Annotated in this window: 51 protein-coding genes; 46 read left to right on the top strand and 5 right to left on the bottom strand. The window is 30.8% G+C overall.

The annotated features are described in order from the left end of the window. The first annotated feature begins 48 nt into the window (after positions 1 to 48). Positions 49 to 1,551: an aminotransferase class V-fold PLP-dependent enzyme gene (locus HM985_RS09680; protein WP_179376059.1), complete on the top strand. Its 1,503-nt coding sequence runs from the start codon at positions 49 to 51 to the stop codon at positions 1,549 to 1,551. Positions 1,552 to 1,789: 238 nt separating this feature from the next. Here the strand turns inward: HM985_RS09680 and HM985_RS09675 are convergent, their stop codons facing one another. Then, entirely contained in the window at positions 1,790 to 2,680 is an 891-nt protein-coding gene (locus HM985_RS09675) for a lysophospholipid acyltransferase family protein (protein ID WP_179376058.1), read from the bottom strand. Between the two features lie 60 nt (positions 2,681 to 2,740). On the opposite strand from HM985_RS09675, the gene HM985_RS09670 reads away from it, so the two are divergent. Both HM985_RS09670 and HM985_RS09665 read left to right on the top strand, forming a co-directional pair. Continuing rightward, positions 2,741 to 3,394 (top strand): rhomboid family intramembrane serine protease, encoded by a 654-nt coding sequence (locus HM985_RS09670; RefSeq protein WP_179317601.1) that lies wholly within the window; start codon positions 2,741 to 2,743, stop codon positions 3,392 to 3,394. Positions 3,395 to 3,499: 105 nt separating this feature from the next. Beyond that, positions 3,500 to 5,308 (top strand): hypothetical protein, encoded by a 1,809-nt coding sequence (locus HM985_RS09665; RefSeq protein WP_179376057.1) that lies wholly within the window; start codon positions 3,500 to 3,502, stop codon positions 5,306 to 5,308. A 79-nt stretch (positions 5,309 to 5,387) separates the two neighbouring features. Here HM985_RS09665 and HM985_RS09660 read toward each other — a convergent pair whose 3' ends face one another. Then, positions 5,388 to 6,521 carry a TlpA disulfide reductase family protein gene (locus HM985_RS09660; RefSeq protein ID WP_179376056.1) on the bottom strand — a complete coding sequence of 378 codons (1,134 nt, stop codon included), beginning with the start codon at positions 6,519 to 6,521 and terminating at the stop codon, positions 5,388 to 5,390. A gap of 150 nt (positions 6,522 to 6,671) precedes the next feature. Between HM985_RS09660 and mnmE the strand changes: the two genes are divergently transcribed. The 21 genes from mnmE (at position 6,672) to HM985_RS17365 (ending at position 29,588) form a co-directional block, all read left to right on the top strand. Continuing rightward, positions 6,672 to 8,078 (top strand): tRNA uridine-5-carboxymethylaminomethyl(34) synthesis GTPase MnmE, encoded by a 1,407-nt coding sequence (mnmE, locus tag HM985_RS09655; protein ID WP_179376055.1) that lies wholly within the window; start codon positions 6,672 to 6,674, stop codon positions 8,076 to 8,078. 130 nt (positions 8,079 to 8,208) lie between these two features. Further along, positions 8,209 to 8,661, top strand: coding sequence for a helix-turn-helix domain-containing protein (locus HM985_RS09650; protein WP_246284990.1), 453 nt, complete (start codon positions 8,209 to 8,211; stop codon positions 8,659 to 8,661). A gap of 7 nt (positions 8,662 to 8,668) precedes the next feature. Continuing rightward, positions 8,669 to 9,763 (top strand): site-specific integrase, encoded by a 1,095-nt coding sequence (locus HM985_RS09645; RefSeq protein ID WP_179376054.1) that lies wholly within the window; start codon positions 8,669 to 8,671, stop codon positions 9,761 to 9,763. Next, a complete protein-coding gene (locus HM985_RS09640; protein WP_179376053.1) occupies positions 9,763 to 10,710 on the top strand; it encodes a DUF6617 family protein in 948 nt (315 codons plus the stop codon). Before HM985_RS09645 ends, HM985_RS09640 begins: the two co-directional genes overlap by 1 nt. Positions 10,711 to 10,866: 156 nt before the next feature. After that, positions 10,867 to 11,169 carry a helix-turn-helix domain-containing protein gene (locus tag HM985_RS09635; RefSeq protein WP_027879783.1) on the top strand — a complete coding sequence of 101 codons (303 nt, stop codon included), beginning with the start codon at positions 10,867 to 10,869 and terminating at the stop codon, positions 11,167 to 11,169. Beyond that, positions 11,166 to 11,462 (top strand): helix-turn-helix domain-containing protein, encoded by a 297-nt coding sequence (locus HM985_RS09630; protein ID WP_092447182.1) that lies wholly within the window; start codon positions 11,166 to 11,168, stop codon positions 11,460 to 11,462. The genes HM985_RS09635 and HM985_RS09630 overlap by 4 nt, the downstream gene beginning before the upstream one ends. After that, positions 11,449 to 12,357, top strand: coding sequence for a BT4734/BF3469 family protein (locus HM985_RS09625; RefSeq protein ID WP_179336112.1), 909 nt, complete (start codon positions 11,449 to 11,451; stop codon positions 12,355 to 12,357). The genes HM985_RS09630 and HM985_RS09625 overlap by 14 nt, the downstream gene beginning before the upstream one ends. After that, a complete protein-coding gene (locus tag HM985_RS09620) occupies positions 12,354 to 14,105 on the top strand; it encodes a DUF3987 domain-containing protein (protein WP_179314328.1) in 1,752 nt (583 codons plus the stop codon). The genes HM985_RS09625 and HM985_RS09620 overlap by 4 nt, the downstream gene beginning before the upstream one ends. 154 nt (positions 14,106 to 14,259) lie before the next feature. Then, positions 14,260 to 14,553, top strand: coding sequence for a helix-turn-helix domain-containing protein (locus HM985_RS09615; RefSeq protein WP_179314327.1), 294 nt, complete (start codon positions 14,260 to 14,262; stop codon positions 14,551 to 14,553). A gap of 6 nt (positions 14,554 to 14,559) precedes the next feature. Then, entirely contained in the window at positions 14,560 to 14,883 is a 324-nt protein-coding gene (locus HM985_RS09610) for a hypothetical protein (RefSeq protein ID WP_179314326.1), read from the top strand. A gap of 31 nt (positions 14,884 to 14,914) precedes the next feature. Then, on the top strand, positions 14,915 to 17,026 hold the full coding sequence (locus tag HM985_RS09605) for a Piwi domain-containing protein (RefSeq protein WP_179314325.1): 2,112 nt from the start codon (positions 14,915 to 14,917) through the stop codon (positions 17,024 to 17,026). A 126-nt stretch (positions 17,027 to 17,152) separates the two neighbouring features. Next, positions 17,153 to 17,485 (top strand): hypothetical protein, encoded by a 333-nt coding sequence (locus HM985_RS09600; RefSeq protein ID WP_226696410.1) that lies wholly within the window; start codon positions 17,153 to 17,155, stop codon positions 17,483 to 17,485. 123 nt (positions 17,486 to 17,608) lie between these two features. After that, positions 17,609 to 21,943, top strand: a complete 4,335-nt coding sequence (locus HM985_RS09595) for a CusA/CzcA family heavy metal efflux RND transporter (protein ID WP_179314324.1) — start codon at positions 17,609 to 17,611, stop codon at positions 21,941 to 21,943. Between the two features lie 4 nt (positions 21,944 to 21,947). Then, complete coding sequence (locus HM985_RS09590; protein ID WP_179314323.1) at positions 21,948 to 23,153, top strand: efflux RND transporter periplasmic adaptor subunit; 1,206 nt, start codon at positions 21,948 to 21,950, stop codon at positions 23,151 to 23,153. 2 nt (positions 23,154 to 23,155) lie between these two features. Continuing rightward, entirely contained in the window at positions 23,156 to 23,569 is a 414-nt protein-coding gene (locus HM985_RS09585) for a Fur family transcriptional regulator (RefSeq protein ID WP_013622780.1), read from the top strand. Positions 23,570 to 23,625: 56 nt separating this feature from the next. Further along, on the top strand, positions 23,626 to 23,988 hold the full coding sequence (locus HM985_RS09580; protein ID WP_013622781.1) for a DUF3703 domain-containing protein: 363 nt from the start codon (positions 23,626 to 23,628) through the stop codon (positions 23,986 to 23,988). Further along, positions 23,985 to 25,931, top strand: coding sequence for a heavy metal translocating P-type ATPase (locus HM985_RS09575; RefSeq protein ID WP_179336110.1), 1,947 nt, complete (start codon positions 23,985 to 23,987; stop codon positions 25,929 to 25,931). Before HM985_RS09580 ends, HM985_RS09575 begins: the two co-directional genes overlap by 4 nt. Positions 25,932 to 27,012: 1,081 nt before the next feature. After that, a complete protein-coding gene (locus HM985_RS09570) occupies positions 27,013 to 27,453 on the top strand; it encodes a DUF6943 family protein (RefSeq protein ID WP_038507644.1) in 441 nt (146 codons plus the stop codon). Positions 27,454 to 27,578: 125 nt separating this feature from the next. Then, positions 27,579 to 28,220 carry a DUF6266 family protein gene (locus HM985_RS09565; protein WP_179314320.1) on the top strand — a complete coding sequence of 214 codons (642 nt, stop codon included), beginning with the start codon at positions 27,579 to 27,581 and terminating at the stop codon, positions 28,218 to 28,220. Between the two features lie 520 nt (positions 28,221 to 28,740). Beyond that, positions 28,741 to 29,298 (top strand): hypothetical protein, encoded by a 558-nt coding sequence (locus tag HM985_RS09560; RefSeq protein ID WP_179376052.1) that lies wholly within the window; start codon positions 28,741 to 28,743, stop codon positions 29,296 to 29,298. 158 nt (positions 29,299 to 29,456) lie between these two features. Continuing rightward, a complete protein-coding gene (locus HM985_RS17365; protein ID WP_262886521.1) occupies positions 29,457 to 29,588 on the top strand; it encodes a hypothetical protein in 132 nt (43 codons plus the stop codon). 821 nt (positions 29,589 to 30,409) lie between these two features. Here the strand turns inward: HM985_RS17365 and HM985_RS09555 are convergent. From HM985_RS09555 to HM985_RS09545, 3 genes are read right to left on the bottom strand one after another with little or no spacing between them, the layout of a single operon-like run. Next, complete coding sequence (locus tag HM985_RS09555; RefSeq protein WP_179376051.1) at positions 30,410 to 31,234, bottom strand: hypothetical protein; 825 nt, start codon at positions 31,232 to 31,234, stop codon at positions 30,410 to 30,412. Positions 31,235 to 31,267: 33 nt separating this feature from the next. Further along, complete coding sequence (locus HM985_RS09550) at positions 31,268 to 31,900, bottom strand: hypothetical protein (RefSeq protein ID WP_179376050.1); 633 nt, start codon at positions 31,898 to 31,900, stop codon at positions 31,268 to 31,270. Positions 31,901 to 31,942: 42 nt separating this feature from the next. Further along, a complete protein-coding gene (locus HM985_RS09545) occupies positions 31,943 to 32,533 on the bottom strand; it encodes a hypothetical protein (protein WP_179376049.1) in 591 nt (196 codons plus the stop codon). A 680-nt stretch (positions 32,534 to 33,213) separates the two neighbouring features. Here HM985_RS09545 and HM985_RS09540 point away from each other — a divergent pair. The 22 genes from HM985_RS09540 to HM985_RS09435 all read left to right on the top strand — a co-directional run bounded on the left by HM985_RS09540 (position 33,214) and on the right by HM985_RS09435 (position 57,615). Next, entirely contained in the window at positions 33,214 to 34,038 is an 825-nt protein-coding gene (locus HM985_RS09540) for a hypothetical protein (RefSeq protein WP_179376048.1), read from the top strand. Positions 34,039 to 34,073: 35 nt separating this feature from the next. Next, positions 34,074 to 34,343 carry an immunity 17 family protein gene (locus HM985_RS09535; protein WP_179376047.1) on the top strand — a complete coding sequence of 90 codons (270 nt, stop codon included), beginning with the start codon at positions 34,074 to 34,076 and terminating at the stop codon, positions 34,341 to 34,343. Positions 34,344 to 34,376: 33 nt separating this feature from the next. Continuing rightward, complete coding sequence (locus HM985_RS09530; RefSeq protein ID WP_179376046.1) at positions 34,377 to 34,619, top strand: hypothetical protein; 243 nt, start codon at positions 34,377 to 34,379, stop codon at positions 34,617 to 34,619. Positions 34,620 to 34,634: 15 nt separating this feature from the next. Continuing rightward, positions 34,635 to 36,203: a hypothetical protein gene (locus HM985_RS09525; RefSeq protein WP_179376045.1), complete on the top strand. Its 1,569-nt coding sequence runs from the start codon at positions 34,635 to 34,637 to the stop codon at positions 36,201 to 36,203. A 76-nt stretch (positions 36,204 to 36,279) separates the two neighbouring features. Continuing rightward, entirely contained in the window at positions 36,280 to 37,008 is a 729-nt protein-coding gene (locus HM985_RS09520) for a hypothetical protein (RefSeq protein WP_179376044.1), read from the top strand. A gap of 144 nt (positions 37,009 to 37,152) precedes the next feature. Further along, the gene (locus HM985_RS09515) at positions 37,153 to 37,422 is read left to right on the top strand and encodes a hypothetical protein (protein ID WP_173588602.1); all 270 of its coding nucleotides are present in this window, start codon (positions 37,153 to 37,155) and stop codon (positions 37,420 to 37,422) included. Position 37,423: 1 nt separating this feature from the next. Beyond that, positions 37,424 to 38,044, top strand: a complete 621-nt coding sequence (locus HM985_RS09510; RefSeq protein ID WP_179376043.1) for a hypothetical protein — start codon at positions 37,424 to 37,426, stop codon at positions 38,042 to 38,044. Between the two features lie 9 nt (positions 38,045 to 38,053). Then, entirely contained in the window at positions 38,054 to 40,114 is a 2,061-nt protein-coding gene (locus HM985_RS09505) for a WG repeat-containing protein (protein WP_179376042.1), read from the top strand. Positions 40,115 to 40,179: 65 nt separating this feature from the next. Further along, positions 40,180 to 41,142, top strand: coding sequence for a hypothetical protein (locus HM985_RS09500; RefSeq protein WP_179376041.1), 963 nt, complete (start codon positions 40,180 to 40,182; stop codon positions 41,140 to 41,142). An 18-nt stretch (positions 41,143 to 41,160) separates the two neighbouring features. Beyond that, positions 41,161 to 42,357: a right-handed parallel beta-helix repeat-containing protein gene (locus tag HM985_RS09495; protein ID WP_179376040.1), complete on the top strand. Its 1,197-nt coding sequence runs from the start codon at positions 41,161 to 41,163 to the stop codon at positions 42,355 to 42,357. 27 nt (positions 42,358 to 42,384) lie between these two features. Next, positions 42,385 to 43,713, top strand: a complete 1,329-nt coding sequence (locus tag HM985_RS09490) for an ankyrin repeat domain-containing protein (RefSeq protein WP_179376039.1) — start codon at positions 42,385 to 42,387, stop codon at positions 43,711 to 43,713. A 46-nt stretch (positions 43,714 to 43,759) separates the two neighbouring features. Continuing rightward, positions 43,760 to 45,379 carry a histidine kinase gene (locus HM985_RS09485; RefSeq protein ID WP_179376038.1) on the top strand — a complete coding sequence of 540 codons (1,620 nt, stop codon included), beginning with the start codon at positions 43,760 to 43,762 and terminating at the stop codon, positions 45,377 to 45,379. A gap of 5 nt (positions 45,380 to 45,384) precedes the next feature. Beyond that, positions 45,385 to 46,119, top strand: a complete 735-nt coding sequence (locus tag HM985_RS09480; protein ID WP_179376037.1) for a LytR/AlgR family response regulator transcription factor — start codon at positions 45,385 to 45,387, stop codon at positions 46,117 to 46,119. A 193-nt stretch (positions 46,120 to 46,312) separates the two neighbouring features. Further along, positions 46,313 to 46,726 (top strand): hypothetical protein, encoded by a 414-nt coding sequence (locus HM985_RS09475; protein ID WP_179376036.1) that lies wholly within the window; start codon positions 46,313 to 46,315, stop codon positions 46,724 to 46,726. Between the two features lie 159 nt (positions 46,727 to 46,885). Continuing rightward, positions 46,886 to 49,042, top strand: a complete 2,157-nt coding sequence (locus tag HM985_RS09470) for a toxin-antitoxin system YwqK family antitoxin (protein WP_179376035.1) — start codon at positions 46,886 to 46,888, stop codon at positions 49,040 to 49,042. A 53-nt stretch (positions 49,043 to 49,095) separates the two neighbouring features. Beyond that, positions 49,096 to 49,584 (top strand): hypothetical protein, encoded by a 489-nt coding sequence (locus HM985_RS09465; protein ID WP_179376034.1) that lies wholly within the window; start codon positions 49,096 to 49,098, stop codon positions 49,582 to 49,584. A gap of 255 nt (positions 49,585 to 49,839) precedes the next feature. After that, a complete protein-coding gene (gene tssO, locus HM985_RS09460) occupies positions 49,840 to 50,613 on the top strand; it encodes a type VI secretion system TssO (protein ID WP_179376033.1) in 774 nt (257 codons plus the stop codon). Between the two features lie 23 nt (positions 50,614 to 50,636). Then, complete coding sequence (locus tag HM985_RS09455) at positions 50,637 to 51,713, top strand: hypothetical protein (protein ID WP_179376032.1); 1,077 nt, start codon at positions 50,637 to 50,639, stop codon at positions 51,711 to 51,713. Between the two features lie 266 nt (positions 51,714 to 51,979). Further along, positions 51,980 to 52,735 carry a hypothetical protein gene (locus tag HM985_RS09450; protein ID WP_179314290.1) on the top strand — a complete coding sequence of 252 codons (756 nt, stop codon included), beginning with the start codon at positions 51,980 to 51,982 and terminating at the stop codon, positions 52,733 to 52,735. A 790-nt stretch (positions 52,736 to 53,525) separates the two neighbouring features. Further along, positions 53,526 to 54,629: a toxin-antitoxin system YwqK family antitoxin gene (locus tag HM985_RS09445; RefSeq protein WP_179376031.1), complete on the top strand. Its 1,104-nt coding sequence runs from the start codon at positions 53,526 to 53,528 to the stop codon at positions 54,627 to 54,629. Between the two features lie 74 nt (positions 54,630 to 54,703). Further along, complete coding sequence (locus HM985_RS09440) at positions 54,704 to 55,537, top strand: phosphodiester glycosidase family protein (RefSeq protein ID WP_179376030.1); 834 nt, start codon at positions 54,704 to 54,706, stop codon at positions 55,535 to 55,537. Between the two features lie 443 nt (positions 55,538 to 55,980). Then, positions 55,981 to 57,615 (top strand): tetratricopeptide repeat protein, encoded by a 1,635-nt coding sequence (locus HM985_RS09435; RefSeq protein WP_179376029.1) that lies wholly within the window; start codon positions 55,981 to 55,983, stop codon positions 57,613 to 57,615. Positions 57,616 to 57,671 lie beyond the last annotated feature (56 nt).

The following is a 57,671-nucleotide window of genomic DNA, read 5'->3' as shown; positions in this document are numbered from 1 at the left end:
GTAATAAAAAAAATTAAGATCGGTCTTAATTGGTAAAGTGATAGAAGGATGATTTTAGAAACAAACACAAACAAAGTAACTGAATTAGAAACTTATTTTAGTCAGTTTAGACAACATATTATAGGTCAAAATCAAATGTTTGAATCGCCTTTTGGTGAACAAAAAATCATTTATACCGATTGGACAGCTTCTGGTCGTTTATACCGACCTATTGAAGAAAAGTTATGTAACGATTTTGGACCCTTTGTGGCCAATACACATACCGAAACTACAGTGTCTGGTACAGCAATGACAAAAGCCTACCATAAAGCGAAGCATATTATTAAAGATCACGTTAATGCTAATGAGGATGATATTTTAATTTGCTCAGGAAATGGTATGACTGGAGTGATTAATAAGTTTCAAAGAATATTAGGATTAAAAATTCCTGAGAATTTAAAAAACTTTACAACGATTCCAGATGAAATGAGACCTGTCGTTTTTATTTCGCATATGGAACACCACTCTAATCAAACCACATGGTTAGAAACTGTAGCTAAAGTTGAAGTGGTTCCGCCAGATGAAGATGGTTTATTTTGTTTGAAGAATTTAGAAGTATTATTACATCAATATAAAGATTGTATCATTAAAATAGCTTCTGTTGTTGGGGCATCTAATGTTACAGGAATTCAAGTTCCTCATCATGATGTGGCAAAACTGATGCATCAACATGGAGGTGTCTGTTTTGTAGATTTTGCTTGTTCTGCACCTTATGTTGCTATGGATATGCACCCTGAAGATGAAGCAGCACAACTAGATGCTATTTTCTTTTCACCTCATAAATTTTTAGGAGGACCAGGAACTTCAGGTGTTTTAGTATTTAATAAAAAACTATATAAAAATATGGTTCCCGATTGTCCAGGAGGTGGAACTGTAAGTTGGACGAATCCTTGGGGAGAACACAGATATATCGATAATATTGAAGACCGTGAAGATGGTGGTACACCAGGATTTCTTCAAACTATAAAAACAGCACTTTCTATTCGTTTAAAAGAACAAATGGGAGTCGATAATATCTTAAAGCGCGAGCATGAGTTGGTCGCTATTATTTTTGATAAGTTAGATGGTATTTCTAATATCAATATTCTTGCTGGTCAACATAAAGATCGCCTAGGTGTAATTTCTTTTTACATCGATGGCTTACACTTCAATCTAGCTGTAAAAATATTGAATGACAGATTTGGTATTCAAACACGTGGTGGTTGTAGTTGTGCTGGTACTTATGGTCATTTTTTACTTCATGTAGATCAGCAAATGTCGCATGAGTTAACTAATGAGATTTCTATTGGAGATTTAGTACGCAAGCCAGGTTGGATTCGTATGTCTATTCATCCAACAACTACAAATTCTGAAATTGAATATGTTTGCAATAGTATTGCAGACTTAGCTAAAAATCATATTGATTGGGCTAAGGATTATGATTATTCTAAATGCAATAATGAATTTATTCACAAGTCTATAGCTAATGTAGATTGTAAAGCGACTAATGTAGATGCTTGGTTTGAGTTGTAAGAACTAAGCTTTTTACTTTGATATTTTTTGAGAAAAATACTTTCACAAAGATTCTTAGAGTTTACACAAAGAAGTACGGAGAAAAAAAATAAGAAGTAAAGTTTGATTTTTTATTTTAAAATGAAAAACTAATTTACAGAAACCCGAGACTGCTGCAGAAAACCTAGTTTAAATACTAAAATAGTCTTTGCCTCTTATAAGTAGAATTACGCTTAGATTCTTTTTGTAAAGGGATTAATTAAAGGAATTTAGTAGGTACTTTATCTCTGTGTTTCCATCGTTTATGAGTCCAAAGGTAATATTGAGGTGCTTCAAGAATTTCTTTTTCTACTAATTTGAAAAATAGATCGGTAATTTCGTAATCCTTAAATTCTTTTGGGTGTTCTGTAATTGTTTTAAAAGTTGTTTCGTAATAACCGCGTTTAATACGTTTTACACTAAAAAATACAACAGCCATATCCAATCTTTTTGCTAATATTTCAGCACCTACGTACATGGGGACTTTTATACCCATAAACTCATTCCAATGAAAGGCTTTGGTTGCTTTTGGAGATTGGTCAGATACAAATCCGTTAATTGTTAATTCACCTTTTTTCTTACTATCATAAAGAACTTTATAGGTCTCTTTTGTAGTAATAAGATCTGAGTTATATTTTGCTCTAATGCGTTTTACTAATTTATCAAAATGCTTATTGGCTAAACGTTTATAAACAGCATAACCTTTATGTTTTACGTGTTTTTGTAAAATGAAAATCCATTCCCAGCTTCCATAATGTGCACACATTAAAATGATGCTGCGTTGTTTTGCTTCTAAATCACTAATAAGTTCTACGTTGGTAAATTTGAAGCGTTTATTCATTTGCGCTTCTGTAATTGTTAATGATTTTATAGCTTCGACCATCATATCACAAAAGTGGTGGTAAAACTGACTCGTTATTTTAGAGACTTCTTTTTCTGATTTATCAGGGAAAACCAATCTTAGATTTTCTTTTACAGTAGACTTACGGTAGCTTATAACTCTGTAAATTAAAAAGTAAATAACATCAGAAAGCCCATAGAGTAATCTAAAAGGTAATATAGAAACTAGCCAAAGAATTGGGTAGATTATGATGTAAGCAATAAGTTGCATTAAACTATGTTAGTGTTAAGGCGCAAATATATTATATTTGATTTATAAGATTTAGAATTTATGTATAATTTAAGTATCGTAACAATAGTAATCATTGTTGCAAACGCTCTTTTTTCCTATAAAGGATTTGGTGATCGTATGTTTTTTGAACGCTATAAATTTAATGTTGGGAGCATAAAACGCGGTGAGCAAATAAGAATGATTAGCTCTGGATTCTTACATGCAGATATTACACATTTATTGTTTAATATGTTTACACTTTACATGTTTGCAGATGCTGTAATTATGCAATTAGGTTCTGTTAAATTTGTTATTATTTATATGGCGAGTTTAATATTTGGAAACTTACTTTCGCTTTATTTTCATAAAGATGAAGATTGGTATAGTGCAATAGGAGCTAGTGGAGCTGTTACCGGAATTTTATATGCCGCTATTTTACTTCAGCCACAAATGAGTTTATATATGATGTTTATACCAATCCCTATTCCAGGTTATATTTTTGGTATTGGTTACTTGCTTTATTCAATATATGGAATGAAAAATAGAATTGGTAATATAGGGCATGATGCTCACTTTGGTGGTGCTATTGGTGGTTATGTGGTGACATTAATAATGATGCCAAGCCTATTTGAAACCGATTTATTACATGTTGGTATTTTGGCAATCCCTATCATTATTCTTTTTGTACTCTATAAAACAGGGAAACTTAATTAAGTGTTAGCTTATTAAATAAAGGTTGAGGTTGTATGACAATTGTCATGTTTTTTAGAAAGTGATGAGTCTATATTCGTAGCTTATCTAATTTTAAAAATAAAAAAGATGGCTTCATCTCACCCAACACATAATTTTCATATCCCAGTTATGGGATTAGCTTATACTATAGATAGCCCAATTAGAGTGGCTCAATATGGTATTTCGTCTGTAATATCTATTATAGATGACGAGCTTGTAGAAAAAATGAATGCTTTTTATAGTAAGAAATTCAACTTACCATATAAAGAAATAACAAAAAAGGCACACGACTATCGTGCAGAACGTATTACGTCCTATTTAAACTTAGCGGATACCATTGTAAAAGACAAATTCTCAAAGTTTAAAGCTGAATTATCGGAAAGTAAATTGGCTTTAGAAAACTTTATTTCAACCTTACCGCATAAGTCAGACTTTAAAGAAGGGCTTTCTAACTTATTACAAGAAGGAGCAGCGTTTAAGGACCACATTAAAGCTTATTTAGAAACACATTTGAAAGCAGGGGATATTGATGTTAACATCATGACCAAAGTTGATAAAGATAATTTTGAAAAAGGGGAACAACTTCCAACCGCGTTTAATGATGCTCATGCTTCACTTAGAGGATTTGCTAATAGTAACCTAAGTTCTTCTGTAGTACTTTCTGCAGGAATGAATCCACGACTGTACAGTTATTTTGAGAACTTTAAAGACTTCTTTCCTGATGGAAATGGACAATTAAAAAAGAAAATCATTTTAAAAGTTAGTGATTATCGTTCTGCAACGATTCAAGGAAAATTTTTAGCAAAAAAAGGACTTTGGGTTTCAGAATATAGAATAGAATCGGGATTAAACTGTGGCGGACATGCTTTTGCTACCGAAGGTTTTTTATTAGGTCCTATTTTAGAGGAATTTAAAACTAAAAAATCAGAATTAATAAACGATACTTATGAAGTTTATGTAAAAGGCTTAAGTCAAAAAGAATTGGTAATACCAGAGCAACCTTTAGAGTTGAAAATTACTGTTCAAGGAGGAGTTGGTACTGCTGATGAGCAATCTTTTTTACTTGATAATTATAATGTAGATTCTGTAGGTTGGGGAACACCGTTTTTATTAGTGCCAGAAGCAACCTCTGTAGATAAAGTAACACGAGATTTATTAGCAAACGCTAAAGAAAAAGATTTGTATTTAAGCGGAATATCACCTTTAGGAGTTCCTTTTAATACTATTAAAGGCACATCTAATGAATTTCATAAACAAAAACGTATTGATAATGATAAAGCAGGAAGTTCTTGTCCTAAAAAATTATTGGCTCTAAGTAAAGAGTTTGGAGCCGAAGGGATTTGTACAGCTTCTAAGAAATATCAGGATATTAAATTGGAAGCATTAGAATCTGAAAAAGCAGATTTATCTTCAAAAGCTTATGCTAATGCAAAAGCTAAAATAACCGAGAAAGCTTGTCTTTGTGTAGGTTTAGCAAATGCCTCTTATTTAGAAAATGAGATTAGCATAAAAGGGCAGGAGCAAGGCGTTGTTATATGCCCTGGTCCTAATTTAGCTTATTTTGATAAGGAAGTCTCTTTGTTTGAAATGATGAAGCATATTAATGGAAATGCATCTGTACTTTCTAATGTTAAGCGTCCTAATATGTTTGTTAAAGAATTAAAGATGTATATCGATTATTTAAAAAATGAAATAGAGACTATGTCTGAAGATCTTTCTGCTAAACAAATAAAAAAATGGAATGCTTTTAAAAGCCATTTATTCGATGGTATTGCATACTATCAAGATGTGTTTGTAGCATCAATTACTTCAGAATATAAAACTATTCAAGAAGAACTTCAGATAAATAAAGAAGAATTGATAGCTGTTAAAATTCCCGAATTAGAATTGGCTTAACTTTTCTATTTAGAATTTTATTAACTTATTGATATAAAAAAAAAGCCTTTAAATTTTCTTTAAAGGCTTTTTTTGATGTTTATTTTAAAAGTTCTTGCACTTTTAATTCCAATGCTCTTCCTCTAAGGTTTTTAGCTGCAATTTTACCATCTTTATCTAAGATAAAAGTGGCCGGTATAGCTGTAACATTGTAAAGTTCTACAATAGGATCTTTAAAATATTGTAAGTTAGAAACGTGTGTCCAAGTTAGTTTATCCTTTTTAATTGCGTTTAGCCAAGCGTTTTTAGGATCTTTTTGATTGCGTGTTCCATCTAAAGACACCCCAATAATTTCTAAGCCTTGATCATGGTATTTGTTGTAGATTCTAACCACATTAGGATTTTCACGACGACAAGGACCACACCAAGCTGCCCAGAAATCTATGATGGTCACTTTACCTTTTACATCATTAAGACTAACCATTTTACCATCAGGATTTGGAGCTTCAAAATTTGGTGCTACTTTACCTATTTCAATTTGAGCTGTTTTTAAGTAATCAGCCAATGATTTCTCGAGATTTATTTTAATAGCATTACCTTTTGTAGAAGATTTTATATCAGAATCTAAGTTATTAAAAGCTTTAAGATAAGCTTCAATGTCTGCATTATTTTTAGAAATTTCTTGTTCCATTAAATTTAAACTATAATAACTATCTCTATGCGTATCGATAAAATTAATTGGTGCTTCTTGTTGTTTCTTTTCAGCTATTTTGTGAAGTTTAGATATAGAATCTCTTATTTTTCTATTTCTTAATTGCATTTTTAAGCGCTTAGTTTCTTTAACTAATTCTAATATATTATCTCTATAAATTTTATAGTCTGCATGAGATTCAGAACCAATAATTGTAGATTGTTTAATATCAGATTTGTTAATGTTTATATCAATCTGATTGTTTTCTAACATAAAATCTAACTCACCATTTACAGAGTTTATCGCTATTAATGAAAGTGTAGGATTTAGTACATTACCTGTAAAAGTAAATTTTTCATTAACAACAATAGCTGTATCAATCACTCTAGCTCTTCCGTTTTGTTGTTTTACTTTTAAATAGGCACGTACTCCATTGTAGATATCTTTGGCAGTTCCGTTAATAATAAAATCGGTTCGCTTTGGTTCTGATTTACAACCTAAAAAAAGTAAGCTGATCATTGCAATTGTAACGAGTCTTTTCATAATAGATAGCTATTTTATAATTTTAATATATTACAAATATAAAAACAAAGCTTAGATAGCAAACCTCTAAATCATAACTCTCAAAGTTGGTGAGGATAATATTTAAACAATCGTATAAATTACAATACTTTTGCATCAAAGAATTAAAACATGCATAATGATACTATTGTAGCTTTAGCAACGCCATCTGGAAGTGGTGCTATTGCGGTTATACGCTTGTCTGGACCAGATGCCATAGTTATTGCGTCTAATTATTTTAAATCGATTTCTAATAAGGATTTAAAGAAACAGGCAACACATACCATTCATTTAGGTCATATCATTGAAGATAACAGAACTATAGATGAAGTTTTAGTTTCTGTATTTAAAGATCCTAATTCTTATACGGGAGAAAATGTTATTGAAATATCTTGTCATGGATCATCTTATATTCAACAAGAAATTATTCAGTTATTTTTAAGAAAGGGCTGTAGAATGGCGTCTGCAGGTGAGTTTACATTGCGTGCTTTTCTAAATGGCAAGTTAGATTTAAGTCAGGCAGAAGCAGTTGCCGATTTAATTTCTAGTGATAATGAAGCATCTCATCAAATAGCCATGCAGCAGATGCGTGGTGGTTTTTCGTCTGAAATCGCAAAATTACGTGAAGAGCTAATGAACTTTGCATCGCTAATAGAATTAGAGTTAGATTTTGCAGAAGAAGATGTTGAGTTTGCAAACCGAACCCAATTTAAACAATTGATAGAGCGTATCAATTTTGTGTTGAAACGTTTAATAGATTCTTTTGCCGTTGGAAATGTAATTAAAAACGGGATCCCCGTTGCAATTGTAGGTGAGCCAAATGTTGGGAAATCAACGTTGTTAAATGCTTTGTTAAATGAAGATAGAGCCATCGTTTCTGAAATTGCAGGAACCACTAGAGATACAATTGAAGATGAAATTTCAATAGGAGGTATTGGGTTCCGATTTATAGATACTGCTGGTATCCGTGAAACTGAAGATGTTGTAGAGAGCATTGGAATTAAGAAAACTTTCGAAAAAATAGAGCAAGCACAAGTTGTGATGTTTTTAATAGGAAGTCCACAATTAGCGGCTGGAGGTAAAGCTATTGATAACTTTTTAATTGAAATCGAAAAAGTAAAAAACAAGTTTCCTCAAAAACAGTTGTTGGTTATTCTGAATAAAATAGATCAGATTACAGATTCTGAATTAGCAACGATTACTACAGCTTTAGAGTCAAAGGCTTCAAATGTGATTCCTATTTCTGCTAAAACAGGATTTGGAGTGGAGCAACTAACAAACAAATTACTCAATTTAATTAATACAGGAGCTTTAAGAAATAACGAAACTATTGTAACAAATTCTCGTCATTATGATGCGTTGTTAAAAGCTTTTGAAGAAGTTCAGAAAGTTCAATATGGCTTAGAAACCGATTTATCAGGTGATTTATTGGCAATTGATATTCGTCAGGCTTTATACCACTTTGGTGAGATTACAGGTGAGATTACTAATGATGATTTGTTAGGTAATATTTTTGCTAATTTCTGTATCGGGAAGTAACTTACTTTCTTTTATTTGTTAATCCCTTGTTATTGTTGACTTTATAGTATTTTATCTTCTTTTGTTTGTTGTTTATTTGCTCTTTTTTGATTAAATTTGTTGTATATCTGTTGCCTAAAATATAGAATTGTTGCCCATTTCTGTTGGCGAAGATATTGGCGAAATGATGCACCATAACGCACCACGTTGCACCATTACGCTACATAAAGCACCATTTATGAGCAGTAATTTATTCATTCCTAAAACTTGTAAGCATTGCGGTAATGCGTTTACAGCACGCACAACAGTTACTAAATACTGTGGTGATACTTGTGCAAAAAGAGCCTATAAGGCACGCAAACGAAAAGAAAAAATTCAAGCTACTCTTACTGAAGATATGCAACAACAAAAAGAAATTGTTGAGGTTCATAATCCTAATGCAGTAAATAACAAGGATTTTTTAAGTGTTACAGAAGCCTCACAACTTATTGGAGTAAGTAGATGGACCATTCAAAGAATGATACAACAAGGACGTTTAAAAGCAGTTCCTTTTGGTAGAAAGCGTATTGTGGCCAGATGGCAAATAGAAAACCTTTTTAATTAATTACATTATGAAAGTAACATTAAGACAACGCAAGAAGAACGACAAAATAAGCCTGTATTTAGATTACTATCATAAAGGCAAACGTAAAACAGAATACTTACGCTTATACCTTACGCCTAATCCTAAAACCAAAACTGAAAGAGAGGTAAATAAGAAAACCAAACAATTGGCTGAAACTATATGTGCACAGCGACAAATAGAAATTCAAAATGGTATTTATGGCTTTCAAGATATTGAAAAGCTAAAAGGCAGTTTTATTACTTATATCACAGCTTTAGCAGAAAAGAAAAATACAAGCTCTGGCAATTATGGTAATTGGAATAGTATGCTAAAACATTTAAAAAAGTTTTGTCCAACAGATGTTAGTTTTCAAGATATAGACAAATCATTTGTTGAGCGTTTCAAAGAGTATTTAGATAAAGATGCAATAGGTAGAGCAGGTAAGCAACTGTCTCAAAATTCTAAATATTCGTATTATGGTAAATTTTCAGCTGCATTAAAACAGGCGGTCAAAGATGGCATATTAAAAGTAAATCCTGCAAATGGTGTAGAGTATTTTAAACAAGGTGAACCTCAACGAGAATTTTTAACGCTTGATGAATTACAAAAGGCAGTTAATACAGAATGTGAACTACCTATTTTAAAAAATGCTTTTATTTTTTCAGCTTTAACCGGATTACGTTGGTCAGATATTGAAAAACTAATATGGTCAGAAATCCAGCACTCAAAAGAAATGGGATATTATATCCGATTTAGACAAAAGAAAACTAAAGGTGTCGAAACCTTACCAATATCAGACCAAGCAAGAAATCTATTAGGAGAAAAAGATAATCCAGACGATAAAGTATTTGATGGCTTACATTATAGTGCCTGGTCTAATTTAAAATTACAACAATGGATGATGAAAGCAGGTATTACTAAAACTATTACGTTTCATTGTGCGCGTCATACCTACGCTACCTTGCAATTAACTTTGGGTACAGATATTTATACAGTATCAAAATTATTAGGTCATAAAGAGTTACGCACTACACAGATATATGCCAAAGTAATTGATGATAAAAAGAAAGAAGCTGCTAACCGTATTCAACTGGATTTATAATGAAAGGAAGTGTATTTTCAAGATTAGTTTCAATAACCAATGGCTTACATAGGGATAATAGACAGGAAAAAGATTTTAAATACTTACTGTCTGATTTTAAATTGAATCCAAAAGCTAATAACGCAGTTTTTAAAGTAAACTTTAAAAAGCCTTTAAATGCGAAAAAAGAATACTGCCAAAAGCTAATATTTAATGAAACAGAAAATACAGTAGCATCATTTGTAAAAGAATTTCCTAAAAATGCAACTACACCAGAAAATAAATACAGCTATACTATTCTACTTAATAAATTTGATAAGTACTTAAATGACATTTCAACTTATATCAATAAAAGAGGAATAACAGCAGATTTCAACAATGATGACAATTATATCATAAACTACTTAAAAGTATCTGTAATAAGGTTGTATGCTGAACTACAAGAGCAATACGGTCAGTTTTCCGTAAACACAAAATTCTCAATTGCTGAAATTGGAGAAAAATACTTTAATGATGAAACTTTTGATATTAGCCTAATAGAAAAGAGCACTACTAAAAAAGTTGCTACCAAAAAAACATCAATATCTAAAGCAAAACCAAAGACCTCTTTTGGATATAAAAGCAACGACACTTCAACTTTGCTAACTGTGCTCAAACAAATAAATCTAAAAATAGATTTGTTAGATAACCGTACAACTGTTGAACAGTTGCACGAACTCTTATTAGCAAAAGATTTTACCAATACAGAATCGCAAATTTATCTTCAATGCGAGACCACACAATTTAGTTATCTTGTAACGAAACTAAAGCCATTTTTTAATGGTTTTAATCCTACATCAATAGAACGTTCTGAAAAATTTGTTACTAAAACAGATACACCACTAAAGGCGAATAATCTTCACAAAAACAAAGTTCATAATCCTAAAGAAAAGGAAGAAATAGATAAAATCATCCAACAACTGCAATAAAAAACAGTAAGAATAGTAAGAAATCTTACTGTTGTCTTACCCTTGTTTTACACTCTTACTAAAATCGGGAAGCCAATTTTCAACCTTTGTCCTGTTCTTGAAAACCAAGAATGACATTTGGCCAGATGTCCTCATTTATTTAAAACAAAATAAACGATGGACACAAATATCATCGAAAAGTTAGACCGCATTGAAAAACTCTTATTAGAGCAACAAACAATGCAAAAGCAAGTATTAAACTTTAATGAAACTTGCAAGTATTTAGAATTATCACAATCTCACTTGTATAAACTTACAAGTACGGGAACCATTCCACATTATAAACCGAATGGTAAAAAGATTTATTTCCAACGAGAAGAGTTAGACCATTGGTTACTGCGTAACCGTATGGACTCAAGAGACGAAATCGAACAGCAAGCTGCCGATTACCTAATTAAGAAAGGAGCGGTGAAGTTATGACTGAAATAATCGATTTACTCTTAACGCTCTCTCAAGAAATAAAGGACATTAAAGCACGTATCGAATTGTTACGACAATCGAGAGCAGAAGTATTAAAAGATACGTGGATAGACAATCAAGATGTATTACAGACCTTACATATAAGTAAGCGAACACTACAAACTTTAAGAACCAATGGCACTTTGCCTTACAGCAAAGTAAAAGGTAAATTTTACTATAGAGTTGCTGACATTGAGCAGTTGCTTCAAGACAACTACTACAACCATAATTTCAAGCGAGATGGAAATAAGTAGAGAAGCAATTTTAGACAAAACACATTATGGTTTAAAAATCTATGCCTATGTGTTGAGACAGTATTATCCTAATCAAACAGTCCTTTCTGTAAAAGGAAGGGACTGTGGGATAACTCGCAATCCATTTAATGGTGGTAAAGAAACCTTACGGATTCATATTGATGGTGTAATAGCAACACATCGAGATACAGAATTAGAAGCCTTTAAAGGTGATGTATTTGATTTTGCACAATACCATTTTAGAATAACCGATGAAGAAGATTTGTACCAGAAGATAAATCAAGAGTTACATCTAAATTTAGAAGTCAAGGAAAAAGACGAATTAGAATGGTTGAATGAACCAGACGATACCTGGTATGCCAACTGTAGCTTTTTTAAAGCGCCTGTTCGCAATGTGTTTCCCTCGGAAACCTTGCGATTGCATCAAGTGTTTGCATTAATCACAAGTGATAAATACAAAAGCATTACTGAAGAATTAAGAGCAATTACCAATGTAAAAGAAGCACGTAAATTCAAAGCGAATCGCTTTGATTACGTAACACTTTCAGGAACATTTGAAAAACGAAGCGATAACAACTTGATAAAGCATTCTAATTTATTAACCATTGATTTTGACCATTTAGAGAATCTACAAGAGTTAAGAACACAGCTCTTAAATGATGAATATTTTGAAACCGAAATGCTATTCATATCACCATCTGGTGATGGTTTAAAATGGATTATTAGAATAGATATTTCAGAAGTAACACATTCAGAATATTTCACAGCAGTTGCAAATTACATTAAACACAATTATAACATTGAGGTTGACCAGTCAGGTAAAGACGTTTCCAGAGCGTGTTTTTTACCATACGACCCAACAGCCTTTTTACATAAAAGACATCAAGCATTATGAGTAAAATATTTAATCCAAAAGATTGGTTAGAAGTTCCTAAAGAGCAACCTCAACCAAAAAGCAACACAGCAACAACCAATGTTGTTGCTGTTGCTGATAACGACATTGAACCCTACATTTCAGTAATCGAGCAATCAGGTACAGACATAACAGGAAGTTACGCTATTTGGAGAGATTTAGGCTTTGCATTAGCAGAAGAATACGGAGAAGCAGGAAGAGATTATTTCCACCGAATAAGTAAAAATTATGCAGGTTACGATGCTAAAGAGTGTGATGCACAATTCAATAAATGCTTAAACGCAAAAGGACACGGAATTACAATTGCTACCTTTTATCACTATGCACATCAGTCAGGTGTCAAACCGCCTAAACAACAGTACAACAACGAAGTTGCAACAAACGTTGCAACTGTTGTCGATACACCCAACCAAGCAATGCCTACAATACCAGAAACGGTATATGAGAATTTGCCACAGTTTTTACAACAAGTTGTAAACCCTGCTAATGGACAGGAAGAAAAGGACATTTTATTGTTAGGCGCATTAACAGCATTTAGTGCGTGTTTTCCTAAACTCTTCGGAATCTATGACCAACGTAAAGTATTCAGCAACTTATATTTATTTGTAACCGCACCTGCTTCTGCAGGAAAAGGAAGGCTTAACCAAATTAAAAATTTAGTAGAGCCTGTTCACAAATTAAAACGAGAACAAGCCAAAGTATTAAAGCAACAATTTCAATCAGAAAACGCTACTTACAATATGAACAAAGGCAAAGATGAAAACTTGGAAAAACCGAGTAAACCGCCAGAGCGAATGCTGTTCATTCCTGCTAACAATAGTGTAACAGGCGTATATCAATTAATTTCTGATAATAAAGGCAGAGGTTTAATTTTTGAAACCGAAGGCGATACGTTAGCACAAGCCTTTAAAAGCGATTATGGTAATTATTCCGATGGTTTTCGTAAAGCCTTTCATCACGAAACTATAAGCTATTATCGCAGAACAGATAGAGAATATGTAGATATTGAAAAACCGTGTTTATCAACAGTATTATCAGGTACACCTAAACAAGTGGCGACTCTAATACCCAACGCAGAAAATGGTTTGTTTAGTCGTTTTATGTTTTACTATATGAATATTAAACCAACTTGGAAAAACGTGTTTCAAAACAGCAATAAAGTAGGTTTAGATGATTACTATAACCAATTAGGTAGCGAGTTTTTAGAACTGTATAAAACGCTTAAAAATAACCCAGAGATTGAAATACGATTAACCACAAGCCAACAACAGCAATTCAATACGTTTTTTGAATCCTTACAAACCAAATACATCAACCTACAACCCGAAGAATACATTGCAACAATAAGGCGGTTAGGCTTAATTGCATTTAGAATAATGATGCTATTCACAGCATTCCGCATTATGGAAGATGGTGATGTAAACGCAACTAAAGAATGTGAGGATATAGATTTTGAAAACGCTATAACCATAATTTCAATTTTAGTGAAGCACAGTAGTAAAGTATTTAATGATTTACCAATAGAGCAGAGAGCAACAAAACGTTCAAATAGAAAAGAACGCTTTTTAGAAAGTTTGCCAAAGCAATTTAGCAGACAAGAGTATTTAGATTTATCCACAAAACAGAATATCCCACATAAAACCGCAGAAGGTTATATTACCAAATTTGTAGAAGCAGGATTAATTCACAGAGAAGCACACAATAACTATTCAAATCCTGCAAGGACGTAATTAAGGATATTAAGGATTTAGGGATATGGTTAAATGACTTCCTTAAATCCTTAATATCCTCACTATCTGTTAATAACTACTTATATCTTTTTCTTTTCCTTTAGTTTCCTTTACTTAAATTAGACAAAATTTGACAAGTCTAAATAATTCTATTATGGAGTTTGGGGAGTACATACGCTCATTGCGTGAAAAACGCAATTTGCTATTAAGGGAAATGGCTGCAAACCTAAATATGGACGTTGCCTATTTAAGCAAAATAGAACGAGGAAATCGGATGGCAAGACGTGAACAAGTAGTTGCATTCGCCAAAGCATTAAAAGAAGACGAAAACGAATTAATTAAGCTATGGATGTCCGAACAAATTGTACTAATGCTTAAAAATGAAAGAGAACGTACGGAAATCCTCAAAATAGCTAAAGAAAAAATTAGTAAGATTGATGAAAACTAAATAAATATGGCAACAGAAGAAATAAAAGCAATGCGTTTGGAAGCATTTTTAAATAGAGCATATAATTTGGATAAAAGAATTAAAAGACCTTCAAAAGGTGAATACTATTCACTTACCAGAGCAGAACAAAAAGGAGACCAACAAAAAGAACTTAAAATTATACAAGAAAGAATAGAACAAGCTATTGAAGTGTTTTTTAAACAAGATATTGACTATAAAACAGAAGAAAGTTTAAAAATTTTAGGCTCTCTAAACGCACAATCAAATAACAGTAATGATATTAATTTAGTTATTGAAAAAGGATTAAAAATAACAGAGCAATTCAAATAGATTTTATGTAAAACTGAAAATTACAATACCAATGCAAGAACACCTCAAAACCAACATACTTAATTTTAAATGGCCTAATAGTGCGCCTACAATATTTTTATCATTAGAGGATATTGAAGGCAGTCATCCCATTCATAAATCTAAATTTTCAAGACAGATTAAAGAGGTGTTTCCAGACACAGACCTATCTAATACAGACCAAATATTTACAACATTTATTACAGAAATACCCAATGCACCAAGCATTAAGCTGAATTTAGTAAATGGTAGAGAATTGAGAATATATAAACAATACCTTAAACACCAATTAAGAAGCTATTTTAAATCTAAAGACTATATAGTAGTAAAAAACTTTGTTGGCGATGTACAAGTGTGGATGCCTTCAAAAAAAGGGAATACAGCAGACTATAACCTCTACTATAAATTTTCATTTAAGATACAGTTTGCAAAACTCACAGACTTACCAGAGTTAATTGTATCATACGATGGTACTTCAAAAGTCCTTACAACGTCGGTTAAGGATATAGAGGATTCAGAGCTAATAAAGCGTTGTGTATATGGTCAAAAAACGTTCAATTACCAAATGGACCTCGATACAGAGGAAAAACAAGAATTTTACAATGCTATTCAGTTTGACCAAGCATACCCAATTTTTAATTTGTCATTAGCACGAGCATTAGATATACCTATTGAGGAACCTATAAGACCAATTAATAAATATCAAAAGTACGTAGCACTTATTAATAATTTTGCAACCAACTATCTGTTTAAAGAAGATTTTAAAGTCATATTTCCATTTAAAACTGATACGTTTATAGATGTGCCACTCAATCGTATCAACCATATCGACCCACAAGTAGGTTTATTGGAATTTGGTAAAGACCAATACGGTAACAAGAAAACCCATTTAGTGCCTAAAAAGGCAATGAATATCCTAAACCCTTACAGACGTCCAAACAATCAAAATATCAAGATATTTTTCATTTGCCATACTTCTCATAAAGATTCGGTATTGTCTTTCTATCAAAATTTAAAGGAAGGTGTAAATACAGAAAAGAATTATTATAAAGGATTAGAAGCCTATGTGAACATTAAAGCATCATCATCCAAAGAACACTTCATTGAATTTACCAACGAAAACGACCCAATACCAGAAATAGTTGAAAAGTTAGAGAGTTTAACCTTCGACCACGATAATGTGCTTTACGCAGCTTTTTATTTAAGTCCTTTCGATAAGTTCACACAAAATCCCGAAGACCGCGAAATCTATATTCAAATCAAAGAACTGTTTTTAAATGAAGGCATTGTTACACAAGTGGTAGATTATGAAAAAATGGTGGTCAATATCGAGAATCAATACAACTTCCAATTTTCATTGCAAAATATGGCGTTAGCTATTCACGCCAAATTAGGTGGCGCACCTTGGAAACTTGCAGTAACCGATAAAAAAGAATTAGTAATAGGTGTTGGTGCATTTACCAATCAAGGCGAAAACAGACGTTATATAGCAAGTGCCTTTAGTTTTCAAAACAATGGCTTATTTAGAAAGTTCGAATATTTTGACCAAAGCGAAACAGAACTATTGGCAGGAAGTATATGTAAAGCCATTAGAGATTTTACATCGGTTGCAGAAGCAGATAAAGTAGTCATTCACTTCTATAAGGAAATGAGTTACGAGGAACTAAAACCAATTATTAGAGGGATGCATACATTAGGGTTAAAAATTCCGCTCTACATTCTAAATATCAATAAAACAGAAGCAGAAGATATTATTGCTTACGACCTTAATTGGAACAAAAAGTTAATGCCTGTAAGTGGTACATACATACGTATTAGCGAAAATCATTTTTTGTTGTTTAATAATGCACGTTACCCTAATTCACAGCGGTATGCAGATACAGATGGTTATCCGTTCCCAATAAAAATTAAGGTAAGCAGTCCAGATGAAGATGCTTTTGAAGATGCAGATGTAGTGTTAGAATTATTAACACAAGTGTATCAGTTTAGCAGATTATATTGGAAATCGCTTCGACAACAAAATGTACCAATCACAATAAAATATCCAGAAATGGTAGCACAAATAGCACCACATTTTAATAATGGGGTTCCAGACGATGCTAAAGATGCTCTATGGTTTTTGTAATTTACCAATCAATTTATTTGCAACACCATTGCATTCAATAATTTGTATATTTGTATAAATTATATGAAAATATTTGTTTCCATATCAATGTCTATTTTATTCTTTTTTCAAGGGATAAGCATAGATATGGACTTTTGTGGTCCAATTAAAGAAATTTCAAATGTAATTACCCATTATCAAGACCATAAAGTTTATGGAGACTCTTTCTTTGAATATGTAGTTGAAGATTACATTGAGAGCGATGCTAAAAATGAAGAGCATCATCATAACCCAGATAAGGAGAATACACCAGTCCATTCCCATAATCAATGTTGTCACCCTTTGGTATTAATTATTGCGAACAATAATTTGGCTTTAACCAATCGATTAAAGTTTGAAGAGAAAAAACAATATAATTTACATAAAGTAAACTTCACTTCCAGATATTTGGAATCACTTTTCCAGCCACCTAAAGTATAATTCAGTTTTTTAATGGATAGCTATATCCAATTTTGAGCCTAAAGGGTTCATTTCATTTTGTGTAATTCTATTTTCTTATATCAGAATTGTATCGAATAGTTTAACTGAATTAATACATTTTCTATGATTAATAAAATCATTGATTTTTCAATCAATAACAAATTCATTATTGGTTTGCTTACGCTTACCATAATCGGAACAGGTATTTGGAGTATGACCAAAGTGCCAATAGATGCTGTTCCAGATATTACCAATAACCAAGTACAGGTTATAACACAATCCCCCAATTTAGGTACTGAAGATATTGAGCAAATTGTTACTTATCCAATTGAAGTGGCAATGAGCAATCTTCCTGATGTTCAGGAAATAAGGTCAATTTCTCGTTTTGGCTTATCTGTGGTTACTATTGTATTTGATGATGATATGGGAACATATCTACCTCGCCAATTAGTAGCCGAAAAACTAAACAAAGTCAAAGAGCAAATACCTGCTGGATTTGGCGAACCTACAATGGGTCCTATTTCAACAGGTTTAGGAGAGATTTACCAATACACACTAAAAGTTGCACCAGAGTTTAAAGACAAATACAACATTGCAGATTTACGCTCAATGCAAGACTGGATTGTACAGCGTCAAATGGCAATGGTTCCTGGTGTGGTAGAAGTAAACGCTATTGGTGGAAAAATAAAACAATACGAAGTAGCGGTTGACCCAAACGATTTAAATGCTATTGGCCTTACCATTACAGATGTGTTTAATGCACTTGAAGCCAATAATCAAAATACAGGAGGTGCATATATTGAAAAGAACCATCAAGCCAATTTTATTCGTGGTGAAGGCTTGGTGAGAAGTTTAGAGGACATTAAAAAAATCACTGTCAAGAATATTAATAATATACCTGTCACTATTGGCGATATTGCTACGGTACAATTTGGCTCTGCAATTCGTTACGGTGCATTAACCCAAGATGGTGAAGGAGAAGTTGTAGGTGGATTGGTAATGATGCTAAAAGGAGCTAATTCCAATGATGTTATTGCCAATGTAAAAGAGCGAATGACTCAAATTGAAAAGTCGTTACCAGAAGGCGTAATTATTGAACCATTATTAGACCGAAGTAAATTAATTGGCGAAACAACTTCTACAGTAACAACTAATCTTATTGAAGGTGCATTAATCGTCATTTTTGTGTTGGTCTTTTTATTAGGTAATTGGCGAGGAGGTTTAATAGTTGCCTCTACTATTCCATTATCCTTATTATTTGCTTTTATTTTAATGAATGTTTTTGATGTTTGGGTAAACCTAATGAGTTTAGGAGCAATTGATTTCGGAATCATTGTAGATGGTGCTGTAATTATTGTTGAAAGCACTGTTTTTCTTATAGCATCACAAGTTTTGAAAAAGAAACAACTTACATCTAAAGAAAGAGATAAAGTTGCTTCTAATGCTTCAAAAAAGATGATGAATGCTGCCTTCTTCGGTCAGTTGATTATCCTTATCGTTTTTCTACCCATTTTAGCCTTACAAGGTATTGAAGGAAAGATGTTTAAACCAATGGCTTTGACCTTTATTTTTGCTATGATTGGTGCAATGGTACTTTGTTTAACCTATGTGCCAATGATGTCAGCTTTAATATTAAGAGCACCTAAAAACGATAAAAAATCTTATGGAGATAGATTTGTGCATTGGGTTGAAGATAAATACCAACCTTTATTGGTTAGAGCCTTGCGAAAAGGGAAATGGGTAATTGGTATTGCAGTTGTGTTGTTCGGAATAACCGTTTTTATGTTTTCAAGAATGGGTGGCGAGTTCATTCCGCAACTCGATGAAGGTGATATTGCATTTCACGCTATTTTAAAACCAGGTAGTTCACTTACAGAAACTATTGAAACTACTACCAAAATAGAACAAATAGTAAAAGCAAAATTTCCAGAAGTTGATAAAATTGTGAGTCGTATTGGTGTTGCCGAAATTCCAACCGACCCGATGCCTATGGATATTGCCGATGTTTTTGTAATTCTGAAACCTAAAAGTGAATGGACTACTATAGAATCAAAAGATGAATTGATTGAAGCAATGAAAGAAGCAGTTGAAATGGTTCCTGGTGTTAATTATGAGTTTACACAACCTATTGAAATGCGTTTTAACGAGTTATTAGAAGGTGTTCGTGAAGATATTGCTATAAAACTTTATGGTGAAGACATTGATATTCTATCTCAAAAAGCCGAAGAAATATCTAAAATTATCGCAGGTACTGAAGGTATTGGTGATATGAAAGCGGAAGCCACAACAGGTTTGCCACAAATGACAATCAATTACAACAGGAATAAATTGGCGCAATATGGTCTTCAAATAAATACGCTTAATCAAACCGTACAATCTGCATTTGCAGGTGGTACAGCAGGTGTAATTTTTGAAGGTGAAAAACGCTTCGATTTAGTAGTACGATTAAGCGATCAAAACCGTAAGGATATTTCAGATGTTCAAAACCTGTATATCAATTTACCTTCGGGTGCTCAAATTCCTTTACGTGAAATTGCAGATGTAAGCTATAAAGCAGGACCAATGCAAATCAGTAGAGATAACACCAATAGAAGAACCTATGTAGGTGTTAATGTTAGAGGACGTGATGTAAAATCGTTAGTAACTGAAATTAAATCAAAATTAGATGCACAATTAGAATTACCATCAGGTTATTTTATTCGTTATGGTGGTGCATTTGAAAATTTAGAACGTGCCAGCAACCGATTACAAACCGTTGTGCCTATTGCATTGTTACTCATATTTATACTAATATATTTTGCATTAAAATCTTTACCACAGACCTTAATGATTTACATAGCTATTCCAATGGCAACTATTGGTGGTGTTGTGGCGTTGTGGTTACGTGATATGCCATTTAGTATTTCGGCAGGTGTTGGTTTTATTGTGCTGTTTGGTGTTGCAGTTTTAAATGGTTTGGTAATGATAAGCGGACTCAACGAATTAAAAGAAGAAGGTGTAACCAATCTAAAGGATAGAATAGTTGAAGGTACTAAACGAAGAATCAGACCTATTATGCTAACTGCTTTTACAGATGTATTAGGCTTTCTACCAATGGCTATTTCATCATCAGCTGGTGCAGAAGTACAACGTCCATTGGCAACGGTTGTTATTGGTGGATTATTAACTTCAACTTTGCTTACCTTATTTGTTTTACCAATTTTATATCATTGGGTAGAAAACAAATCTTTTACGTTTAAGCCAAATAAAAAGTTAGTAACAGCAACAGCAGTTGTATTATTACTATTTGGCTTTTCACCACAAAGTAATGCACAAGAGTTGAATGATACAATTCCCGAAATTTCATTACAGGAAGCTGTTAAACTCGCAAAAAGTAATTATCCATTATTGAAGCAAAAGCAGTTGGAAATTACAAAACAAGAACAATTAAAATCGACTGCCTATGATTTCGGAACGACTCAAATTTTTACAGGTGGAGAAGAAATTGATAATGGAAATGGCATCTATACAACCATTGGTATTGGTCAATCAAATATCGATGTATTTGGTATAGCTTCTAAAAAGAAGTTACAAGAACAACGCATTCAATTGGCACAAAAAGCCTTTCAACTTTCCGAATTGGAATTAGAATTGGAAGTCAAAAAAGCGTGGTCAAAATGTTATCAAATGAAACGAAACTATGATTTGTATAAAGAACTGGATTCCATATATTCCAAATTTGAACAAGCAGCAGCTTTAAATTATGAAGTAGAAGCTATTTCTAAATTAGAATATTCAGCAGCAAAAAATCAAGCGTTTCAAATTCAGAATAAAAAAGCGCAAGCTTATAGTGATTATCATATTGCTTTACAGCAATTCAATTTGTGGTTAGTTTCAGAAGAAATTTTTACGGTTTCAGATGAATTTGATGTAGCGATAGATAGTGATGTGGAAACGATTAGTATTGAAAATCATCCGTTGTACAGTATGTCGATGAACATTGTAGATGAAGCAGAAGCCAAATATAAAGCTGCAAAGGCGGATAATTTACCGAAGTTCAATCTACAAGGTGGTTTACAAAAAGTAAATGGCAATTCAGGGTTTTACACCTATCAAGCAGGTATTTCCATTCCGTTTTTATCAGGTTCTAACAAAGCACAAGTTAGAAGTGCCAGAATTGATAAAGACATAGCCGAAACCAATGTAGCGTTCAAAAAACAGGAAGTACAATCAAGGTTTGTTCTGGCTAAAGAAAAATATATGAAATGGAAAACATCTTGGGAGTTTTACAAAGACCAAGTTTTACCATTAACAAAAGAGCAAAAAACAGGTGCATTACTGGCATATAGAGAAGGCGAAATAGATTATACTGCATTTACGCAGTTGATAAAAGAAGCCATTCAGTCAGAATTGGAAGCACAAACAGCATTAGTAAACTATTTAGAAAGCACATTTCAACTACAATATTTTAATCAATAAGACAATGAAAAGTAAAACATATAAAATCCTTATCGTAATGGTGTTAACCATTTTTGTGTCAGCTTGCGGAAATAAAGAAAATCATAACGAAAATGATGGTCATTCCCACGATGAGGAAGAAAAAACAGAAATTAAAGAAGAACATAATGAAAGCGAAGAAGTAATGCTTTCACAACAACAATTCGATGCTTTAAAAATGAAAATAGATACGTTAGCATTACGCAATATGAGCGGTTATGTTGAGGCAAATGGAACGTTAGAAGTGCCACCACAAAATGAAGCAGCCATTACCACAGTCATTGGTGCAAATGTTGTTTCAATTGAAGTGATTGAAGGTGACAAGGTTAATAAAGGTCAAGTTGTGGCTTATCTCTCGCATCCCAATATTATACAAGCTCAAACTGATTACTTAAACGCATATAGCAATAGTAATTTTCTGAAAAAGAATTTCGAACGTCAACAAAAATTATATGAAGCAGGTGTTGGCTCTGGTGCTAATTTTCAAAAGGCAGAAGCAGAATATGATGCATCAAAAGCAATGGTAAATGGTATGCAAGCACAATTAAAAATATTAAATGTCAATACCTCTTCTGTTCGTAATGGCACAATTTCGCAACGCATTGCTTTAAGAAGTCCAATAGAGGGTTTTGTACAAAAAGTTGAAGTAAAAACAGGTCAATATGTAGAACCACAAACCGAATTATTTGAAGTTGTAAATACGCATCACGTTCACGCCGATTTAATGGTTTTTGAAAAAGATGTTTATAAAGTACAGAAAGGTCAGAAAGTTAACTTTACGGTACAATCCATACCAGATGCAGAGCTTATCGCAGAAATCTATTCCGTAAGCAAAACCTTTGAGGACAACCCAAAAGCAGTCCACGTTCACGCAGAAATAGAAAACAAAAAAGGTAACTTAATTCCTGGTATGTATATTCAAGGTAAAATTCAAGTAGATAATACCCAAACAAAAGCTTTACCAGAAAGTGCAATTATAAAAGAAGGCGAAAGATATTATGTGTTTTCAGTAGAAAAAGAAAATGACGATTGGAGCTTTAAACCTATTGAAGTTGTGTTAGGCACTAAAGATGGTGATTGGGTATCGGTTCAATTTACTGAAAACATAGAAAGTAATACAAAATTTGCTTATAACAATGCTTATTATCTTAACGCAGAAATGAAAAAAGGAGAAGCAGAACACGCACATTAATTATGGAAACAATAGAACAAGTATTAGAGTCAAAAAATATTCGTGTTACAGCAATGCGTTTGCTTATATATAAGTTTCTTGCAGAAAAAGAGGTCGCTGTTACTTTAAGTGATATTGAAAATGCTTTCTCAAAAGCAGACAGAACCACTTTATACAGAACTATTAAAACCTTTGAAGAAAAGGCTATTGTGCATCAAATAGACGATGGTACAGGGATTACAAAATATGCATTATGTGAAAAGGGATGTAATTGTGAAATTGAAACCGATTTGCACTTACATTTCCATTGTAATAATTGCAATGAAACCATTTGCTTAACAGAACATAAAATACCTCAAATAAAAGTGCCAGATGGTTTTGTGTCAGAGAATGTAAATTTGGTGGTAAAAGGTATTTGCGATAAGTGTAGTGTCTAATTATTGCACTTCCATTGCACTTACTATTAAAGTACATTTATCCAAAATTAGAGGATATGAAGTTTAATACTAAAATACCTAAACATCTAAAACAGGCGTATAACCAAGAATTAAAACAATACAGTTTCTGTTTAGAAAATAAGCAGTTTGGTAATGCTTGGTATCATTTAGAACGTAGTCATATAATAGGACAATCTTATCCTATAGAACATACCTATTCACATTGGCTTATGCTAAAGTTTGGATTTAGACAAAAAGATACGAAAGAAGTAATAGGTCAAATAATTAGGTTGCTTGTGGGTGGCTGGAAATCATTTATAAATCACGTTCCACTTGGTAATACTGGTGGAGCAAACGTGCCACCATTAAAACGAATGCCTATTCCCAATGACATTGAAAAATTATTAGATATTAAATGAAAAAAAAGAAAGTCAATTTAAGAGATTTAAAACCAAATTCAGAAGTGCAACACACGCATAATGATGGTCATAATCACGGTAATGGAAGTGCATTCAAAACCTACGTGCCTGCAATAATAAGTTTTACAATGCTTATCATTGGTATAGGTTTAGATTATTTTGATGTTTCATTCTTTAAGGATTGGATTCGTATTGCTTGGTATGGTATTGCATATCTTCCTGTAGGGTTTCCTGTTGTAAAAGAGGGTTGGATTAGTATTAAAAAAGGTGATGTTTTTACAGAGTTCTTTTTAATGTCTATAGCAACCATTGGTGCATTTGTTATTGGTGAATATCCCGAAGGTGTTGCAGTAATGCTATTTTATGCAGTAGGCGAATTATTTCAAAGTGTTGCTGTAAATCGTGCAAAAGGAAATATAAAAGCATTATTAGATGTTAGACCTAAAGAAGCCAATGTATTTCGTGAGGGAGATTATAAAAGTGTTTCGCCTGAAGTTGTCAATATTGGAGAGAAAATTCAAATTCGTGTAGGTGAAAAAATTCCATTGGATGGCATTTTATTATCCGAAAAAGCATCTTTAAATACAGCTGCGTTAACAGGAGAAAGCAAACCAGATTCCATTCAAAAAGAAGCAAAGGTTTACGCAGGTAGTATTAATTTGGAAAGCGTTATTGAAGTTGAGGTAACCAATAAGTTTGAAGACAGTTCTATTGCGAGAATATTAGACTTGGTTCAAAATGCAACAGCACGTAAATCTAAAACAGAATTATTCATCAGACAGTTTGCTCGTATCTACACACCAATTGTAGTGTTTTTAGCTATTGGTGTTACTTTTATACCTTACTTTTTTGTAGATGATTATGTGTTTAGAGATTGGTTATACAGAGCATTAATTTTCTTGGTAATATCTTGTCCTTGTGCGTTAGTGATTTCAATTCCATTAGGATATTTCGGTGGATTGGGAGCAGCTTCAAAAAATGGAATCTTATTTAAAGGTGCTTCATTTTTAGATGCAATGACCAAGATAAATACTTTGGTAATGGACAAAACAGGAACCGTTACCAAAGGTGTTTTTAAAATCAAAGAAGTAAAAGCAATTGGTTGGAATGAAACCGAATTTATGCAATACTTAATGGCGATGGAAGAACAATCCACGCATCCAATTGCTAAAGCCATTTTAGAGTACAAAGCTGAAGGTGAAGATTTTGAAGCACAAGACGTTTCTGAAGTTGCAGGTAAAGGTTTAAAAGGCATTGTAAATGGTAAAACAGTTTTAGTAGGTAATAAAGCCTTAATGACTGCGAATAATATTAATGTTCCAACGGAAACGGAATCTATTGTAGAATCGATAGTGTTGGTAGCAATCGATAATCAATTTGCAGGTTTTGTAGTAATAGCAGATGAATTAAAGGAAGATGCAAAAGAAACAATTACTAATTTACATAAAGTAGGCATTAAAAATATTATGATGCTTTCCGGTGATAAAGATTCCATTACGCAACAAGTCGCTAAAGAGTTGAACATCGAAAATGCTAAAGGTGGTTTGCTACCAGAAGATAAATTAAACGAAGTTGAAATTTTAAAGAAAAATCCTGAAAACAAAGTAGCTTTTATAGGTGATGGTATTAATGACGCACCAGTTTTAGCAGCAAGTAACGTTGGTATTGCAATGGGTGGTTTAGGGAGCGATGTAGCTATTGAAACAGCAGATGTTATCATTCAAACAGACCAACCTTCAAAAGTAGTAAGAGCCATTAAAATAAGTCGTTCTACACGTAAAATTGTTTGGCAGAATATCATTTTAGCATTTGGTGTTAAAGTTATTGTCTTAATTTTAGGAGCAGGTGGTTTAGCTACAATGTGGGAAGCAGTTTTTGCAGATGTAGGAGTAGCATTATTAGCAATTTTAAATGCAGTTAGATTACAACGAATGAGTTGGTAATTGTCCCCACAACCCAAAACCCAGTTTTTTCGTACCTCAAAATCCTCTGTCTTTTGTGCTGTTCCGCTCGCCAATGCATAATTGGTTTTATGTCATAATACTTGTATCCAACGCTATAATAGCACATTACTTGTTTTATTTAAAAGTATCTATATAAATAAATTAGTACAATAAAAAAGCAAAGAGCTATTGCCAATGCTCAAACAACTATTACGCCAAAAAACCAATCCCAAGCTATGTTACATAATAGAAGTTATAGGAGCAAAAATCCTTTCAATGGTTGCCTACGGCGTTTTATTATATTTTCGTCGCTATAACTGCTATTATGTAAAATATCCGCTATTCCAACGCTCACATCCGAACTTCTAACTACATTTTCAACAAACATTAAACAGTCGAACATTCAAAGGGTAACGTTAATTTATTATAATATTCGTTATCTCATTCAACTGCACAAAACCATCGTTAAGTCCAAGTATTCCTTACCTCAAGTCTTTGTTTGTTTCATTTCGTTAACAAATATTAATGTCCACTTTTCCCCACCACCCAAGAAATAGGATATAAAAAAATAGGTTTAGAATATGTAGTAATACGCCATAGCACATTACTTTTTATCGTGCCTCAAAAAAGCAATAAGCTATTGTCTAAAAGTCCTGTATAAGTAGCTTGTTTAAATGCTGTTTTATCAAACAACTATTTAAAACGCTACATATACAAACGCTTCATCCAACGCTCAAATACGAACTGAAACCTATTTTTTTAAGTGTTAATTCCCCAGAAAAGTTAAAAGTAAATTGAATCAAGTTTAAACCGATTTGAAATATTTAAATAAAAAAAAATGGCAAATATATGTGGCTTCCTCTGCCAGCCGCACAAGGCTATAAAGGTCAAGCCCTACGGGTTTTGAATAAAACTTTTTTCACAAGCTTTTTTCTTTCTCATTAAACATTATAACTCAAAAAACTTTTATCCAAAAACCTTGACAGCCTTACCCACGCCACAACAACTATGGCTATCTTTTTATTCTTTTCAAAAAAAATAATGTAGCGAAGCGTAGCGAGCAATTTTAAATTGGATAGCTATGTCAACTTTTGAACTGAAAACACACCAAGTCGGAAAGACTTACTCGAACCCTCATTTTTTCATTCTAAACAAAGGTCTAAACAGCGGAAAACCACTCTTAAAATCCTGTGCTAACTGTTTCGTTGTCACTACTACAACAGAAGAGGTAAAACACACACTTTTTCACTTATCTATGATGTTGCAAATAGGCGGTTTTTACGCTTACTATTTAAAAGGTAGTGTTATTCCGTTTATTTCAATAGATGATTGTAGGAACACTTTGAAAAACAGCTACAGCTCATTGTTTTATGATGCAATTCAGTTGCAAAAACATATTAATATTGTGTCAGCAATTAATAAAAAGGAAAAGGAGCTTCATAAAATTATTTCAAAAATGGCAGATTTGAAAGTATCATATATCCAAAGTTTATTTTCTAAAATGCAAAAAGAAGCAATCTAAAGCAACAAAATCCATATCAAAAGAATAGCATAAAACTTGCCATATATTTCAACGGAAGGTACAACTTCGTGTTAAGTCCGTACCAAGTCCGAAGAAAATTATGTTTCATTTAAATTATTTATGTTATGGGTAAAATTGCTCAAGGTATTTTAGGAGGTCTTTCAGGTAAGGTTGGTAACGTTATCGGTGGAAGCTGGAAAGGAATTGATTACATTAGAATTAAACCTTCAAGTGTAGCCAATCCAAGAACTGTTGGTCAAGTAAACCAAAGAACCAAGTTTACTGCCACTTTAGAATTTTTACAGGCTGTAAAGCCTTTTATTAAGTTAGGTTATAAAGGGTTAGCTGTTAAGAAAACAGAATTTAATGCTGCAATGTCGTATGTATTGAATAATGCTATTACAGGTACTGAACCTAACTTTGTTGTTGACTATCCAAACGCTTTAGTAAGTCGAGGAGGTTTATCTGGTGTGCTAAACCCAACGACTGATTTAGCAACTGCTGGAGAAGTAACGTTTGGTTGGGATGATAACTCTGCTGAAGGTAACGCAAATGCTACTGACAAGGCGATGTTATTGGTTTACAATCCTTCAAAAAAGGAATCCATTTCTTTACTTGATGGAGCAGACAGAACAGTAGGTTCTCAAATTATTCCAATCCCAACAACTTATGCAGGAGATGCAGTAGAGCTATTTATGGCTTTTATTTCTGCTGATGGTAGTCAAGTATCAAACAGTATTTATTTAGGCTCTGGTACAGCTAATTAATGCTTGGTGTTTTTATTTGGAAACCGCTCTAATCGAGCGGTTTTTTTTATGCTATATTTGTTGCTCTATTTATTAATAGTTGTTACTAATCTTCTCTTATTATCCATTTTTTGTATGCTATTTGTTGCCCAAATACAATAGCACCAATGAATACAGGGTTAGTTAAATATTGTATCGGAAAGTAACAAAAGACTCTTGTTTTTAGTACAAGACTACCACAAAAATGTTGATTGAACTTCTATAAAAATTGATATTACCTTATTAAAATGAACAAAAATTAATTCATCTATTACGAATATAAGTTGGTATTAAACTTTTAATAACAAAACCTGTATTATTACGTTCTTAAAAGCTAGCTAACATTATGAGTAAATCACTCCTAATCCATTCAACTAAATTATCTATTAGTTGAGGTTTCTCAGTATGCGTTAATTCTAATTTTACTATTCTAAAATTTACAATTTCTTATCCATTAAATTGAATACCTAAAAGCTTAATTGGAACATAAATAAATTTAGAAATGATATTACATAAACTTCTACCATATCTATGTTTACTATTGTTAATCTCTTCTTGTGCAACATTTAAGTCTAATGAAGTCCTAGGAAATAGAATAAAAATAACTAAAGAAAATTTACATTTAGTAAATGGTACTTATGAAAATAATGACAGTCAAGGCACTGGATATTTAGATTATTTTTGGGGTTCGTTTTTTAAAAACAAGGAATCCAAATTTATTTATCACATGGAACTAGAAGAAAACCCATGTTATAATATTACGCTTAAGGTTATCGATAAAAAGAAGATTCATGCGACATTATTTGTCAATGAAACCTTTATAAAATCTTATATAATTAAAGGTAGAATTAAAAATGGTTATTTCGAACAAAATAGAAAAGGATATATTATACCTGCAATACTTCTCAACCAATACCATTCTTCTAAGTTTAGAATAGGCTTACTCAAAAACAATAACGTTATAACGGATTCTAAAAAAATTGAATTTTCTAATTATTATTTTTTCGGTTTTATAGATGATAATTATTCCTATTATAATTTAGAGCATCAAAAAATTTAAATAAAAAGTAGATACTTTTAGTCGTATTCTTTGCAATATTATCTTGTGGCTCAGGTAAAGAAACATCATTAGACCAAGATGAGACCAAAACACCAATTATAGCTTATATAAAACTAAAGCCCAGAACTATAAGAAAAGCCTTTAAATTAGAAACAGATATGCATGTTTTAGGACGTTTAACACGTTATAAATATTCAGATTATGGACAGTTGATTAAAGAAACGGGTTATAATAATGAAGATCATAAATTGGTTTTTAAATTTGAATATGGCTATAACCACTTACCATAAGTAATTCTTATAAATATACAGAAATACCTTCATGTAAAGATAAACAACTCATTGCGTATACTTATAATTACCTATATGATACTACAATAGTAATTACTCAAGTTATCGATAACAATCGAAAGGATAGTGCATTTATAATTCAAAAATAAATAAATATGGCGATATAATTTTAGAATATGAAAAGAAGCTAAGAATATATTTACGATAAAAAAGAGCGACTTATAAAAAAGATTGAAACAGAAAAGATTGAAACAGATAAGAAAAGAAAAACTTCTGATCAGATTAGTTATAAATATGATGAAAACAACCAATTAATAAAAACAACTTATACCAGTGGTAATTATTAATATATAGTTACTTACCAAAACGGATTACTGTATTCTGAAGAATATGGAAGTGAAGATCCTTTGTCTAAACAAATTTATTTTTACAATAATCAAAATCAAGAAATTGAATCTAAACGATATAGAAATAACGAGCATGTATATTCTTATGTGACATCTTATAACAGAAAAAGGAGAAGAATATAGATACGAAATGCTTGATGAGATTGAAGGAGGATCTGGGATTTGGTTATATGAATATGATAAAAAAGGACAAGTGGCATTTAAAATAGATCTTTATGCACGCACAAGTGATAAGATTTCTAAATAATTCAGACAGAAAAAAAACAGACTGATATTCTTAAGTTTTAATATTCTAAAGGTAAAAAGGATTAGGTAGATAGCGTAGATGTTGAGTTATTTGATTAATTATAGATATAGAAAAGTCTCATAAATTTTATTTTATGAGACTTAAATTTTTTAATTAAGTAATAATACTTAGATGCTGTAAAGTTCTCCGTTTACTACTTTATAATTGTTAACATGAAATTCGTTTCTGTTATCAAAAGCTATAAATGGCAATAAGCCATCAGAACCAATTGCTTTTCTTGGCAATTTATCATTCTGGCTATCAGAAAAACCAATCGTAGCAACTCTAATATCTGTAGACATTACGCGTTTGTTTTCAAATTGAAAACTATAAGCATCTAACAAACTTTGATCTAAATTAATATCGAATGTAGAATCTGGATTATCCAAATCATTGTAAAGTTTAGTCATTTTTTGTGATAAACCTATTGGCAATTTGTCCTCATCCCTAAATTTATTAAGAAGTCCACTTATAGATTTTAAAAATAAAGGATTGTTTTTGTATTCGTTCTTTTCAACCAATGCACAAACTAACATGCCATAACCAACAGCTTCGTGTGTATCCCATAATTGTGGAGCACATTGCACAACTGTAGCTATTATAACTTCGCCATCCTTTACTTTTTGTTTCCAGCTATCTTTTCCCATTAATGGTGCAGACATACTTTTTTTTACGATGTCAGAATCTGGATCGAGTTTAGAATTTATATAAGGCTTTAACAAACTAACATCTGTAGCATTTGGGATTTTACTAGCGTCTATGTTAACATCTTCAAATCGGATGCGCTCTAAAAGTTGATTTTTATTTTCTCCTTTCTCGTATTTTTCAAGGAGTTCTTTAACATCAAAGCCTTGAACTTCCATTTCTTTTAACTTCTCATAGGAGTATTCTTCTAAATCATATTCAGGAGTTACGCTTTTTAATAGTTTTGAAAACATGTCTTTAAATCCCATACTTATGTTTTTTAGTTTGTAATTGTTTATTTCTTAGCCTTCTAGTCCTTCGGTAGATTTTAGAACATTATTTTCATCTGCTTTAAATTCAAATTGAAAAGCATTAGTATTTCTTACACGTTCTCCATAATACGTAGTTTTACCATCTGGTTTTTCCCCTTCTATAACAAATCTAACCTTTACCTTATTGTCATTTGTAACATCGATATTGAAATCTTTCATGTGAAAATTAGAAAACTCGTCTGTTGTAGATTCAATCATTTTAATGGCTTTGTTGTAGTTCTCTAAAATTACTGTCAAATCTAAATCCTTAATCTTTATTTTCCCTTTTTTGTCTTTAAAGAATGATTCATTTTTTACAATATCTTTAATTTCTGTAGGTTCTATCTTCACACCATATGGACCCGTTATATAAGATTGAGAATAAGCTTTTCCATTTTCGACGTACGTTATGGTTGCCATTTCAAATTCACTTGTTAAGTGGTCTTTTGTTGTTAAGCCTAAGCCATATACGGCTCTGTCACCACTAAATTCTTCTATTAAGTTAGTTTGCAGTCCTTTTAGGCCTTCTGCGTTGTTTAGTAGGTAAGTATCGCTTCCTCCTGATCCACAAGATTGAAGAAGAATAAATAGAAATGCGCAACTGGCTAATAATGTAGTTTTCATATAATTCTAGTTTTAATTAATTTATAGTAACAGAGTTTAACCTTACATTTTAAGTTGTAGATTACCATCCTTGTCAGACGTAAATTTAAATTCATAATAGTTTGTTACTATAGATTTACCTTCCATATGGCTTCCTTCAGATTTCTTAGTTCCATTTAGCGTAAAAGTTGATGTTATTTCATTGTTTTTGTCAACAACAAACTCCCATTCGTACATTTCAAAATCATGGTATTCATCCGTTTCTGCTTTTATCATTTCAACGGCTTTATTAAAACTTGCAGGAACCTGCTCAAAATTAAATTCAGATATTTTTATAGCACCATCATGTAAATTTCTTTGAAACATTGATTTTTTAGGGTCATTAACTACTTTTAAAAAGTAATCTTGAGAATATTCTTTACCATCTCTCATATAGGTTATTTGAGCTCTTTCAAATTGGCTAGATAGATAATCATCTGCTCTAAGAGTTAATTTGTTAACCATCTTGTCAGCTCCAAGTTTTTCTTCAACGGTAGCTTTAATTTCTGCAATGTCATCAGCGTCATTCAAGTTTTTTGGAACTAAAGAATCCATACCACAAGATGATAATGTTAATACTGAAACGGCTAAAAAGGTTTTTAAAATATTTTTCATAATTGTTAGTTTGTTTTCACTAAAATGTTAGCGATTAAATTAATAATGTGTTTTTGTTTTGAACTCTAAATGGTTGATGATTAATTGTTGTATTTCAATAATTGTTGACTTATATTTATTTGTTCGGTACAAGATTACATGAATAGCTAAGAGAATAATAGCCTCAATCTATATTCGTTAGTTATCAGTCTATATTTGATAATATTAATTTGAATTTTATATGCGTAGCCTACTTTAATGCTTCTAAATCTATAGACGATGTGTCCGTTTTATAATCGTTTATGGCGTATACAGAAGGCTTAAGAGCTTTGTTTTTAAAGATGTAAGTCTATATTGAATGTTTTAAGATGAGGTCTTATCCCTTTTTTTTCAAATATTAACTCATAACCAACGAATATCAATTGGTGTTCTTTAGACTTGAGATAAAGGGTTAATATTGATTTTACAGAAATATGAATAGATACATTATGACAACTTATAGAAATCTATTTTTAAAAAAGGAATCACTAGAGAATACCGTTTAGAGTATACGAGAATAAAAATTGCTTCTCGCACTTATTTATCTAACGTTGCTTTTTAATTAAATTATAGGGCAAAAGAAGAAAGACCAAACCTTTGGTATAAAAAATAATGTTGTTATTATTTTTACAAAAGTGAATAACTGTATAAATTCTTAAACGATGCTAAAAAACAAGAATAAAGCCTTAAAAATTCTAAAAAAAGTTTACCACTACACTAATACAGATTATGATACAACTCATTTGGGGGAAGTGGGGTATAAAACAGATTTTCTCACCAAAGATCAATGGCAAATTTTAGAAGAAAATAATCTAAAGCCTAATCAATTTAAAACACATACGCACAACAGTTTAGTTTCTGATTTTTTGAAATTAAAAAAGAATGATAAACTAAGCTTAGAATTTGCAAAAGCACTCTTTATTAAGGGACTAACTGGCGAATTTCCAAGATTTAGGCAAACCCTAATTAGTTATTTGTATTTACAAGATATTAGCACTCATGACTATATATCTCAAAAAGGATATTCTAATTGTGAAATTTGTGGTCTACCAGAAAAAACAATAGACGATAGAACACATAACTTATTTACCTATTATCTAGGTCATGCTTGGAATGAGTATCCTAAACACTTTGTTGCAGAATTAGAAGATATTATGCAATACCCAATTCCAGAAATTACAGAGAAAGATAAAGATATGCTTGTGCTATTGTTACTTTTTATAGAAAAGGCGAACGATAATGAAACGCCAGGTCAGCTCGAAAAAAGAATAGGAAAAGAAAAATTACTACCTAAAACAGATAAGTATAAAAGGTATGGGATTTTACAAACTCTAGCAATTTTAGAAATCTTGCCACATAAAGACAAATTTGATAAACAGCCAGCGCGTTCGGATATAGTTATGCCATTAGCAGGTTGGAGAGGAGAACTCAAGGTAGATTTTAAAAAAGCAATGGAAATATTTAATATATCGATACCTAATAAATAATCAGGTGTTATTGAAACATTAAAAAGAACAAATCTATGGTAGAAGAATTTACAAATTTTATGGCGCTTAATCCAGAATATGGTTACTTATTAGGTGCAGCTGCATTTCTACTTATAATTATTGGACTTATTTTAGATTGGGATTGGGTTTTAGAACCAGGAGGTGGTTATTTTAATATTGCCTATTATATTGACGTTTTTGGACGAAAAAAGGTACGGATAGTATTTGGTTTTATATCGTTTTTAGCAGTGTTACTGTTTATTTATGGTTTTTTTACATACAATCCAGAATTGTATAATGTTTAATTAAAATTTTATTGTTTAAACAGATCAAAAGCTATGGAAGATTTTTTAAATACGCTACCGATTAAGAAGATACTTGCTGGTGTTTTTATGGTCCTATTGGTGTTTAGTGGTTTTTTTAAAGAACATTTTTTATACTCTAAGGGCGAAAAAAAAGTATTAAGAAAACTAGGAGATAAAACAAATAATAAACTTTCTGGTAAAATGGTTACAGCTCTAATTTATTTTACAATTACGATAGTTGCTTTAGCTATAGGTTTACTAGTTTATAGTAGCTAATATTAAATACAAATTATGAGAAAAATAAAATTAATTCTAACTGTTATAGCGCCAATTATTTTTTTAGTTTCTTGTTTTGGGCAAGAAGAAAAAACGAATACTATACCAAGTTTAGCACCAATAAAAGTAGCAGAAGATCAATTTGTGTATCATTTTACGTCTCAGAAAGATTTGGATACACTGTATTACGAATTTCAATTAAAAAATACAGAACGATCATTTTCTTTTCAATTAGAAAATCCTAATTCTAATTATGCACAAGACACAATTGTAAAAGTGTGGTCAGCAGCAAAAATCAAGAATTTTGAAGATAAGATTAATAATAGAGCTACTTTTTTAGATATGACTATTAGAGAGCGCATGAATGACTTAGGGCCTCAGTTTAGAGATTATTGTAAGCAAGGTGCTATGAAGGATAGACTTGCAACCGTAAAATATTTTTCGGATAACTCTAGTGATAGCGGTGATGATGTACTTATCTATGGATTAAATTTATTTAAATCTAAAGGACCATTCGATTATTTTATAACTTACGGTAATGACTCCATAAAACAAGAAACAAAAAAAATAATTTTAGATAGAATACCTAGAATGGGAGTGTATTCTTTTCCTGATTATGCACCATTTTTTATTGATGATACTTCAGATACTTACTATAATACTTTACAACAATTAAGAAAAGATATAGATACTATTCAAATAAAACGAGTACAACTAGCGCGTTTAGAAGATTATATACAGTACGTTGCTCCAGAAATGACACGCTTAAAAGGATTAGAACATATAGATGAAATATTAGAAACTACGGGTTATGTTTTGAAAAATCTAACACGTTCTCATTTAATTGATAATTTTAAAGAAGATGTTGAACCTACATTTAGAAATTTATTTCGTTTTAACGAGATAGATGAAATCACTAAAAAGAATATCAGTAATAGATTACGAAAACTCAAAATAGATTTAGACGCTATTCTAGAAAATAAAAAGCGTTATACTTTGCAATTAGATTTAGATCTCTTTGTAAATAAAGCCAAACAAGCAGGATTGTTAAAAGAAGATTTATCAATAAATCAACGTTATGCAATAGCGAGAGATTATTGTTCTTTTGGTGATACGTACGCAATTAATATTAATGATTTTTTAAAAACCATTCCGGTAATATTTACTTATAAATCTTCTCATTTTGGATCTGGTCATTTAACGACTTACAGAACACCCGATTATGATAGTATTATGGATAAGTTTATGATTGCAGCTCTTGCAGATATTCCGGATTTTTACACAGAAACATATCTTTATAAATCAAGTAATGGAGTTCCATATTACGCTTTGTTTTTAGGCAATAAAGACGAAGGTTACGTTATAGAATTAAAAGATAAAGAGTTAAGCGATTTTAACCACGAAGCAGTTTCGCTTCTTTTCAATACAGTACTTAAACTTAAGAATATTGATAAACAATTTAGTACAAAACTTAACGAACCAGAACATAAATATGAAGTAATTTATGAAAAACCTGGTGTTCTTAAAATCTTTTTAAATTCAGTAAACCACACAATAAACGATTTAGATTATAAAAATATTTAACTAAGATTAGAAATCTAAACAATTTCAAAAGGTGAATTAAATCACTTTTAAACATTTATTCATCATATAAATAGAAATGAAAAATTTAAAGCTATTACTTTTATTACTGATTTTTAGTAGTTGTGATGTTTCAACACTTGGAGGCAAATCTGCAAATGATTTGTCTAAATATAAAGCGACCATCTTAATAGAAACCGATAATAAGAAAGATGATTTAAGGAGGATTAAAGTTTCTTTATCCGATGGGGATAAGCAAATTATTAACGACGAAGTAAAAATTCTGGTGAACAATATACCTATGGAATTGTATGTGAAAGATGAATTGTATTACACAAAAACATCATTTTACACTACTGATAGTTTATCTAAAAAAGCATCCTACTATTTTGAAATTATATTACCAGACAGTACCAAACATGCGCTCGCTTTTATAAAACCACAGAAAGAGAATGATCTTACAAAGTTTTTAATACCAGACGCTGCACTGAAATCTCAAAGTTTTACTTTAAAATGGTCTCATCTATTTACACCATATCGATTACATTTTCTGAAAAGATTTGAATTGCCAGAATCTGAAAATAATACTTCAACAAGTTATGATAATGGCGTTACTATTGATACTTTGAGAACTAAAAAAGGAGCTTATACGATACCAAAATTATACTTCACTGACTCTAAAAATAATATAGATGAATTGAGTATTACATTAAGTAGAGAAGAAACAGGCTTAATGAATATAAAATTAATTAATGGTAGCTCATTAACTTTTAGACATAATATTTACAAAAAAGTAGTTGTCCATTAGCTTAATTGCACCTTAAAATTGAAGTTTAATAAGCATTGAAGTTTTAACCCTAATCAAATATTAACTCTATCCTAGCGAATAAATGTTGATGCTTTAAACCGCACTCATAGTATTGTAACATTGTATTAAAATAAAACAAATATTATGTTAGAAATTTTAGCACTGAGTTATTTTGCTAGGCAAATAAAAAAAATAGCAGAAGAAAAAGGGATTAAACCAGGTAAGTGGATCGCAGCTACGTTTATATCTTGGTTTGCCATTGAAATATTAATTTTCATCATTGCATTTGCATTTTTTGATGTAGACAGTGATGGTATTTTAGTTGTTATGATACCTGCCGTTTTAATATCAGCGACAGTTGCTTTTGTGATTTTAGAAAAATTGAAACAACAAGAATCTGTAAAACTTAACTAAAATGGAAAAGTTTATAATTAATACAAAAGCGACCTTAATAAAAAACATCTTAATTACGGATGATAGTTTAAAACTGTCGGATGAAGATTACAAAACAAAAGATGTATTTTTAGAAAAGATAAATGCTGAAAAGAAAGGCTTTTTAGATACACAGCATGTTATTGCCTATTCTAAAATAACTAAAATAGTGCCTTTTGAAAACGAAAATGGAATTCAACTTTTCTTTGTTGAAAAAGAGAAAAAAGAGAAAACTTATTTAGAATTAAATTCTATTGAAGAATATACAGAAACACTTCAATATATAATAGCTAAGACCAATCATTTATCACTACAAACTATACAAAGTAAGTCAATATCGACTTGGATAAAACAAGCAACTTATACTTTAGTGTCTTTGTTTTTTACATTGGCAATTGCGATGACAGCTAAAGATATTGAAGCAGGTAAAAGAGTTACTATTTCAGGTAGGAGACGAGGATTAAAGCGAATTATGCTTGCTATAGCAGAATATTTAGGAACATTAAACACCATCTTATTAGGTACTGCAATAACACTTGGGTTAGCTTTTTGGACTTATAAAAAGTTTAAAAAAGGACAAACCGCTATAAATGCTTATATGTAAATCTATTTTATGAAAAAATCAATAGTCACTTTAGTGCTTTTTACTACATTATTTTCTGCGTGTAACGGACAAACAACTACAAAGGAAAATATCCTGTATTCCGCATTAGATAGTCTTTCTATAGATGAAGCCAAAGCATTACTAATTCAAGATCAAAGAGGCATAGCGTTGATGCTAAGTTTTTCTTCGTTAGATATTGGTATGGATATAGAAACGAGTGATTTTGATGAATCTTCAGAAACTCAATTTGAAGATGCGCTTATTACTATTTTCCCTAAAGATTCTATAGTTAATCATGTTAAACAATTTATTAAAAGTCAAGGGTTTCAAAAACATATTGTGTATCCAAATACAGATGCTATTTTGTCTTTTTCCTTGTTTGATTTAAAGAATCAATCGCTTAAAGAACATTGGACGAAATCAGAAAACACACCTGAGATTACGGTTAATAAAATATTTTTTGCAGACGGTTCAGTGTCTAACCAACCAGGAACATCATTTGTAGCTAGTCGATATTCTCAATTATCGGCAGAAATCAATAGTGCCAAATACATTGATAGCATCGTGGCAAAAATAAACTACACATATCCTGTTTTAGAAAAAGAGGAATTATTACATAAAGGAGATGATTTTACTTTTGATGATGGACGTATAGAGCTCATTGAATTAGCGGGTAATACCGTTGTTATTAGTTATCCAAATAGATTACAAGATCGTATTGTTGGTATAGAAGGTATCCATAAAAACGGAAAACCTTTAAAAGAACGAAGTACCAACAGTAAAACAAAACCAACAGAAGAATTGTTAGCCTACTTGGAGAATACAGGCAAGGTTTTTAAAACGACCGTAAAAAAGATTGAAAAGAATAAAATAAAAACGATTGAAGAATTAAAAAAACAATTAAAAAAAGAGTTAACACCTTTGCCTTTAAACGAGCAATATACTTACGCTACATATACATTCCATGGAGAAGTTGATAAAATCAATCTCTTATTACAGGCTGAAATTTCTGAAAACATTGATACCAACATCGTTTTAAAAACGGATGAATACACCCCAAAACCAAGTATTAATTATTTTGTAGCCTTAGATTCTGTAACTCAAAAAAAAGGCCTGCTCGATGAAAAAGGAAATTGGGTAGTAGGGCCTAACTACAATAATGTGCGTAGAATTAATAGTTATTACTTTACTGTGGACTATATAGAGAATTACAATCAGCTATATTGGTTAAACACTAGGAATAATACATTAAACAAAGTAGATTATGAACTTGATGATTTTGAGGTTTATAATGGTAATCTTATGATTACAGAACAAGAGACCAATGGTCCTGAAGGTTTGGTTAATATAGAAACAGGCCAGATGATAATACCAATGACATATAGTTCTGTTAGATATAGCGATGGTATGTTTACTACAAATAATGGGCAAAATAAATCAAGCTTATTTGATAAAACTGGTAAAAAAATAATTCCTGAAATTTATAAATATATTGAAATTAAAGCAGGTTATATTTATGCCACAAAAGATTACAAAGCACACGTTTCAATGATTGATATTTTTACAAAAAAAGGTAAAAATATAACCAAAGAAAAATGGTCTGATATTGGCGAATTTGGCAAAGACAGTTTAGCCTTAGCTATTCTGGAAGACGCTAAGAATGATTACATCACTACCATAAAAAAGGCATTTATAAACCCAAAAGGAGAGATTGTTTTAGATGTTTCTGATTATCGTAATGTTAACGTATTTTCAAATGGTTTAGCTGCTGTAGAAACCAAATCAGCAAGTGGTTCTAGTTCTTATTGGAGTTATATTAATACTAAGGGAGAAGTTGTTATTCCTTGTTACTGTGAGGAGGCAGGTTATTTTCAAGAAGAGTATGCTTATGTAGAAAGAGGTGATAGGGCATATATTATTACAAAAAAAGGCAAAATGTTTAAAGCGCTACCAGATACATCATACCATACGACGTTATCTATTGATGGTAATACAGCTATTTACAATCTATATAATGAAGAAACATATAACCATAAAGGTGAACTGATATTAGAAGAAGATAAGGATTAAATTAATAGAAAACTATGACGTTCTTATTGTTGCTTTTTGGTTTCATTATTTTGATTTTTTTCGTTATGAAAACCCCGAAAAAACGTTGGATGGTAATAATTTTAGTTCTTTCTCTTATCTACTTAATTGGAAATTCAGTTTCAATTTATAGAAATATTGAATTACTGTTTCAGCACTTACCAGAAGAATATATAAACTATTCAAATTTATATAGTTTGGATGATGCTTTCTCAAATTCAACATTAGAAACAGATAAGTTTAAGAGTATTTATAATGAACAAGTAGTCTGGGTAAATGATAGTCTCATTGCTATAACAGTGCATACAAAGGATAGTTTAACAGATAAAACAAACGTTTCTTGGTATAAAATAAACCTAAAAGGGGAACTTATGGATTCAATAACTTTTAGAAACGAATACGTTGATAATATAGATTCGTATTTAATTAATCAAGATAAAAACTATTACTCAACATGGTTAATGGATGGAGATGTCACTCAAAAACCATTTCGTTTAATTGAAGGAGGAAAATTGTTAGAAAAAGAGGAAGCTGACGTTTATTTAAAAGATGCTGTTTACTCTAACTCTGATTACTTTTATGAAAACAGAAATGATTTTGAAAATGAGAAACGTTTTAAAAAACATGTTGTTTATAAGCACAATGAGTGGTTTCAATTTTACACTAAAGACGATTTACAGTTAACCGTTAATAGGTATTACTCTAACAGCGATTTAGAATTTAAGGATATTGGGGAACTAGTATATTTTTATAAAAAAGACTGGTATGGTGACCATTTTCCTGATTTTACATTGTACATAAACGGTAAAGACCCAGACCATTGGACTGGCACCTCTTTTTTAAATCTAAAAATAAAAGACGAGATTTTAAAGATTCAACATTACTCTAAAAAGTATGTCGATGATTCTGCTCGCAAAATGCCTTTAGATGTGTATGAAGGGCTAAATCAAAATTTTTATATTTTAAAAATGGAAATTGATAATGGGCACACTTTTTACTTAATTAAATAACCAACTTCACATAAAATCATGAGAAAATCGATAGGCTTCATTCTTATAATATTAAATTGTTTTCAGGTTTTTTCAAGTGAAATTAAAACGATCAAAAAGGTTAATAATGTTAAAGAATTTTTTGCAGCTTTAGGTAATAACACAGAAGTTGTAATTACGTGTGAAACATTAGATTTTACATTAGAAAATTTAGAAAAAGAGCTTAACATTGAAGAAACTAGCGAGTTTTGGGCTAGTCGTGTAGATCCAATTAAAAGAGTGCCTCAAAGTTATTATTTAGACTATGGCATCGTTTTGTATGGGTTTAATAATCTAACCATTAGAGGGGAAAAGAATACTAATATTATTTCTAATGATGATTATAGGGTAGTTTTAAACTTTAAAAAATGCAATAACATAGTCTTAGAAAATCTAAACATCTACCACACGCCAAGCGATTCTAAAGGCGGAGAGTTATTTGTCAGTTTATCTAATGATATCATTGTTAACAATTGTGCTTTTTCCGGCAACACCGTATATGGTGTTAAATTGATTGGAGTTAATAATGCAACCTTTAATAATTGTGTTATTTCTAATAAAGATTTTAGTGCTATTTCTGTTTTTAATTCTTTTGGTGTCACCTTTTTTAATTGCGAAATTTATAATATTGGTGATTACGGAAGCGGTTTAATTTACGCAGACTTAAGCAGTATGGTGTTTAAAAGTTGTTTTATAACAAGTAACACATCCAATAAATTTGTTTATGGTTCTTACAAGAAATTATATCAACATCCTACACGTTTTATAAATTGTAATATATCAAACAATTCATTTAATTCTCAAAACTATATAGATGGTTTTACTAAGCCTGTAAAGGAGAAAAGTAGAGATGAAAAGCGCTATATACTGTTTACGACTTTTAAAGAAGTTTTAGAGGAATCACTTAATAGTGATCACGACAATTATAATGAATACCTAAGAAGTTTTTTTGATGAAAATTGGAAAATCACATATACTGAAAGCTCTAAAGTAGTCTCTAATTTTATAACCTATTATTACCACCTTAAAGGTAACAATGCTATTAATACTTATAAATTAGAAAATTTAAAAACCAAGTATGTCATCACTATTGAAACTGATGATAACAGTTTAATTAAATTGAATATAACGTTTAATGAGAACAATAAAATTGTGAAATTAAACGAACAACTAAATACAAAAACAAACAAGGGATAAAGCGTTCAATAAATCAATATAATAATTATGAATACATTAAAAACATCACAGCTTATATTTATAGCAATCTTACTTTTTGGTTTATTTACGGCTTGTGAAACTAAATATACAGAACACGCTTTAGAGGATGCTTTGTGGAAAGATGACATCACTAAAGTTAAGCAACTTTTAAAGCATGTAGATATAGATACCTTAAGATTCGAGGAAGGTAGAAATATTTTACAAGTTGCTATTTTAGGAGGTGCCACTAATGTGTCTGAATATTTAATAGAAAATTCTAAGCTACAAGACTCAACAGATGATTATGGTTATACAGCTTTGCATATCGCAATTTTAGAAGATTATAATGAAAAAGCTGACTTAATGGTAAACAATGGTAGCGATTTAAATATTTTGGATGATAATGGATATTCACCATTTCATTATGCTATTTTAAAAGAGAATAATAATTTGGTAAAACGAATGGTAGAAAAAGGTGCTGATATTAATTCTAAAACAGCAGTTACAGAACACACAGCATTGCATTTAAGTATTGAGATGGAAAATGCTGAACTTGTCGCCTTTCTTAATTCTAAAAAGGCTATAGATACCATTACAGATTTTAATAATAATACAGCAAAAATGTTAGCGTTAGAATCTGTTAATACTAAAATATTAAATATGTATTTTGATAGTTTTTCAAATGAAGAAAAAAATGTTTTACTTTACAATACCATTATTCAAGATAGTGTAACAACTAATTTAGAGCAATGGTTAGGCCAAAAATGGGTTTTAAAAAAGACATTAAAAGAGGGGTTTGTATTTGCCAAATATCCTAATATATCTGCTTTTTTATTAAAAAATGGAATTGATATTAATACGGTTTCAAATCAATATGGTTACGCAGCAATAAATAATGCAGCTATTAGTGGAAATGTTGATATGTTAGCTTTTTTAATAGAAAATGGAGCAGATATTAATAAAATAAGTGCTAGAAAAAGAAGTCCGTTAATGCAAGCATCAAAATTATATGATCCATTGATAATCAATCAAGAGATTGAAGGTTTTGAAATATCTATGAATGACATTTTTTTAAAAAATTTTGAAGGTAGTGAAGATAAAAATGCAGAAAATAGTTTGGCATGTGTAAAATTACTGATTGCTAATAATGCAAATCTTAATTACACTAATAAAGACAATGAAAATGCACTCTATATTGCAGAATCTACATTTAACCCTAAGGTGATAGATTATTTAAAGGAACAAGGCGCAAAAGAATCAAAACCCTTTGTAGAAAGTCAGTCGAGTAAAACTAGACGAACAATGGAGAATATTAATCGAAGTATTGAAAGCAATAAAAACTTATATGGTTATTAAAACCAATTTAAAAGTCAAAATACAATATCATATAATCTGTTTTATATTGCTTTTTGCAACACAATTAAGCGGACAAAGTAATGTAGAAGAACTTTTTACAAATGGAGACTACGTTAAGGTTATAGAGATTCTAAGTAAAAAGGAAGCTAAAGAATCACTTACATTACGTGACTATCATTTATTAACAAAATCTTATGGTCGTAACAAACAATATTCTAATGGTTTAGTTTATTCTAATGAGATGATTGGGAGGAGTCTAGAAGAGAAAGACACTGCAAGTTTGGTCATTGCATTTAATTTAAAAGCAGAAAACTTAATAGATGCTGGAGCATTTGAAGGTGGTGTTGTTTTCTGTGAAAGAGCTAGTCGTGTTTTTAGAGAGGAGGACTCTATTGAATTGCAAAAACTTTGTTTTAAATGGGGGATGATGTATTATCATACAGGCGAATATGAAAAAGCATATGAAACTTACAATAAAATTACTTTACCAAAATTTAGAGAATTAAACCTATTTACTAATAACTATGCATTAACGCTTATAGGTTTAGAAAAATGGGATGAAGCCTTATTATATTTAAAAAAGTCTATCGCAACCTATAAATCTAGTGGTAATACTGACAGATTAAATGTAAACTATTCTAATATTTCAATTGTTTATATGAATCAAGGGAAGTGGGCAGAATCGAAAGTATATTTAGATTCTGCCGCTAGTGTTTTAAATAGTGGCAGTCAATTACGAACCATAAAAGAAGTGTATTCTAATTATTTTCATTTATATCAAGTACAAGGTAAGCAAACGGAAGCTTTCAATTATTTAGAATTAATTTCAGAAATAAATGAGGAAATTTATAGAACTAAAATAAGTGAAGAAATAGATGCTTTAAAAACTTCTAATGCTAGAGAAGATCAATTAAGAGAAAAGGTGAGAGCTTCCGAAAAGCAAACACTTTGGGGAGCTATTGTTTCTTTATTGGCTTTAATAGGTTTTATAAGTACTATTTTCTACTTTAAATATAAAAACGTGAAGTCAGCTCACGAGAAATCTGTAACAGAACAACAACTTTTACGCTCGCAAATGACACCTCATTTTATTTTTAATTCGTTGTCTGTAATTCAAGGGATGATCTTAAATAAAGAAGATAAAAAAGCAGTTAAATATTTATCTAAATTTTCAAAATTACTGAGGCTAATTTTAGAAAGTTCACGCGAAAAATTAGTCGCTGTAAAAGAAGAATTGTTGGCTTTGCAAAGTTATGTAGAGTTACAGAATTTAAGCCGATTACAACCTTTTGAATATAAGGTTGAAATAGATGACTCTGTTAATGAGGAAGATATACTTATCCCGCCAATGTTAATTCAACCTTTTATAGAAAATGCCATAGAACATGGGTTTAAAGAACGGATAGACGATCCTAAAATTAAAATACATCTATCAGCCAAAGAAAGTGTGCTTATTTGCACCATTAAAGATAACGGAATTGGTATAAATGCGACTAAGAATATAACTAAAAGCCACAAAAACTCGCTTGCCACAAAGATTACTTCAGAGCGTTTAAAAATGTTGTCTAAAGATTTTAAAATCGAATCAAATCTTATTCTAGAAGACAGAGAAAAATATAATGAAAAGGGAACTCAAGTAACATTAATGATTCCGTATAAAATATAAACTTCATGATGAAAGCATTAATAGTAGAAGACGAATTATACATTAGAAAAGGACTTCTAACTATGATAAATAGTTTAGATAAGGATATTACAATTTTAGGTGAATGTGAGTCTGTAAAAGAAGCAGTAACGGTTGCTAATGCTTGCAAGCCAGACCTTATATTCTTAGATATAAACTTACGAGATGGTAATGCTTTTGATTTTTTAGAACAAGTTGGTACTATAGATTTTCAGGTTATTTTTATTACCGCTTATGAGCAATATGCTTTGCAAGCGATAAAAAATGGAGCTATTGATTATGTTTTAAAACCAGTAGATATAGATGAGCTAGAGCAAGCCATAGATAAGGCTTTAGTTGTAGGTAAACCAATACTCGAAGAACAAATTGAAATTGTAAAAGATCAGTTAATAAATAAAGACAAAAATAAACTGGTATTGAGTTTGCAAGAAGGATACCAAGTTATTGATTTTAAAGAGTTATTGTATTGTAAATCTGATAAAGGTTATACCACGTTTTTCTTATCTAATGGAAAATCTTATTTAGCTTCAAAACCAATTAAGGAATATGAAGGTCAATTACCAGAAGAAAATTTTGTGAGAACGCATCAATCTTTCATCGTTAACATGACTTTTGTAGATAGATATGATAAAAATGGGTATATCTATTTAAAGAGTGGCGAAAAGATACCTGTAGCTTCACGTAGAAAAGACGATTTTGTTTCTAAGTTAATTAAAGGCTAAAGCACTTTGATATATCTATATTGATTTTCAATTTAAGAGTCTCAATTCTATTAATAATTAATTTTGAAAAGCAAACTATAGTTGAACTTTGTGAATTTATCTCACGAATATAGACTCAACCCTATCAAATATTAATCCTCTAGTTTTTATAAGTGATATCTGTTCTACATTCGTACTTCAAAAGAACTATATCATGGAAAACGAAACTACAGAAGTAATCGAATTAAAGTCTTTAGAAGCTTTACCAAAGGAGAAAACTCAAGAAATGATGGACCTTTACGGAGCATCTATGGACATGGAAACTTATGCCAAATTATGTTTTGCACTAATATTTGTACTAGTTTTAATCCACAATATATTTATTGCAGGTAATAGTTATGCTATAGATACTTATGATACTATTATGGCTGTTGAGCTGTCTATAGTTGGTGTTATTATCCTTGCCGTTTTTATAATAGCAGGTATTGCAATATCTAAGTCAAGCCAAATAAAGAAATTGATTATAGAAAACAGTAGAAGATATAAGTTAAAAAAAGAAGAACTAGGTAAAGAGTTTAGTTTGTTAGCTATTCATTTATATGGTGGTCGAGGTATTACAATTAAGTGAAAAAGCCATATTTCGAAATAATAAATAGTCAGCCATTTTTATAACAATAGTTTCTATACTTTATACTGTTTTTTCAGGTCTTATGGTTATAGTAGGTTTTGTTGTGAGTCTTTTAGCAGAACAAATTTTGTGTTAATAATTTTAGATAAAAAGAATCGTATGAAATTAAAAAACAGCAATAAAAATATATTTTTCATTTTACTGTTTGCATTTAGCATCTCAGCGAGTTTTGCACAGCATTCAGAGACTAAAGTTATCGATCATGAAGTCTATGGTTCAGCAAAAGTAGAATTACTTTATTATAAAAATGATGTAATAAGACAGAAAACCATATTTACCACAGATACCATTTTTACTAAAGGCGCATTAGAGGTAGGCGACATATTGCTCTATGATGAAAAAGGAAAACTATCTGCTAAAGGTCCTTTTTTAAAACAGAATAAATATGACTTTTTTGGTCGGCTTTTACCACGTCAAAAACATGGAGAATGGAAGTTATTTGATACGCAAGAGAAATTAAGTGGAACTTTTAATTTTAATAAAGGTAAAGCGCATGGCATTTTTATTTATTATCACGAAAACGGAAGAATAGCAAATACCGGAAGTTTTATTGATGATCGTAAAGCAGGAGTTTCAGAAACTTTTTTTAATAACGGACAGTTGCATAAATCATCTAATTATAAAGAAGGTAAAGTTTATAATATACTTTCATTTTTCGATAAAGAAGGTCATAAGTTAAATCACGGAACTTTAAAAAATGGTAACGGAACCTTAAAAAGTTATGATTTAAAAACAGGGAAATTAAAGAAAACGTATACCATAATAGATGGTGATTACAATGATATAGAAACCAAAATATTAAACACTCCAGAAGGTGATATCATTGAGAAAACATACAAGGATAATGATGAAAGCATAGAGAAAATAGAGCGCAAACGTAATGACACGTTAGAAGGCACTCAAGAATTTTATAATTATAAGGGTCAATTAAAAGAGACCATAAATTATACCAAAGGCATAAAGAATGGTAAGCACGCAAAGTTTAATGATGATGGTTTGTTGTTTTATGAATACAATTATGTAAACGGAGAAAAAGTAGGTGCTTTTAAATACACACCAGAAGGTTATAATACAGAAGGTGCTAATCCACAAGTCTATGTTTTAGAAGAAGGTAGTTACAATGAACAAGGAGAATTAACGGGACAGTTTACAACCTATTTACAAGATTATAAAAAGGTTGTTGCTTTAGGTAAAATGGATTCAAACAAAATTATTATCCAATCTGGAATTTACCAAGATGGTATTAAAACTGGTATTTGGAAAACGTTTGACAGCAAAGGAAAACTGACAAAAAAAGTTGATTTTTCTGATGAAGAATCTCATGTCGACACCAAAAAGGAATACTATAAAGAGAGTAAAAACCTAAAGTCTGTTACAGCGTATAATACTTTAAGAGAGGAAGGTTCTAAAAAGATGTATTACCCAAATGGCCAATTAAAATTCAGTGCTTCATATAAAAAAGGAAATTTACATGGAGAGATAAAAGAATATTACGAAAGCGGACAATTAGAATCTGTTAGTTATAGAAAAGAAGGCGTTAAAAGTGGTAATTGGAAAGAGTATAATGAAGCCGGACAAATTGTAAGCGACGATATTTATTCTGGTGATTGTTGTTTTCCTTCAAAAAGCATTGACTATTACTATAGAAATGAAGGGCAACTATCTTCAATAATAATTCAAGAAGATAAACTACTAAATCCATTAAATGAAAATGAATCTTTTTTTGGTACTACTATAAATAAAGATTTCTTCGAAAACGGGCAATTAAGAGAGTTTAAAACTAAAAAGAAGCTCACTTATAACCAATATAGTGAATTGGAAGGATTATATCAAAGCTATTATGATAATGGTCAATTAGAAGCAGAAGGCCATTATAAAGCGGATAAAAAAGATGGGCTTTGGAGTTATTATATTAGAGATGGCAAGCTAAAACAAAAACAAAATTACAATAATGGTGAAGCCTTAGGTTCTTTTGAGGAGTACGAGTATTACTACCCAAGTAATATTCTAAAGGAGAGCTTTATTGGTGTGAGTTATAAAGAAGGACGTACGTCCACTTTAATAAGATATCATGAAAATGGAAAAGTTGAAAAAACAGGAAAATATGTGCTTTCTAAATCCGATGGTCCGTGGATCTTATATTTTGAAAACGGAACCATAAAAGAAGAAAAGTTCTACGAAAGAGGAGAAAAGAAAGGCGTTTGGAAGTTATATAACGAAAAGGGAAAAGTGATAGAAAAAACGAGGCATAGGTAGTAAACCCTGAAAAGAATGAGTATCATTATATAACCCTCGAGTTTGATTAATCAATGAAGGTCACCAAAACGCATGTAAAAACTAAAATAGATTATAACGTTCAGTTAGAGCTTATTATTCTTGGAGTTATCTTATTAATCATAGGATTATCTATTGAATTCTTTAAAACAGAAAGTGTTGGTTTTTGGTGGTGTTTTTTAGGTGTTATAGTTGTTTTATTTGGTCTTTGGAATATTAGAACCTACGAGATTGAAGATAATTGTTTTAAAATTCATCGTTTTTTAGGTCTTATTACAAAAGAACGTAAGTTGAGTACATTGGTCAGTTTTAAAATAAAACCTGTAGATTTTTCAATATCTAACAAAGCCTTTTTTGTTTTGGCTATTTATGCTAAAAGGAGTAACTATTTACGGTTTAGAAAGGTAAAATTAAAATTTTTAGATGGCAGTACTATGCGTATCAATGAAAACTTTATAAAAGGAAATACCCTAAATGAACTCTTACATCACATAAAGAAGCATCAAAAAAAGAATGAATACTAGCGAATATATATTGGAGCTTTAAGTCACAACATCATTTCATTAATTTTATTTAAAATAGGATTGAAATGAAATTCATTTTTAAAATCACAGATATATTCTTGTTGTTATACACTGTAACAATGCACGCAAGTGAATGTTACCATTACCACACACCAACGTTTTATAAATTATTTGTAGATAATAAGCAATTGCTTTTTTAGCATATTGTGAAGTATCCTAATTATGTAAGCTGTATCTCTTAAAACAATTGTTAACATGAAAAATAAACTAACATTTACAATACTGGCTATTGGTGTCTTAATAGGCACAGCAATAGGTGTTTATTTTTTGAAAAATCATCAACTTGAAGAACGAGCTCAATTACTAGAATTAGAGGCTGAAAGGCAGAGCGAAATGCTGAGTACGTTGCAAGATGTACATGAAAATTTTAAACTTTTAAACAATCCAGAATATGCTCAACCCTTTGTAAAAAGTTTAATAGACAGAGGTCTTGTTGAGTTAAGATTTATGTATTTCCATAAAGACAGCAGTAAAATGGAGGAAATAAATAAGATTATAGTAGAAGATTATATGGCTCATCAAGATTTAAAATTAGAAAACAAGCGATTAAAAAAGCTTATAGAGAATTACGAAAACCAAAGGTTTAGTCCATGTAATGTGTTTACTGTAGATTTCCCTACGATAATGCATGAAATGCATGAGGCTAAAAAAATAACAAAAGAAGATTTAAGTACTTATAAAATTCCATACGCTTATACCACAAAAAACAGACATGATAATTATTTTATAACCGATAATTTTAAAGGGAATAAACAATTGGTAATTGTTCAAAACTGGAAAGAACATAGGCTTTTGGCCTATTTAATTTTAAATAAAAATGACGCACCTATTCTTGTTTATTCTTCAACGATGAAAGGTGATGCCTACTGTGGTGTTCAGTCTAAAATATTTGAAAATGACGTCATAGAGATTAAAGAACACAGCTGTGACCAATCTAAAGAAACCATTACATATCATCAGTTAAAATAAAGATAAAACTAGTAAAAAATACTATGAATAAACATACGAACAGAAACAGCATAGTCTATAAAATCCTCAATTTTAGTAATGTTGTTAAACTAGGTATAATATGCGCTTTCTTTGGCTTCACAACCATTAATGCACAAAGACCAACACTTAAACAAGAGTTGATAAATGATTTAAAGTCTAGTAGTTTTGAAGAATTTGTAGTAACTCAAAAAGATTTTGTAGATAGGTCACCTTCAATTATAGAAAATGAAACACGGAAACGAGGTTTTATATGTAATGAAGATAATGATCAAGACGAACCAAAATTTACAACTGAAAGTTTTGAGACGACGACTACATTTGATAAACCAAAAGCAGTCTCATTGATTGTTAATATTTCAGAAGACATCTCTTTTCAGCAATCTTTTGGAATGGATGGTTCTATAGTTCAGCTAATTTTAAATGTTGAAAACCTGATGTTATTTGCTAATCAAGAATATTCTAATATAGCTTTTAAAACTACAATTCATAACATTACATATAAAGATGGTTCTAGCTCACAAGATGAAATCGTGTTTAATGACCTAAGTTTCGAAATCGATACAATCAAAGAGATTGTAGAGCTAAAAATGACTTTGACTATAGAATACCCAAAACTCAAAGTCTATAAAATAACTGAAGCTTATCAAAAAATAACGGAAGGAGATGAAAGTATTGAAGTCCGTTTCAAAGAAAATAAAGTTCAGATTATAGTGTCCCAAAAAAACACTGAATTTTTAAGCTTAGATGATTCACAACAAATTGGAGCTATACATAAGTCTAAGAAAAATTTAGAAATGATCTCTAGTTCTAGTCATCCAGTACTTAGTGATAGCTCAATGAAAGAGTTAAAAGAAACTATAGAAATTATAAAAACCATACAAAATAAAGTAGATACTGAAGAGATTACAACAAAGGCACAACTCATGGAAGCCATGGAGCAGTTACCAGATACTAACTTTGAATACCATTATTATATAAATAACTGTTATTATGGTGATATTGAAGCGGTGTTGTTTTATTGTAACACAAAAGAGAACGAAAGCATTACGGAAGAAGTTATTATTAAGCCTTTTAAATAAAAACTTTGAGTATAAAAAAATGTTGGGTCTAATTAAGTACTAGGATTTACTAGAAAGTAGAAGGTGATTTTAGCCGTAATATCATAGAAAAAATACTTCTGAAAATTTTAAAATGGGATTTGTTTACTGGCAAGGGTAAAAATTTAATTGGCTACCATAAGATTAATGGAGCAAATATCAAGACATCACTGACGAATATAGATTGGTTGCTTACTTTGAGCGCTTAGTATTATATTTTTATAGCCAACCTATTTAAACAAGCCCAAGTGAAAAGTACTTTTTTTTTCTTAATGATACTCTCAATATTAACGTCATGTCAACAGTCTAAATTGGGTGAAGACAAATTAGACTTAGAAGGTTTTAATTTAAGTTTTAATGTTTCCGATTTTTATGAAGGTGAAATTGAAAAATATGAAATCTTTGAAAGGCAAAAAGATGAGATATTAAACGGAAAAACTAAGGAAGAGATTGGTGATCAATTAGTAGAGTTTTGGGATATAAAACATATACAGATTGATACCATAAATTACCGAAATAATGAAATTTTGGACGATCCTTACAGAGTTATCGGTATACAATACAATATGACTTCATGGTCTCAAAATGACTCTATAGCAGATTTTAATCAAATGAGTTTTCATAAAATAGATATGATGAAAAGTGTCAACGGAGAATTCATAGCCCTTTCTACTCAAAGTGAAGACGATAGTGATGCTGAGTTTGAAGAATTGTTAGCGTATTTAGTTAAAAAACATGGCAAGCCAGAAGTGTCAAAATATAATTTTTTTGGAGATTATTATAATTACAGTTGGCTTACAAATGATAGGTTAATACTTATAAATTCTAAGTATAATAATAAAAAGAACTTACTCAAAATAGGAATAACCATCAATGATAACGACGTTGAGTTTGATACCATGAAAAAACCAACTATTGATACGAGGTTGTTTATTGTTAATAATAAATTTAAAGATTCAATTATGGGGCGTATGTCTTCAGGGGATTGGCTTTATTTAAAATAATAGTTGACGAATAATCATATAATATCAAATTGTAACATTTAAAATAGTTGGTGAATTCAACATTGTTTATGAGTAAAAAAAATGTGAATATTAATAATAAAACTTTAATTCTTAAAGGGCTATTTACTCTATTAGGCGGATTGTGTTTAGCTATCATAGCCCCAATTGTAGTTCAACAATCTAAAATAATACTCTTTTATTTTTTTATTTCATTTTCATTGGTGTTTATACTAATCGGTATTATTTTTTTGATAAAAAAAATGAAAATTTTAGAGAGCTCAGAGGCTATATTAACTAAAATTCTTAATTCTAGAAAAAACGGATTGCAATCCTCTCATCAGAATGTTTTTTACAACCCTATGTATTTTTATGTTTTTCTGGTTGTTTTAATACTCTTAAACATCATTCTGTCTAATGTAATCTAGCCTCATATAATCACTCATAATACGATCGTTTTTATGACGATTCAGCTTTTCAATTTAACGTAGCCATATTATTTAGTATTATCGGATTTTTAAATTCATTTTAAGGAGTCTGGAGTGTGTAAAAAGTAGCATTTAAAATAAAGCGTTACACCTGTCTTTAAGTATAATGATGATTTATTTTATTCAAGACTGTTGGCAATTGAACTCGTTTTTTTATCAGTAAATATCTAGATTTAACGAGTACCCAAATTATATCTTACTAATATAAACGCAATGCTAACGAATATAGATTGGCTAATTACTTCTTGTCTTAACTCACATATCTTTACATCAGTATCAATTATAAATTTCTAAACGGATAAAAGATGTATAAGTTAATCTTAATAATTTGCTTAATTACCATAACAAAATTAAGTGCTCAAGACACCTATTTAATGTGGAATGATGTCGAAACCCAACGTTTTGGTAAAGATGTTTTATTTAAAAACGATAATAAATTCTTAGAAGGCGATTACAAAATTGCTGAGAATAGTGGCGCTTATACCGAAGTCAGTTTTAAGAACGGTAAAATGATAGGTGTCAAGAAGGATTTCGATATGTCTGGAAACATAGAACAAGAAATGACTTTTAATGATAAAGGGCAAGCTAACGGAAAAAGCATTTCTTATTATTCAGATGGAAGCATAAACGAAGACTTTAAGTATCAGGATGGTTTAAAGGAAGGCGAATGGAAAACCTATAATAAAAAAGGAGACTTACAGAGAACAGAATCTTATAAAAATGATTTAAAAGAAGGGAAATGGGTGGTGCATTTAAAGGATGCAAGATTAGGAACAAAATTAATTGAAACCACGTTTTACAAAAATGACAAACCAACAGGTTCTTGGTCACAGAAGACTGAAGATGGTCGTATGATTTGGGAGAAAGAATACACAGCAGCCAAAGATTATGTAATGAAAGATTACCATGTTAACGGCAAATTAGCGTCGGAAGAAACCTATAAAGATGGTAAGTTAGATGGTGTTAGTATGTATTTTGATTCTTCAAGTATTTTGTTGAGTGAAAAGAAATATGCAGAAGGTTATTTAAAATCTGAAACTAATTTTTATGCCAACGGAAATAAAAAAGAAATTGTAGATTCTAAAGATGGTTACAAGGATGGTATTTACAAAAAATATTCTATAACAGGCGATTTAACATTAGAAGGACAATATAAAATTGGTTATCAAACTGGTGTTTGGACCGCTTATACAAGTGACCAAATGCTTCAAAATACGACCACTTTTGTAGATGGTAAAAAGAATGGTATTTATAAAAGTTACAATGCCGCTGGTAATGTGTATAGTGAAGGTTTATATGCAAAGGATGAAAGAACTGGTTTATGGAAATACTTTAAATTAAACGGGAAAATTGAAAAAGAGATAGAATACAAAAACGATAAAATAATCTCTGAAAAAGAATATAATTAATAGGGTTTAATTTCTAAGTCAAAGCACATCAATTACAGATAATAATAAAGTTGAATTATATAATAATTAATAAGATGAAAAATGTTTTATATGTCGTTGTTGCTGTAATAATAGGATGTCTGCTTTTGTCGAGTAAGTTTATTGAAGGTGAAATAATTTGGAAAGAAATTGATGAAGGTTTGTATTATACAACATGTAATGCGCCAATAAAGTCGAGTCATAGTGATAGTAAAATAGATGTTTTAAAAATCTCTTCTAAATTATATGATTTCAATTTGTTGAGTGCCAAAGAAAAAGGAGGTAGCTCTAAAACAGCTAAGGACTGGTCTAAGCAAGAAAATCAAATTGCTGTAATAAATGCAGGCATGTATATGGCAGACCATGCTACAAATATTGGCTATATGAAGAATTTTAACTTCGTAAACAATGGAAGATTAAATAGCGATAATACTGTTGCTGCTTTTAATAGAAAAACGGATAGTGTTCCAGAATTTCAAATCATTGATTTAACCTGTCAAGATTGGGACGTATTAAAAACACAATACAATTCATTCTCACAATCTATTAGGATGATGGATTGTAACCAAAAAAATAGATGGAGTAAGCAAAGTAAAAAATGGAGTATGGTGGTTATAGGCAAGGATAAAGAAGATAATGTCCTTTTTATTTTTTCTCGGTCGCCATATTCGGTGCACGATTTTATTGATATACTCTCTAAATCTTCATTAAACCTACATAATTTAATGTACTTAGAAGGCGGACCAGAAGCCTCTTTTTACTTCAATCATAACAAAACAACTGTAGAAAAAATGGGAAGTTATGAAACGGGCTTCAATGAAAATGATAACAACAATCAATTTTGGAGGATTCCGAATGTCATTGGTATTTCAAAAAAAGTAAGAGACTAAAAAAAAGCGAAGATAGAATAGTTATACGATGCTTTCCAATCTTTAATGAGATTATCAAAATTTGTATATTATAAAGTTTTTTTTAGTTCAGAACAAACAGTAGAAAAGGGTTTATTAGTGAAAATATTTTTTAGAAAACGATAATTATTTACTTACTATTTGTACTACATCCGTAGCCTATAAACATTTCATTTTTATGTCAATATTGAAGAATTACATGTTGTGTTGAAAGTAGGTCGCCTTTCAAATTTTTTAAGTAGGAGATAGAATAAATGAATTTTTCAAATAGAGATATTAGAGTCTGGAGTTAATGCCTAGAATAATTGTAGCGTTTAGTATTAAAATTTAATATTAAGATAACCATTATCTATATTGTTCAAAAGGTTTTAATTCAGTATTCCTCAAATTTTAGTTACATTTAGCCTTGAAAAGGCTAAGATTTAATGCTTACAAAACTACATTTATATATAAAGCTTATTGTTTTATTGATTACAATAGCTAGTTACTCTCAAGTTGATTCTCCAAAAGCTTTAGATGACCAGATAGATAAAGGTATTGAGTTGATGTTTCAAAAAGAACATTCTCAGTCTATTGAGTTATTAATCACTACAGAAGCATTAGCAAAAAAAAATCAATGGTATGAACAAGTTTTTAGATCCACGTTAAACATAGGTTCTAATTATTATTTTCTTTCAGATTATGGTGAAGCTGTTTTATATTACTTAAAAGCCTATGAAGTTGCCATTGAACATTTAGATTCTCGACAGGAAATGACGGTGCTTAATAATATTGGTATTCTTTATTTTCAAGAAGAAGATTTATTACAGGCTAAGAATTATTTCTTTAAAGCGTACCAAAAGGCAAAATTAGTAGGAGATGAGGTCAAAGTGGGCTATTATGCGGTGAATTTGGCTTTGGTGTCTAATAAAATGAAAGCTCCTGATTCGGCTCAAATTTATATTGAGGAGGCCTTACCTTTATTGAAGAATGAGCCTAAAGTTTTAGTAACAGGAAAGATGGCGCAGTCTGAAATGTTTCTCTTAAAAAAACAATATGCCAAATCTGAAGACATTGCTCTCAATTTATTACCCAAGTTTCAAGATATATCACAAGTAGAAAATAGAGTTTTTATTCTATTGGTTTTAGCACAAATTAATGAAGATCAAAACCGTTTAGATAAAGCGCTTTATTATGGTATTGAAGCTCGGAATACGCAACCAGGCGTTGAGAATAGAGAAGAAGTCTATAGCTATTTGTCTAATTTATATGGTAAAAAAGGACAACTCGAAAAGGCTCTAGTTTATAAAGATTCTGTAATTATTGCTTCGGATTCGCTAGCCGATATTAGAAATAGTAAACTGTTTGAAACTGAAAAAGTAAAGTTTCAAATTCAAAATTATCAACATGAACTTTCTGAAAGTAAAGAAGTCTTAAAGCAAGAGCGACGCTTCTTTTATAGTATCATCGGAATCACATTACTCAGTATGGGGTTTATCTTGTGGATTTTTAGAAGTAATTCCATAAAACATAAACAACGGAAAACCATTGTAGAATTAGAGTTAGCTAAAGAGAAAAGCGATTATTTGCTTATTCAAAAACAATTGCATGAACAAGAAACTTTAGCGCTATTGGAACAAGAACGTTTTAAAAACGAATTAGAAGTTAAAAATAGAAAACTTACCGCTAAAGCTTTGTATTTGTCTAGTAAGAATGATTTAATCGAAGAAGTGCTACAGTCGCTATCTCAGAATACAGAGATTGTGGAAAACCTTGAATTAAAAAAACAGATACGAGAGTTAAAGAATCACCTTAAAACAGATACCCAATGGGATAGTTTTTTTACGCACTTTGAAGAAATTAATCAAGGGTTTTTAGATAGGCTGAAGCATAAACATGATAAACTGACGCCAAGTGATATTCGGTATATCACTTATTTATACATGAATTTATCAAATAAAGAAATTGCATCGCTTTTAAACATTACACCGCAATCTTGCAGGAAACGTAAGGAGCGACTTTCTAATAAGTTAAATATTCCCGGTAACACTACACTTCATAACTATTTATCCATGATATAATTTCTGTGTCACACTAAAAGAACAGTAGTGTCACGGAATGTCACGCTTAAAATAGG

The sequence above is a fragment of the Winogradskyella wichelsiae genome (genome assembly GCF_013403925.1).
Taxonomy (GTDB): domain Bacteria; phylum Bacteroidota; class Bacteroidia; order Flavobacteriales; family Flavobacteriaceae; genus Winogradskyella; species Winogradskyella wichelsiae.
The sequence above is the reverse complement of the archived record's forward strand: the minus strand, read 5'-3'. Positions and strand labels throughout refer to the sequence as shown.

Coding starts and splice junctions, on each gene's coding strand:
- HM985_RS09680 (WP_179376059.1), top strand. CDS start 49: ATGATTTTAGAAACAAACACAAACAAAGTAACTGAATTAGAAACTTAT.
- HM985_RS09675 (WP_179376058.1), bottom strand. CDS start 2,680: ATGCAACTTATTGCTTACATCATAATCTACCCAATTCTTTGGCTAGTT.
- HM985_RS09670 (WP_179317601.1), top strand. CDS start 2,741: ATGTATAATTTAAGTATCGTAACAATAGTAATCATTGTTGCAAACGCT.
- HM985_RS09665 (WP_179376057.1), top strand. CDS start 3,500: ATGGCTTCATCTCACCCAACACATAATTTTCATATCCCAGTTATGGGA.
- HM985_RS09660 (WP_179376056.1), bottom strand. CDS start 6,521: ATGAAAAGACTCGTTACAATTGCAATGATCAGCTTACTTTTTTTAGGT.
- mnmE (WP_179376055.1), top strand. CDS start 6,672: ATGCATAATGATACTATTGTAGCTTTAGCAACGCCATCTGGAAGTGGT.
- HM985_RS09645 (WP_179376054.1), top strand. CDS start 8,669: ATGAAAGTAACATTAAGACAACGCAAGAAGAACGACAAAATAAGCCTG.
- HM985_RS09640 (WP_179376053.1), top strand. CDS start 9,763: ATGAAAGGAAGTGTATTTTCAAGATTAGTTTCAATAACCAATGGCTTA.
- HM985_RS09635 (WP_027879783.1), top strand. CDS start 10,867: ATGGACACAAATATCATCGAAAAGTTAGACCGCATTGAAAAACTCTTA.
- HM985_RS09630 (WP_092447182.1), top strand. CDS start 11,166: ATGACTGAAATAATCGATTTACTCTTAACGCTCTCTCAAGAAATAAAG.
- HM985_RS09625 (WP_179336112.1), top strand. CDS start 11,449: ATGGAAATAAGTAGAGAAGCAATTTTAGACAAAACACATTATGGTTTA.
- HM985_RS09620 (WP_179314328.1), top strand. CDS start 12,354: ATGAGTAAAATATTTAATCCAAAAGATTGGTTAGAAGTTCCTAAAGAG.
- HM985_RS09615 (WP_179314327.1), top strand. CDS start 14,260: ATGGAGTTTGGGGAGTACATACGCTCATTGCGTGAAAAACGCAATTTG.
- HM985_RS09610 (WP_179314326.1), top strand. CDS start 14,560: ATGGCAACAGAAGAAATAAAAGCAATGCGTTTGGAAGCATTTTTAAAT.
- HM985_RS09605 (WP_179314325.1), top strand. CDS start 14,915: ATGCAAGAACACCTCAAAACCAACATACTTAATTTTAAATGGCCTAAT.
- HM985_RS09600 (WP_226696410.1), top strand. CDS start 17,153: ATGGACTTTTGTGGTCCAATTAAAGAAATTTCAAATGTAATTACCCAT.
- HM985_RS09595 (WP_179314324.1), top strand. CDS start 17,609: ATGATTAATAAAATCATTGATTTTTCAATCAATAACAAATTCATTATT.
- HM985_RS09590 (WP_179314323.1), top strand. CDS start 21,948: ATGAAAAGTAAAACATATAAAATCCTTATCGTAATGGTGTTAACCATT.
- HM985_RS09585 (WP_013622780.1), top strand. CDS start 23,156: ATGGAAACAATAGAACAAGTATTAGAGTCAAAAAATATTCGTGTTACA.
- HM985_RS09580 (WP_013622781.1), top strand. CDS start 23,626: ATGAAGTTTAATACTAAAATACCTAAACATCTAAAACAGGCGTATAAC.
- HM985_RS09575 (WP_179336110.1), top strand. CDS start 23,985: ATGAAAAAAAAGAAAGTCAATTTAAGAGATTTAAAACCAAATTCAGAA.
- HM985_RS09570 (WP_038507644.1), top strand. CDS start 27,013: ATGTCAACTTTTGAACTGAAAACACACCAAGTCGGAAAGACTTACTCG.
- HM985_RS09565 (WP_179314320.1), top strand. CDS start 27,579: ATGGGTAAAATTGCTCAAGGTATTTTAGGAGGTCTTTCAGGTAAGGTT.
- HM985_RS09560 (WP_179376052.1), top strand. CDS start 28,741: ATGATATTACATAAACTTCTACCATATCTATGTTTACTATTGTTAATC.
- HM985_RS17365 (WP_262886521.1), top strand. CDS start 29,457: ATGCATGTTTTAGGACGTTTAACACGTTATAAATATTCAGATTATGGA.
- HM985_RS09555 (WP_179376051.1), bottom strand. CDS start 31,234: ATGGGATTTAAAGACATGTTTTCAAAACTATTAAAAAGCGTAACTCCT.
- HM985_RS09550 (WP_179376050.1), bottom strand. CDS start 31,900: ATGAAAACTACATTATTAGCCAGTTGCGCATTTCTATTTATTCTTCTT.
- HM985_RS09545 (WP_179376049.1), bottom strand. CDS start 32,533: ATGAAAAATATTTTAAAAACCTTTTTAGCCGTTTCAGTATTAACATTA.
- HM985_RS09540 (WP_179376048.1), top strand. CDS start 33,214: ATGCTAAAAAACAAGAATAAAGCCTTAAAAATTCTAAAAAAAGTTTAC.
- HM985_RS09535 (WP_179376047.1), top strand. CDS start 34,074: ATGGTAGAAGAATTTACAAATTTTATGGCGCTTAATCCAGAATATGGT.
- HM985_RS09530 (WP_179376046.1), top strand. CDS start 34,377: ATGGAAGATTTTTTAAATACGCTACCGATTAAGAAGATACTTGCTGGT.
- HM985_RS09525 (WP_179376045.1), top strand. CDS start 34,635: ATGAGAAAAATAAAATTAATTCTAACTGTTATAGCGCCAATTATTTTT.
- HM985_RS09520 (WP_179376044.1), top strand. CDS start 36,280: ATGAAAAATTTAAAGCTATTACTTTTATTACTGATTTTTAGTAGTTGT.
- HM985_RS09515 (WP_173588602.1), top strand. CDS start 37,153: ATGTTAGAAATTTTAGCACTGAGTTATTTTGCTAGGCAAATAAAAAAA.
- HM985_RS09510 (WP_179376043.1), top strand. CDS start 37,424: ATGGAAAAGTTTATAATTAATACAAAAGCGACCTTAATAAAAAACATC.
- HM985_RS09505 (WP_179376042.1), top strand. CDS start 38,054: ATGAAAAAATCAATAGTCACTTTAGTGCTTTTTACTACATTATTTTCT.
- HM985_RS09500 (WP_179376041.1), top strand. CDS start 40,180: ATGAAAACCCCGAAAAAACGTTGGATGGTAATAATTTTAGTTCTTTCT.
- HM985_RS09495 (WP_179376040.1), top strand. CDS start 41,161: ATGAGAAAATCGATAGGCTTCATTCTTATAATATTAAATTGTTTTCAG.
- HM985_RS09490 (WP_179376039.1), top strand. CDS start 42,385: ATGAATACATTAAAAACATCACAGCTTATATTTATAGCAATCTTACTT.
- HM985_RS09480 (WP_179376037.1), top strand. CDS start 45,385: ATGATGAAAGCATTAATAGTAGAAGACGAATTATACATTAGAAAAGGA.
- HM985_RS09475 (WP_179376036.1), top strand. CDS start 46,313: ATGGAAAACGAAACTACAGAAGTAATCGAATTAAAGTCTTTAGAAGCT.
- HM985_RS09470 (WP_179376035.1), top strand. CDS start 46,886: ATGAAATTAAAAAACAGCAATAAAAATATATTTTTCATTTTACTGTTT.
- HM985_RS09465 (WP_179376034.1), top strand. CDS start 49,096: ATGAAGGTCACCAAAACGCATGTAAAAACTAAAATAGATTATAACGTT.
- tssO (WP_179376033.1), top strand. CDS start 49,840: ATGAAAAATAAACTAACATTTACAATACTGGCTATTGGTGTCTTAATA.
- HM985_RS09455 (WP_179376032.1), top strand. CDS start 50,637: ATGAATAAACATACGAACAGAAACAGCATAGTCTATAAAATCCTCAAT.
- HM985_RS09445 (WP_179376031.1), top strand. CDS start 53,526: ATGTATAAGTTAATCTTAATAATTTGCTTAATTACCATAACAAAATTA.
- HM985_RS09440 (WP_179376030.1), top strand. CDS start 54,704: ATGAAAAATGTTTTATATGTCGTTGTTGCTGTAATAATAGGATGTCTG.
- HM985_RS09435 (WP_179376029.1), top strand. CDS start 55,981: ATGCTTACAAAACTACATTTATATATAAAGCTTATTGTTTTATTGATT.